Here is a 54,309-nt window from a genome sequence, read left to right as displayed (position 1 = left end):
TATCGGTACTACACGTGTTCCGTTTGCGCGCGGAAGGGAAAGACCGTCTGCAAGGGCCGTTCGATACCCATGGAGAAACTGGATCGGCTCGTCAGCGAAAAACTGGCAGAGAGGCTGCTGACGCCGGAGCGGGTTGCGAAGCTGCTTGAAGGACTGGTGCAACGCCAGTCCTCACGCGACGAGGACTATGCGAAGCGCCTCGCTGCGCTCCAGGCGAAGCTCAACTCGGCAGAAGCCAGGCTTCGCCGTCTGTACGATGCGATAGAAGCTGGCATTGCCGATCCGAGCGACGCGACACTCAAGGACCGTCTGGTTGCAGCGAAACAAGAGCGAGACATCGCTTAGGCGACGTTCGACCGAGCGAAAGCAGAACTGCGTCCCGGCTCAAAAATTACCCCGGACAAGATCGCAGCCTTCGCCGAAGCGATGCGAAGCAATGTGCTGGAGGGCGAGACGTCTTTCAGACGTGCCTATATCAGGTCAATCGTCGATCAGGTTGAAGTTGACGACGAGGAAATCCGCATCATCGGACGGAAGAGCGTACTGGAACGCCTCGTGATGGCGGAAGGAGCATCCCCGGCTGGAGTGCCCAGTTTTGTTCGTGAGTGGCGCGCCCGAAAGGATTCGAACCTCTGACCCCCAGATTCGTAGTCTGGTGCTCTATCCAGCTGAGCTACGGGCGCTTTTTGCTATCGGGGCTGGGCAAATGCCAGCACGGAGACCGGGTCGGCTGGCGCCGCTTCGGCCTAGCAAGGCCGCCACTCCTAATATGAGTGGTCGGCGAGCGCAAGTCTCTTGATCTCTTTGGCCGCAGATGGCCTTAGGCGAGAGCGCCCGCCCGGTTCCGGTCAGCGCACCGAGCGGTCCGGAAGCTCGATCAGGAATGTGGCGCCGACGGGCGTATCGAGCAACTCCAGCTTGCCGCCATGGACGTTCACCAGCTCGAGCGCGATGGCGAGGCCGAGGCCGGAGCCCTCCTTGCGGGTCGAAGCCTGGAACGGCCGGAACAGGTTCTTGCGCGCCTGTTCGGGCACGCCGGGCCCGTCGTCTGACATCTCGATGAAGACCTTGCGGCCGTCGCGCCACGCCTTGACGCGGATCTCGCCCTTGCCGTCCGCACGGCTTTCGATGGCCTGCACGGCGTTGCGCGTCAGGTTGCTCAAGACGCGGAACAAGTGCTCGTGGTCGACGTCGATCAGGAGCTGGTCGTCGACCTCGACGATCCAAGCGATGCGGTCCTCGCGCGGCAGGCCGAGTCCCTCGGCGACCTCCTCGATCAACGGTTTCAGACGCATCAGCTCGCGCCGCGGCTCGGCTTCCTCGGCGCGCCCGAAACGCAGCGACGTGTTGCAGAAGTTGATGGCGCGGTCGAGGGAGGCGATCAGCTTCGGGGCGAACTGCTGCACGGTCGGGTCCGGGATCGCGGTCAGGCGATCGGAAATGAGCTGGGCGTTGGCCAACATGTTGCGCAGGTCGTGGCTGATCTTGCTCACGGCGAGGCCCAGTTGCGCCAGCCGGTTCTTCTGGGCGAGCGCCTGGGCAAGCTGGCGCTGCATGTGCGCAAGTTCGCGCTCAGCGGTGCCTATCTCGTCGGAGCGGCCTGATGGCGTGATGATCCGGCTCGAGTCCTCCGGATTCTCGCCGAAGCGCAGCATGTTGCGCGAGATGCGCATCATCGGCCGCACGAGAAGTGCGCTGATGGCGAAATAGACCAGCGCCGCCGCGATCAAAGAAATCATGATCGAGAGATAGATGATGTTCATGCCGTAGCTGACCATCGCTCGCTTCAACGGCTCCTCGGGCAGCACAATCTCGATCACGTCGTCGTATCGAGGGCCGAGATATCCGGTGACGCGGATCACGCGGTCGTCGGGCGAGAAGAACAACGCAATGGCATCGCCGATCTGCGACAGACGCAGCCCCATATCCTGGCTCAACGTCAGGTTCGGCGGCTCGCGCAGATCGTAGTGCTCGTCGATCGAGATCTCGGTCACCGGTGGCAGCACGAGACGGCGGATGCCGCTGCGGCGGATGGCAATGGCGCGGACGAGCGCGGTGCGCGTCAGCTCGTTGCGAAGCGCCGGCGGCACGTTGCGGCCAGGGACCGCCTCGGCCGCAAGCGCCGCGACGTTGGCCGCGGTCAGGCGGTCATTGAGCCAGCCAATACGGTAGTTGGCGATCGAGGGCAGAAAGATCAGGATTTCCGCCAGCATGACGAAGATGGCCGTCAGCAGCAGCAGTTTTGCCGGCAACCCGATGCGCAGCCAGCCGTGACGGATCGCGGCGGCGCGCTCGCGCAGCCACGGTAGGACGGGTAACGGCTGTTTCTCCGTCGTTTCGACCACAGGCTCGTTCGTATCGAGAGGCATGCTCACCACAGCAGCGGCCCCGGCTCCATAGGCTGTTGATTCTGGCATTTCGCGCTTTCCGTGTCACGCACGGCCGGCGCGGCGCCTAGGTCATGACATGGTCAAGGGCTGTGCGCTCGATATGGGGCGATCAGCTTGGCTAACCAAGCTTCGCAAGAAAATCTATGAGGCGCCGAATGCTCGCCTTGGCGGGGAGGGCGGCGTAGTGGCGGGCCGCGGCGCGGCGGCTCGCTTCGCCGAGCGTCGGGTAGGGCGCGACGTAGCCAGCCAACGCCGAGATGTGAAGCTTTTGCGCGACGGCCAGCGCCCAGATCTGGATCAGCTCGCTGGCGTCCGAGCCGACGATCGTTGCGCCGAGGATGCGTCCCTTGTGGTCGGTGACGACCTTGACGTGACCCTGCGTCTGGTGCTCGGCGTGGGCTCGGTCGTTCTCGGTGAACGGCCAGCGCAGCACCTGAATCTTGTACTTCGCGGCGCGCGCCTCGTCCTCGCTGAGGCCGACACGGGCCAGCTCGGGATCGGTGAACGTCGCCCAAGGCACGCGCGCGGGGTCGAACTTGGTGGGCAGCCGGAACAGGGCGCGACGCAGCACGATCTCGGCCTGATGGCTCGAGACGTGGCTGAAGCGCGGGCCGCCGTTGACGTCGCCGACGGCATAGACGCGGCGGTTCGAGGTTCTAAGGCCGCGGTTGACGATGATGCCGTCCTCGCTCGTCCGGATTCCGGCGGCGGCGAGATTAAGGTCGGAGACGTTCGGTACGCGGCCGGCCGCGACGAGGAGATGCGAGCCGTCGACCGTCTCCCGGCCGTGCGGACTGACTATGTGGAGCCGCACGTAGTCAGTCCTGCCTTCGACGCGCTCGATGGTTGCGCCTTCGCGAAGCTCGAGGCCTTCGGCGCGCAACGCCTTCAGAGCCAACGCGGTGACCTCGGGATCGTAGCCGTCGAGCGCGCGCGCCTGCTCGATCACCGTGACGCGGCTGCCGAGCCGCAAATGCGCCTGGGCCAGCTCGAGGCCCGTGGTGCCGGCACCGATCACCACGAGATGCGGGATCTTGCGGTCGATGTCGAAGATGGTGTCGCTGGTGAGGTAGGGGCAGGCGTCGAGGCCCGGAATGTCCGGCAAAGCCGGGGAGGAGCCGGTGGCGATCACGAAGCGGCGGGCCGTGATGCGGTAGTCGCCGGCGAGCAGCGTCCGCTTGTCGAGAAAGCGGCCTGCGCTAAGGATGACGCCGATGTTGAGACCCGTGAGGCGCTCGATAGATTCGTTAGGCGTCACCGCCGAGACGACGCTCCGGACATGGCTCTGCACGGCGCGGGGGTCAATCTGTGGCTCGACGGAGGCGATGCCGAAGGCGCTGGCCGTGCGCAGGGCCTGGGCGCGGCGACCAGCGATCACCAGGGCTTTCGATGGCATGGTTCCGGACAAGATGCTGCCGCCCATGCGCTGCTTCTCGACCAGAACGACCCTGCGTCCGAAAGCGGCGGCGAGCGTCGCGGTCGCGATGCCGCCCGCGCCGGCTCCTATGACGCAGATGTCCGTCGACAGAGGTTCTCCGGCCAAGGCGACCGAGGGTTCCGATGATGCCCGCGGCCTGCTCTCCGATGCCGCTGCAGCGGACCTCGGTTGCGTCATGGCGATCGCTCCCACGTTTGTACCCGGCTGCCGGATTTACCGGCGGCGCCGCCCAGCATTCCCCGGTCTCAGGCCTCCTGGCAAGGTATACGGACCGGTCCGGCACCCTTGACACACAACGGATTTCGGCGCCGGTTGCGGGGGCAAGGCGCGATAGCCCGCCTCCGCGCTTGTCAATTGACTTCGGAAGGCGCGCAACCTATAAGCCTGCATCCCATCACGATCAGCCCTGGACGGCGGGTTTTTGCCGGCGCCGGGCTTGTTCGCATTCGATTTCGACTGGAGTAACCGCCGTGAAACGGACCTATCAACCGAGCAAGCTCGTGCGCAAGCGTCGGCATGGCTTCCGCGCCCGCATGCAGACGCCGGGCGGGGTGAAAGTCATCGCGCGCCGTCGCGCCAAGGGCCGCAAGCGCCTGTCGGCTTAGTTTTGTTGGCGGCGCGGCGGTTGCCCGCTCTGCGGGAGAGACCTCTTGCCTGTCGCAACGCTCAAGAAACGAGCGGATTTCCTGAGACTTAGAGGGGGCGCGCGCTTTGCGACGCCCTCTTTCGTTCTGGAAACGCGTCCTCGTTCCGGCTCGCGAAATGGTGATGGGGCTGCGGCGTCCTCGGCTCGCTTTGGATTTACTGTCACAAAGAAGCTTGGTGGTGCGGTCGTGCGCAACCGCATCCGGCGCCGGCTCAAGGCGGCCGTTCAGCTGGTGGCGCCCAAGCTCGCGCATGCCGACCACGACTATGTTCTGGTCGGGCGCGCGGCAGCCCTTGATCGCGATTTCTCCGAGCTCAAGAAAGACCTTGAACGGGCCCTGCAACGCGTGCATCACGCTGCGGCACAAGCGGCGCCCGGATTGTCACCCCACCGGATTGACCCGTCCGCGCGAAAACGCCCATAGGCACGGCCTTTCGCCGGTTGTAAGAGAGCCAGTCTGAAATTTTGCGGGCCGCTGCCTGATCAGCTTTTTTGGGGCGGCGCCGCGCCATCCGAGGTCTTCATGAGCCAGCGCCCCGACGATCATAAAAACCTTCTCATTGCCGTTGCGCTGTCGATGGCCGTGATGCTGGGCTGGCAGGTGTTCTACGCCGGGCCGCAGGTGAAGGAGCAGCAGGAGCGGGTGCAGCGGGACAAGGCGGCGCAGGAGCAGGCTCAGAAGGCCACTGAGGGAAGCCCTGCTACGCCGGCGGCACCGAGTACCGCTCTGCCTGGCTCGAAGCCGGCGCAGCCCGCCATCACGGCGCGTTCGACGGGAACGCGAGCCGAGGTGCTGGCCAGCTCGGCTTCGGCACGCGTGCCGATCGAGACGCCATCGCTCACGGGCTCGATTTCGCTCAAGGGCGGTCTCATCGACGACCTCGTGCTCGTCAACTATCGCGAGACCGTCGATCCGAAGAGCCCTAACGTCGTGCTGTTCTCGCCGCTCGGCGCACCCGGAGCCTACTTCGCCGAATACGGCTGGCAGGGTGCCCCCGGGGCGCAGGTGGCGCTACCGGACAGCGAAACCGTCTGGCAGGCCGAGAGCGGCGCCAAGCTGACGCCGGCTACGCCCGTGACGCTCACCTGGGACAACGGCCAGGGGCTCAAGTTCCAGCGCGCGGTCTCGATCGACGAGAACTACATGCTCAAGGTCGTGAACACGATCGAGAACACGACTACCGGTGATATCGTCCTCACGCCTTACGCACGTCTCTATCGCTTCGGCACGCCCCATACGTCCGGTTACGGCACCATTCTCCACGAAGGCCTGATTGGCGTACCGGGAGACGCGGGCCTGCAGGAGATCCCCTACGCCAGCGTGCTCGAGGACGGCGGGGCCAAGAGCTTCGACGGCAAGACGGGCGGCTGGCTCGGCATCACCGATAAATATTGGGCCGCCACGCTGATCCCCGATCAGAAGGCGACCTATGCCGCGAGCTTCCGCGGCCAGCAGGGCAACGCCACCTCGCAGGAAGTGTTCTGGACCGACTATCAGCTCGGCGTGCAGGCGATTGCGGCCGGTGCGACGCACACCGTCGACGGGCATCTCTACGCCGGCGCCAAGCAGGTCAGGCTCATCGAGAGCTACGAGGCCGAGCTTGGCATTGAGAAGTTCGAGCTTCTGATCGACTGGGGCTGGTTCTACTTCATCACCAAGCCGCTCTATTACGTCATCGACTGGCTCTACGGCATCCTCGGCAACTTCGGTCTCGCGATCCTCGCCGTGACCGTCATGGTCAAGGCCGTCTTCTTCCCGCTCGCCAACAAGAGCTACGAGAGCATGGCGAAGATGAAGAAACTGCAGCCGCAGATGGAGCAGCTTCGCGAGCGCTATAAGGACGACAAGGCCAAGCAGCAGCAGGAGCTGATGGCGCTCTATCAAAAGGAGAAGATCAACCCGCTGGCCGGCTGTTTGCCGATCCTCGTGCAGATCCCCGTTTTCTTTGCGCTCTATAAGGTGCTGTTCGTCTCGATCGACATGCGCCATGCGCCGTTCTTCGGCTGGATCCAGGATCTCTCGGCGGCCGATCCGACCTCGATCTTCAATCTGTTCGGTCTGCTTCCGTTCGCGGTTCCGGAGGCGCTCCACATCGGTGCGTGGCCGGTCATCATGGGCATCACGATGTGGGTCCAGATGCAGCTCAACCCGCCGCAGCCGGATCCCATCCAGCAGAAGATCTTCAGCTATATGCCGCTGATCTTCACGTTCCTGCTCGCGGCGTTCCCGGCCGGTCTCGTGATCTATTGGGCCTGGAACAACATCCTGTCGATCGCCCAGCAGTGGTACATCTCAGTCAAGCAGGGCGCCGAGGTGCATCTCATCGGCAATATCAGGCGCACGTTTGCGCCGCTTGGGCGGCTCGTGGGCCTGAACAAGGGCGAATCCAAATCCGAAACCAAGGGATGACGGACGCGGCGCTCTTCAGTCCTGAGGACCTGGCGGCTGGCGAGCGTCTCGTCGCCAGGCCATGGCGGTTCATAAAGGGCGTCGTGGCGCTCGACGGACTGCCTGACGACGGGTGGACTGAGGTTGCGTTTGCCGGGCGCTCGAACGTCGGCAAGTCGAGCCTCATCAACGCCATGGTGCGCAACGGCGGGCTCGCGCGGACCTCGAACACGCCGGGTCGCACGCAAGAGCTGAACTTCTTCGCGCCGGCCGAGGACGCGCTCTATCTCGTCGATATGCCGGGATACGGCTTTGCCAAGGCGCCCAAAGACAAGGTCGAGGCGTGGACATCGCTGATCCGCGCCTACCTTGCCGGGCGGCCGACGCTCAGGCGCGTGTTCCTGCTGATCGACAGCCGGCACGGCCTCAAGCCGCCGGACCGCGAGATCATGAAGATGCTCGATGCGACGGCGGTGCCCTACCAGATCGTGCTGACGAAGGCCGACAAGATCAACGTGCCTGCCCTGGAGGCTGTGCTGCGCGCGACCGAAGCGGCGCTCAAGGAGCACGCGGCGGCGTTCCCCACGGTGCTCGCGACATCTTCCGAAAAGGGCACCGGGATTGCCGAGCTGCGCGCAACGCTGGCCGCGCTTATCAACGCATAGGGCAGGGCCCCTCAATCACATAGCCGTCCGATCGGTAGAGCGGCGCTCCAGAGCGCGCATTTCTCGGCGAAGCTGCGGGCGGCGTGCGCGGGGCTCGTCGACGGCAACGTCGTCACGATGACGCCATCCGGACAATGTCGCGTGGCGTGCTTCCTGAAGCTCGCAGCCGCTTTGCCGCCGTTGAGGCCGATGTGCGTCAAGCGCGGGTGGGCCGCGAAGAAACTCGCGAAATCGTTCGGCACCTCGTCGCGAATGTTGGAATCCAGGCTGCCAGGACGGACGCAGGACTGCAGCACGTCCCACACGGCAATTCCGTGCGCCTGCAAAATGCGCGTGCGCTCTTCGTAGGCTTTGTCGAAGCCTGCGCCCACCAGCTCGCCCATGATGCGCCAGAACGCGTTGTGCGGGTGGGCGTAGTATTGTTTCGCCTCGAGCGACGCCACGCCCGGCATGCTGCCCAGGATCAGGATGCGTGCGCTGGGCTCAGCGATCGGCGGGAAGCTGCGAATGATCACTTCGCTCATTGCATTTCTCGACACTTTCTCCGGCACCGACAACGCTCGCCATAATAGTTGCAACTTATTAATCAGCGAGCAGGCTATTCCTTTGCCTCGCACGGCCCTGCACCTAGCGTCCCGCGGACCTTAGCCATCATGGAACGGAGGCCGAGATGGGTCTGCAAGTCAATCGCGTTACCGGTTGCGTCGCGCTTACAGCCGCGATTGCGCTGTCATTGCAACCTGCCGTGGCCTGCACGCGGGTGCTCTGGAACGACAACAAGCTCGCTGTCGTCACCGGCCGCACCATGGACTGGCCGGAAAGCACCGAGCCCAAGCTCATGGTGTTTCCGCGCGGCATCGAGCGCAGCGGCAGCAATGTCGGGCCGGAGGTCGTCGTTGCAGACAACCCTGCCAAGTGGACGTCGAAATACGGGAGCATGGTCGTATCCGTCTATGACCTCGGTGCGGTCGATGGGTTGAACGAGCGCGGGCTCGGCGCGCATCTTCTCTATCTGAACGCCGCGGACTACGGTCCGCGCGATACCAGCAAGCCCGGTATCGCCGTGACGCTGTGGGCGCAATATGTGCTCGACACTGCGGCAACCGTTGCGGAGGCGCTGCAGCTTCTCGAGCAGGTTCAGATCGTGACCGCGGAAGCGCGCGGACACAAAGGGACAGTTCACCTTGCGCTCGAGGATGCGACCGGGGATTCGGCGATCATCGAGCATATCGACGGCAAGCCGGTCGTCCATCACGGCCGCGAGTATCGGATCATGACCAACGATCCGACCTACGACGAGCAGCTCGCGCTTCTCAAGAAGGAAGATTTTTCGAAGCCTGCGAGCGACATGCCGTTACCGGGCAACGTCAATCCAAGGGATCGCTTCCAGCGCGCGGCCTACTACTCGGCGCTGCTACCCGAGCCCAAAGACGAGCGGGCTGCGATCGCCGGCATTCTGGCCATCATGCGCAACGTGTCGGTGCCGTTCGGCGCGCCTTACAAGGGCTTCGGCATTTACAACACCGAATATCGCACGGCGATGGATCTCACCAACACGCGCTACTTCTTCGAGCTGACGACGAGCCCGAATGTCGTGTGGGCGGACCTAAAGACCTTCGATCTATCGGCTGGGGCGCCCGTGAAGACGCTCAACCCGGACAACATCGATCTTTCCGGCGATGTCAGCGCGAAGTTTCAGGAAGCTAACCGGCTGTTCTAGGGCGGTGGACTTGAGCCCATGCGAGTACACCTGGTGAGTATCAGCCACCGAGGTACTGGGCGAACAGCACCTGCGCGATCATCCAGCCTGTCTCGCCGAACTTGGCGAGTAGGCCTCCGACCACGGCGGCGGCGATCCACCCGAACCAGCGCGCCGCCGTGCGCGCGTAGTTGATCGCGACCTTGACGTCGACGGTCTGATCGGGAAGCGCCGTCTCGGCCGTCATGCCATCGGCGCCGATTGTGCGGGCCGAGACGATCAATTGCAGCTGGCGCTTGCCGCGCGCGCGCGGCGTCACTGTCCAGCGCCAGCTCGCGTAGTCGTCGGATCCTAGCCCGAGCACGTTCTCGATCCACTGCGTCTCAGGCGAGCGGTTCTCGATCGAGAAGCCGCCGTCGGGCGCACGCAGGCGCACCGACATGGCCTTGGTGACGACGACCTCATGACGAAACGCGGCGCCGCCGCCCTGCAGGCCCTCGGCTAGCGCCTTGACGTCGGCGCGTGCAATGCGGGCCTCGGCGACGACCGGGATGCCGATGCGCATGCGGCGCGGAATGTTTTCGACCAGCTGGCCAGCCTCGATCAGCGGCCAGGAGCCGACGAACGGTCCGGACGCGCCGGCGCGTTTGCGATCCTGCTGCTGCGGTGCTGCGGGCGGTGGTGGTGCCGGCGGACGGCTCGCGCTACGCGGCGGGGCACTCCAGCGGCCGCTGGCCGCTATATCCGAAGGCGGCGGAGGTGGTGTTGGCTCTGGCTCGTGCCAATCGGATACCTCGGGCCACGGTGCCGGCACCGGTTCGGCGTCGACAGCCGGCGGCTCGGGGCGCTCGGCGGCGAACGGCGGGCGATCGGTTGAAGGCGCGGGCGCGGGTGAAGACCAGCCGGCTGCGGCAGGACGCTCGGGCTCGCGCGGCGTCGGCGTGGGTCGCGGCGGGCCGCCGAGGTCCGGATAGTTGGCGCGCGGCAGCGGCGACGGCGTGGACGGCGCGTGCGTGGCGTCGGTCTCGCCGTGGCGGTTCTGTAGGCGCTCACGGGCCGAAGCCAGAATCTCTTCCGTCGTTGGAAGGCGATCCGGCTCCGTGTGCGGAGCGGGGATATCGCGCGCCGCTTCCGTTACCGGTGGTGCAGGGCGCGTGAGATCGGGCTGCGGCGGTGGTCCGAGGTTCGGCGGTGGCTGCGGCTCGTGATCCGGCTCGTGCTCGGGTTCGGAATGATGGTGCGCCGGTTGCGGGGGCAGTGCTTGCTGGGGCGGCTCGGGCGGGGACGCCGCGCGCTGCAGGGCGCGGATCGCCTCCTCGAAGGTCAGGCCCTGCACGCGCAAGAGGTGCGCGGCGGTGCTTTTGCCGTCACCGACGATGGCCGCGAGCACGATAGCGCCGTTGATTTCGCGACGCCGACCCTGGCGCGCGGCGGCCGCAGCCGCCTCGAGGATGCGCCGCAGGTCGCCCGAGATGGCGATCGTCTGCCCGCTGCCGGCTTCGATGCGGTCGTCCGAATGGCCGAGGTAGTCCGAGACCTCGGCCGTCAGGCGCCCAAGGTCGATGCTGCTGGACTTCAGGACGATCGTCGCTTCCGGATCCTCCGCGAGCGCCAGCAGCAGATGCTCGAGTGTCACCTCGCGGTGGGATTGGGCGGTTGCGTAGTCGGCAGCGCGTGTCAGCGTCGCCGTGAGATACGGCGACATCGGGATTCTGCCGAGATCGTCGACGATCATGGTCGTCATCAGCATTCCTCTCGGGGCCGACAGGCCTGCCAAATCAAGCGGGCTCTGCGCCCGGGCTCCACCCCGCAGCCGAATCTCTCATACGGGATATGACGTTATGATGAGGAGTCGGGCAAGGTTGGACCGCAATCCCCAATAACTCAACGCGTAATCTTGGCGCGCGAATGTGTGGGAATTCCGTTGAGGCCAGCTATCCACCGGGTATATGTGCTCGCCGTGACAAGCTGGCCCCAAGGTGGGGCCAAAAAACGCACAATTGCCGTTCAGGGCAGCAGGGGTCGCAAAGAGATATGGCGAAGGTGACCGGAACCGTGGCGCCGCCGCAAGGCGCATTCGATCCGAAGGAGATTTCGGCTCACGTTCAGGCGCGCATCCTGGCGGAGGCGCTGCCCAATATGCTGCGTTACGACGAGCAGACGGTGGTCGTGAAGTTCGGCGGCCACGCCATGGGGGACCAGGCGCTCTCGGACGCTTTCGCCAAGGACATCGTCTATCTCAAGCAGTCGGGCGTGAACCCCATCGTCGTGCATGGCGGCGGGCCGCAGATCGCGAGCATGCTGACCAAGCTCGAGATCAAGTCGGAATTCGTCAACGGCTTGCGCGTCACCGACAAGCCGACCGTCGAGGTCGTCGAGATGGTGCTCGCCGGGCGCATCAACAAGGACATCGTCTCTGCGATCAACCGCCAGGGCGGCAAGGCGGTCGGTATCTGCGGCAAAGACGCCAACCTCATGATCGCGCGCAAGATCACGCAGATGGCCGATCCGACCAGCGCCGAGCTCAAGGATGTCGACATCGGCTATGTCGGTGATCCGCTGCACGTCAATCCGCACATCGTGGACGTGATCTCGAAGTCGGATCTCATTCCGGTCATCGCGCCGATCGGCATCTCGCCGCAGGGCGAGACGCTCAACATCAACGCCGATACGTTCGCGTCGGCGCTGGCGGCGCGCATGCAGGCCAAGCGCTTGCTTCTGCTCACGGATGTGGAGGGCGTGCTCGACAAGGACGGCAACCTGATCGGGGATCTCACGATCCTGGAAGCCCAGGAGCTAATTCGCAACGGCACCATCACCGGCGGCATGATCCCAAAGGTCGAGGGGTGTATCGAGGTCGTCGAGGCGGGCGTTGAGGCCGTGGTCATCATCAACGGCCGGGTGCCGCACAGCGTGCTGCTCGAGCTGCTCACCGACCACGGCGCGGGAACGCTTGTCGGGCGACGCAAGCCGAAGGCGAAAAAGACCGCATGAGCGCAGAGCGCAAGCGCGAGGTTTCGAGCTCCGGGGCGGCGGATCGCCAGCCACCGCGTCTTCTCGAGCCCCGTGCGGGAGCGCTGCGGCGCGGTTTCGATACGACGCAGGCCTGGATCTTCGATCTCGACAACACGCTCTATCCGGCCGAATGCAATCTCTTCGCGCAGGTCGACCACCGCATGGGGGCGTTCATCGCGCGCTATCTCGGCGTGCCGTATGCGCACGCGCGGCATTTGCAGAAGACCTACTATCGGCAGTTCGGAACCACGCTTGCGGGGCTGATGGCCGTGCACAAGCTCGATCCGGCCGAGTTCCTGGCCTACGTGCACGACATCGATCTGTCGGTCGTACAGGAAGCGCCGCAGCTTCGCGCGGCCATCGCGGCGCTGCCCGGCCGGCGGCTGATCTATACCAACGGCTCGCATCGGCACGCAGAGCGGGTCGCCGAGAAGCTCGGCGTGCTCGATCTCTTCGAGGACATCTGCGATATCGCCGCGTGCGACTATGTTCCGAAGCCTGAGGCCAATGCGTTCGATCGCATGATCCGGCGCCACGGGGTCGCGGCAGAGACGGCTGCCATGTTCGAGGACATGCCGATGAACCTCGCTGTGCCGCACGATCTCGGCATGACGACCGTGCTCGTGCATTCGAGCTATGTCGACCATCCCATCCAAGAGCAGATGAAGGCGTGGACGGAGCTGCCGGACCACATCCACCACATGACGCTGGATCTGGCCGTGTTCCTCTCGATCGCGATGGTCCCGAGCACGGGCCGATAAGGGCGTCAGCCCTGCTTTTCCCAGCGGCCGCTTTCCGACTGGCGCCAATAGGTGACGGCGCACCCGCTTGCCTTCGCCGACTTCCACTGTGCGCGCGCCTTGGCGGTCGCTTCCGGATCGTTGCCGTCGAACAGGCAGACGATGCGCACGAAGCCTGAGAACTCAGCCATTTCCGCGCCGTCGACGAGAAAGCGCACGCCAGCGCCGTTCGGCGTTTCGTCGCCGGTCGTGAGGTAGACCGGCTGGCGGGCGGGATCGCCGTCCCGCGCTGTGCCGTGCGGCAGGAAGCTCGCGTCATTGGAGGTCCAGAGCGCGAGGTCGAGCGCCTCGAGGCGCTCGCTGCTGCCCGACTGCACGACAGCGCGCCAGCCGCGCTCCAGTGTGCGCTCGAGCAGTGACGGCAGCACGCGCTCGAGCGGTGCGCGCTCGAGATGATAGAACAGGACCTCTGCCGGATCGCTCATTGCGGACGTTTATTCAAATCCCTTCCGTGCGTAGCGTGGTGGCGCAAAGCAACACCCGCGGCTCGGCGTGAAAAAGATCACGGAAGGGGCTTGATGTCGATGGCACCCTCGCCTATTTACCGAGGTCCGGTGCGGCGCCATCATGGGTGACGCCCGTGCGGGCGGTGAGCTAGGCAGCATCTTCGGGTTCGCTGCCGTGCTCCCGCCCGCTGCGATTCTAGGGAACCCCGATCAGCGCTTGCGATACTTGCGCGGCACCAGGCCGGCGTCGGTCAATGCGTTGACGCAGCGGCGGCTCAGATTGCCTCGGCGGCCGGCAAGCGTCATGCAGCTACGCAGCGCAGATGTCCCCTCTTTGTATGCGGGGCAGTGTGTCTTGTAATCGGCGCGGCAGGAGTTCTCGACTTTCTTGCTGTAGGCACCGGCTTCGACGGTCGTAACAGTGAGGGCGATCGCTAGGGGAAGCGCAAAGAGCGCGCGCGTGATCGAAACTTTATTCATCGCATTACGAAACAGATCGGACATCGTGCATCCCTGGTTGCTTGTTCGTTTTGTCTGCCGGCCAGATCCCCGGCCGGAACCTAGCCCGGCCGTTTGTCCTGCGCCAGCCGGATTCTTCCGCCTGCGGCGTGATTAACCACGGCGGCGTTTCGGCGCGAACGGATTGTCCCCGCCGCGCAGGTTCAACCGGATGGGAACTCCCGGCAGATCGAAGGCCGCGCGCAGGCTGTTGGTCAGGTATTTCTGGTAGGGCTTCGGCAGCGCATCGGGGCGCGAGCAGAAGGCAACGAACGTCGGCGGGCGTGTCGACGGCTGCGTCATATAGCGGATCTTGAGCCGGCGACCGGAGGGAGCCGGCGGCGCATGCCGGGCGAGCGCTTCCGCGAGCCAGCGGTTCAGCTCGGGCGTCGGGACACGGCGGTTCCACACCTCGGCCGCGCTCACGATGGCACGCAGGAGCTTGTCCAATCCCTTCTCGCTCGCAGCCGAGATCGGCACCACGGAGACGCCCGGCACCTGCGCCAAGCCCTCCGCGACCTTGCGGTGCAGCTCCTTCAGATAACTCTGCTTCTCCTCGACGCGATCCCACTTGTTGAGTGCGATGACGAGGGCGCGCCCTTCCTGGGTGACGAGATCGCCGATGGTGAGGTCCTGGTGCTCGAGGCCGCGCTCGGCGTCGAGCAGAAGCACGACGACCTCGGCGAAGCGGATGGCGCGTATGGTGTCGCTGGTCGAGAGCTTCTCCGCGAGCTCGGTGACCTTGGCCTTGCGGCGCAAGCCGGCGGTGTCGAACAGGCGGATGGGGCGGCCTTGCCAGGAGATGTCGCTCGCGACGGAATCGCGCGTGAGGCCGGGCTCGGGCCCGGTGATCATCCGATCCTCGCCGATCAGCGCGTTGACGAGGGTCGATTTGCCGGCGTTGGGGCGTCCGACGATCGCAACGCGCAGCGGACGCTCGCCTTCGTGCTCTTCCTCGCTCTCCTCACTGGAGTCGCCCTTGCGCGGGCGCTGCTTCGGCTTGAGGCCCAGTGCCGCGAGCGCGTCGCGCTCAAGATCGCTGAGGCCAAGGCCGTGCTCGGCCGAGATGGCGACGGGCTCGCCGAGGCCGAGCTTGAACGCCTCGTAGAAGCCTTCGTCGGAGGTGCGGCCCTCGCACTTGTTGGCAATCAGCACGACGGGGCGGCCTGACGCACGCACGGTACGCGCGAAGGTCTCGTCGGTCGCGGTGACGCCGTCGCGCGCATCGATGACAAACAGCACGAGGTCGGCAAGCTCGATCGCCGCCTCGGTCTGCTGGCGCATGCGGTCCGCGATCGAGCCTTTCGCCGCAACCTCGAGGCCGGCCGTATCGATGATCTTGATCGGATGGCCGCCGAGCTCCGCTTCCCCTTCCTTGCGGTCGCGCGTCAGCCCCGGCAGGTCGGAGACCAGCGCGGCACGTGAGCCCGTCAGGCGGTTAAACAGGGTCGACTTGCCCACGTTGGGCCGGCCGACGATGGCGATCTTCGGAATCATGCGATCTCTTCGCGCGCGTATTCGCGTCAAGGGGCGGCTTATGGCCTGAAATCGCGAGAAAAGCAAAAGGGAGAGATGGCGCGGTGGGCGCGGTTAACGATTGCGGCTGGCGACAAAGCGTGCGGCCTCGGTCAGCGGCTCGGCTCGCGGGCCGAAGGAGCGCAGTGCGTCGACGGCGGCCTGCTCGACCCGCTGCAACTCGGCGCGCGCCGCGTCGATGCCCATCAGAGAGACCAGCGTCGCCTTGCCGGCGGCGGCATCCTTGCTCACCGCCTTGCCGACGGTCGCAGCGTCGCCTTCGGCGTCGAGCAGATCGTCGGCAATCTGAAACGCGAGCCCGATTTCCTTGCCGTAGGTGCGCAAAGCCTGCCGCTCGTCCGGCTTGGCTTGGCCCAGGATGGCGCCGGCTTCGCAGGCGAAGCGGATCAAGGCTCCCGTTTTCAGGCTTTGCAGATGCAAGATCTCGTTGAGAGCTGGCGGTTTTCCAGCACCTAAGCGCTCCGCCTCGAGGTCGAGCGCCTGGCCACCGACCATCCCGGCCATGCCCGCGGCCTTGGCAAGGCCGGCTGTCAGATCAAGGCGCACTTCCGGGCTCGGGTGAGCTTCGGGCCGGCTCAGGATCTCGAAGGCGAACGTTAACAGGGCATCGCCGGCGAGGATCGCCGTCCATTCGTCGTAAGCCTTCCAAACCGTAGGCAAACCGCGGCGCGTGGCGTCGTTGTCCATGGCCGGCAGGTCGTCGTGAACGAGGGAGTAGCAATGGACGCATTCGAGGGCAGCGGCCGTATCAATGGCTTCCGCCTCGGAAAGGCCGAAAAGTGCGGCACTCTCGACGACAAGATAGGGCCGGAACCTTTTTCCGCCCCCGAGCGTCGCATGGCCGATAGCGTCGCGAAGCCGGCGCGGGGGGGAGCCGTCTTGATTTTGTGCGTCAGTTTCTGCCCCTAAGAGCTTCTCCAGACGGGCCTCCGTTAGCCCTCTGATCCGATCCAGCCTTTGCGCGAAGGTCATTGACGAAGTACCTAGGACATTCTGAAGGACGTGAGTGGCGCGGGATATAGCATCCGTGGTGGATAAGGACACCCGTGAGGCGGAGGGGTCGCCCAGCGAGGCGGCGTCATTTGCCGATGCACCCCGTTCCGAAGGGGGGCCAGCCACGCGGGATCCTTCTCCGCAGGGCACGGAAGAGCGCGCGGCTTCGCCCGAGGCGCACGCGGTATCAACACCACCCGATGCGCCCGAAGACCCACTGGCTGACGCACCCGAAAGCGCTGCACTCGACCAGCGTGTGAATGCTGTCGACGATCCGGAGCCGGTGCAAGTCTCGGTGCCAAGCCCGGAGACGGACATCTTTTCCGTCTCGCCTGCCGAGCAGGGTGCGCCCCCTGCCGCTCCTGTGGCTGAGCCAGAGCCGGAGGTTTTCCAGGGTACGGAAACTGCGCCACCGGACGTCAGCGATAGCGAGCCCTGGCGCGGCGCGATCGCGGAAGCGCTGGCGGAGCCGCCTCCTGTTTTGCCCGTGGAGCCCGCGCCGGCTGAAGAGAGCGTTTCGCCGTCGCTCGACTTGCCAGCAGCGGAGCCGGAGCTGGAGTCGTCCGGCGATCCTCCAGCGAGTTCGGAGCAAGCTCCTGATCCGCCACAGCCAGCGCCGCGGTTGTCGGTTGCGAGCCCTGCCGCCGCCGTCGATGCGTCCGAGGTCTCGTCAGACGTTTCCGGGCCCGATACCCGCGATGCCGCTTTCGAATTGGCGGCCAAGGATCTTTTTCATCCACCCGAGTCACGGGAAGATCCGCACCTCATAACGCTGGGGCGCCGGCTGGACCCGGCGTTGCGCGCTTCGCGCTCGGACGTGGCTGACATCGCGCCGCGATCCGAAGCTGCGACGGGACGTGCTACGCCTTGGGCGGGCTATCTGCGCACGGCGATCCGCTACGGTCTTTATGCGGTTGCGAGCTACTTCGCGCTCGTGCTGGTGCTCATGGTCCTGTTTCGCTTCGTCAATCCGCCAGGCTCGATGCTGATGCTGACGCAGCTTCTCGGCGGCACGGCGATTGATCGCAGGTGGGTGCCGCTCAGCGCCATCTCTCCGCATCTCGTGCGGGCTGTGATCGTGTCGGAGGACGGGCGCTTTTGCGAGCACAGCGGCATCGATACGGCGGCGATCAAGGAGGCCATCGACCGCGCCGCCAGAGGCACGCCGCGCGGTGCCAGCACGATCTCCATGCAGGTGACGAAGAATCTGTTCCTGTGGAATGCCAAGAGCTATCTGCGCAAGGTCATCGAGATCCCGCTGACGCTGCTGATGGAGCTTGTATGGCCGAAGTGGCGTGTGCTCGAGGTCTATCTCAACATCGCGGAATGGGCGCCCGGCGTGTTCGGTGCGGAGGCCGCGGCGCGCCATCACTTCAACAAGTCCGCAGCGCGGCTCAGCGAGCGCGAGTCCGCGCTGCTCGCGGCCGTGCTTCCCAACCCTGTCGTGCGCAACGCCGGCTCGCCCGGGCCGCAGACGTCGGCCAAAGCGCGGGTCGTGCAGGCGCGCGTGAGGGCCTATGGAGCTGTCGCATCGTGCGTGACCTCCGCTGCGGCGCCCGCGCCGCGTCCGGCATCGGCTGTGCCTACGGTGGTCAAGAGGCCCACGGCTCGCAAGGTCCCGGCGCAGAAGCGCCCTGCCGCCCCCGCTCGCAAGCTGCAGCAACAGCAGCCAAAGTCCGACGACTGGGCGCCGATGATCAACTTCGGGCCGCCCTAGGTTGCCGCCGGCATCGGGCAGCCTCGCGATCCGGCCGGGATTCTGCTGTGTTTCCTGCCGGTTGGCCCAGGCCAAAATCATCTGGCGTCGGCACGGGATTGCCGCTATAAGGCCGCGATCTTTGGTTTTGGAGCTGCGGCGCCCGATCGGAAGGTTGGCGTCGCTCATTGTTTTGGCCGCCGGCAACCGCGTCGGGCCGCTGGACCGGGCAAAAGCCTCCACCGATCGACCCAATTGAGAGCCTTGCGGGCGCCCCAGGCTGGCGCCGCGATCACCGGAGTTAACCTATGGCTGTTCCTAGGAAAAAGACCTCGCCCATGAAGAAGGGCCAGCGCCAGTCGCACGACAAGCTCAGCGCTCCCGCCTATGTCGAGGACAAGGACAGCGGCGAGCGTCGCCGTCCGCATCACATCGATCTCAAGACCGGCAAATATCGCGGCCGGCAGATCCTCGAGCCGAAGTCCGACGCCTGAGCGCGGAGCACGGCGGATCGCCTTCGATCTGCCACATGCGGCTCGACAGTCACGAGCGTGTTCAAAGCAACGACGGTGCCTAATGGGTGCCGTCGTTTTTGTTGTGATGGCTCGCAATCTTTCGGAGGATAGGTTACGAGCCAGACGTCCGGGGCCAGCAGGAGCAACCAATGTCGCTGAGAGCCATTCCGCTTACCATTATTGCTTTCGTTCTCTACAACGTCATCGTTTTGTTCTCCGGCTCGTCCGGTGCGGAGGGCACTGCCGTTGACGGCGGCGCGGCAGCGCGCGCGCTCCTCTCGGAGACGATCTTCAGCTTCCATATGATCAGCGGTGGCACCTGGGATTTCACCTGGGGTGACCTCATCATCCTGGTGACACTCGTCATTCTGTTCATCGAGATCGTGAAAGCCACCTACACGTCTTCGTCCGGACTGATCGACCACGGCTTATCCATGCTGGTGTTCATTGCGGTGCTGGTCGAGTTTATCGTCATTCCGCAGGCAGCGACTTCCGTCTTCTTCGTCATGCTTATGGTCATGCTGATCGACGTCGTGGCGGGCGCTATCATCTCCATCCGTGTCGCACGTCGCGATATCGGTTTCGGCAGCGCCAACTAGATGATCTCCTCGCCCGTCATTCTATCCCGCGCATCGCGCGCCAAAACGGTTGCGCGCTGCTTGTGGATGCGGGGGGCCTGATCGTCTGGTACGGTTGGCAGCGGTATCTCGCAAGAGATGTCGCCTGTGTGTGGTTCACCTAACTCCGTCACAAGACGCGCCGGGGGTAGTGCGGCTTATCGAGCAGGATGCATCGTGTCGGACCGCGAACCCGCAGCGTTTTCTCGCACATGGCTGCTCGAAGCCCTCGACGAGAACCGTTTCGTCCTCTTTTTGCAGCCCGTTGTCACTGCTTTGAGCCGCAAGGTTGCGTTCTACGAAGCGCTTCTGCGGCTTAAACTGCCCGATGGCATGCTCGTCTCGGCGGGCACGTTCATCGAGGATGCGGAAGCGCTCGGGCTCGTCGGCCAACTCGATCGCCGGGCGCTCGAGCTTGGCGCCGCGCTGCTCGCAGCCGATCCCATGCTCAAGCTCGCGGTCAATATCTCGAGCCTGACCGCTGGCGACGACGACTGGTCTGCGGCTTTGCAAAGGCTCGCGGCAGGGTGCTCGGATATCCATTCTCGCCTCATCGTGGAGGTGACGGAGACGGCCACCATACGCGACTTCGATGTCGCTCGCGCCTTCTTCGATAGGCTCCGCGCGCTCGGGTGCCGGATTGCGCTCGATGACTTCGGCGCCGGCAATACGTCGCTTCGCCATTTGCGGGTGCTCAACCTCGATATCCTCAAGATCGACGCGGCGCTGCTCGCGGGCCTGCCGGACGATCCACGCGCACGTGCCTTGGCCAAGTCGGTCATCGACATGGCCGAGGGGCTCGGGCTCGAGACGGTGGCGGAGTGGGGTGGAGACGAGGCGGGCGCGTCATTTCTCGAGGCGGCGGGCGTCACCTACCTGCAGGGGTTTCTTTTTGGCGCGCCCGTGTCGGTCGAAGAGCTCAAGTCGAACGGGCGGATTTAACCCGGCAGCTACTCGCGGTCCTTCGCGAGGCGGTCGATGCGCTGTTGCATTGCGGAAAGCTGCGCCTTGAGCTCGTCGAGTTCGGCCTTGGGAGCCTCGCCCGGTGTGCCGCCGCTGCGTGCCGCATCTTCGTTGGTCTTATCGTCCCTCTTGCCCTGGCTTGCTGCACCGCCGAAGGAGGTCCACATGGCCATCGCCTGCTCGAACATTGCCATGTTCTTGCGTGCTTGGTCCTGGTAGGCCTCGAACGCGGCTGCGGGATTGGCGAAGGCGCTCGCGAACATGGAGCGGAATTTCTCCTGCTCCTTGACCAAGGCCTCGAGACTGAACTGGAGATAGCTCGGCACCATGGTACCGATGTTGTCGTCGTAGAAGCGGATCAGCTGGCGCAGGAACGGGATCGGGAGCAGCGTCTGTCCGCCTTCGCGGCTTTCCTGCTCGACGATGATTTGCGTCAGAACCGCATGCGTGAGGTCGTCGCCGGACTTGGCGTCGTAGACGACGAAGTCCTTGTCATTGCGGACCATCTGCGCGAGGTCTTCGAGCGTCACGTACGTGCTCGTCTCGGTATTGTAGAGCCGACGGTTCGCGTACTTCTTGATGACGACCGCTTCTTTTTTCTCAGGCTGCGGGTCGGATTTGTTGAGCATCGGCTGGGCCATCAAAATAACCTCGTTGCGGTGCGTCATCGTAGCACAGGCTGGTCCGTCGCTTCCAGACATAAGTGCACTTCCGTCGCCAAAGTTCGCGGCGAAAGAGCCAATTGCGGGCGCCGATGCGCTGCTGCTATCGTGATTTGTGGTCGCCCGGTCGTTGATGCATGTCAAAGACGGTGCGTTAACCTCAAAGCCAAAAAACGCCCAAGATTGCCCCCCGAGGAGGAAGCTCGCATGAGTGCGGACAGCACAACAATCGTCATCGCCGGTGCCGCAAGAACACCTGTCGGATCTTTCAACGGTTCGCTCGCGAGCTTGCCTGCGCATGAACTCGGCAAGGTGGCTATTACAGCCGCGCTCGAGCGCGCGAACACACAGCCGGGCGATGTCTCCGAAGTCATTCTCGGCCAGGTTCTCACGGCCGCACAAGGACAGGGTCCTGCGCGGCAGGCCTCAATCGCGGCGGGCATCCCGGTCGATACGCCGGCGTGGAGCGTGAATCAGATTTGCGGCTCGGGCCTGCGCGCCGTCGCGCTCGGCGCGCAGCAGATCCAGACTGGCGATGCGACGATCGTCGTTGCGGGCGGCCAGGAGAGCATGAGCCGCTCCGTGCATGCGGCTCACATGCGTGACGGTACCAAGATGGGCGACGTGAAGTTCGTCGACACCATGGTGAAGGATGGCCTGTGGGATGCCTTCAACAACTATCACATGGGCACGACGGCCGAGAACGTTGCGCGGCAGTGGCAGGTGTCGCGCGCCGAGCAGGATGCTTTCGCTGCGGCTTCGCAGAACAAGGCGGAAGCGGCTCGAAAGTCCGGCAAGTTCAAAGATGAGATCGCGCCTGTCACTATCAAGGGCAAGAAGGGCGACGTTGTCGTCGACACCGACGAGTACATTAAGGAAGGCGTGACGGCTGAGGGTATTTCCAAGCTGCGCCCTGCTTTCGATCCGAAGGAAGGCACGGTCACGGCTGCCAATGCGTCGGGCATCAACGACGGCGCAGCCGCTGTGGTGCTGATGACGGCCGAGGAAGCGGCGAAGCGTGGCGTGAAGCCGCTCGCGCGCATCGTGTCGTGGGCGACCTCGGGTGTCGATCCGTCGATCATGGGCACGGGGCCGATCCCCGCCTCCAAGAAGGCGCTCGAGAAGGCCGGCTGGAAGATCGAAGACCTCGATCTCATCGAAGCCAACGAGGCGTTCGCTGCCCAGGCCATCTCCGTCAACAAGGGCCTCGGCTGGGATACGGACAAAGTGAACGTCAACGGCGGCGCTATCGCCATCGGCCATCCGATCGGCGCATCGGGCGCGCGCATCCTCGTCACGCTGCTGCACGAAATGCAGCGGCGCGACGCCAAGAAGGGCCTCGCCACGCTCTGCATCGGCGGCGGCATGGGCGTTGCCATGTGCCTGGCCCGCGACTGAACCAATGCACTTCGCTCCCTTCCCACTCACGTGGGGAGGGGGCCCCTACCCATTTGCACTGTTACACTTTGCTGGCTCGCCGTAGTGCGAACGGGGCGCTAATTCCATCACCGAAATCAATTAGAAACCGGCTCTAGGGAGATTCTATTCATGGCGCGCGTCGCTTTGGTTACTGGGGGTACGCGTGGCATCGGCCACGCCATCTCGATTGCACTCAAGAACAAGGGCTATCGCGTTGCTGCGAACTATGCCGGGAACGATGCCGCGGCTCAGCAGTTCCAGGCCGAGACCGGCATTCCGGTCTACAAGTGGAACGTCGGCGATTACGATGCCTGCACAAAGGGTGTCGCCGAGGTTACCAAGGCCCTCGGCCCCATCGATGTTCTGGTCAACAACGCCGGCATAACGCGCGACGCGATGCTGCATAAGATGACGCCCGAGCAGTGGCGCGAGGTGATCAGCGTCGACCTCGACTCCGTCTTCTACATGAGCCGGCTCGTCATCGACACCATGCGTTCGCGCAGCTTCGGCCGCATCATCAACATCTCGTCGATCAACGGCCGCAAAGGCCAGATGGGCCAGACCAACTACTCGGCGGCCAAGGCCGGCATGCACGGTTTCACCAAGGCGCTCGCCTTCGAGACGGCCGCGAAGGGGATCACCGTCAACACCATCGCACCCGGCTACATCAACACCGAAATGGTCGCTGCCGTGCCGAAGGAAGTGCTCGACACGAAGATCATTCCGCAGATTCCGGTTGGCCGTCTTGGCGAGGCCGAGGAGATCGCGCGCGCAGTAGCGTTCGTTGCTGCTGATGACGCGGGCTTCATCACTGGCGCGTGCCTCGACGTCAATGGCGGTCACTACATCGCGCTGTAATAAGCGCACGCCGCCTTTCAATTTAAAGGCCGCGGAGGGAAGCCTCCGCGGCCTTTTTCATTTGCGACACGCGATGGAGACGAAAAAGCCGGCGACCTGATAGGCGCCGGCTTCTCAATTCGTGTTGCGTGCGATGGATCAGCCGCGCAGACGCGAGCGTACGATGCGTGGGAACTCGTCTTCCTCCGCTTCGCTGCCAAACGGCGAAGCCGGTTGCACGCCTTGCGACGACCAGCGATCTCCGCTCGGTTGCTGCGGAGCGGGTGCGCCGTAGCCCTGCGGTTGCGCGGCCGGACGGTTCGGAACCGGTGCCTGCTGCTGCGCGACGCCCTGTGCCAGGCGCTGCGACGCCGGCGCGCCGCCGAACCAGGCATCGATCAAGTCGATCTCGTCGGCCGACAGATTGAGGCCCTGTGAGCGGCAGCGTGCGACGACGAAGTTGCGGAAGCGGCTCGCGAAGAGATTCGCGGACGCGCCCTGCTCGAACCACGGGTCGGCCTCGCTCACGACCTCCAGCACGAACCGCACGTCGTCGCGACGTACCTCGAGGCCCATCTCTCGCGCCCGCTCGACGATGTTGATCAGAGTCTGTTGACCGGAAAGATTGTTGGCGGAGATCTCCACGGCCATCACCTCGAACAGCACGCGGTACTCCGGCGGCGAAAGTGGCGGGGCCTGGCAGGCCTCGTGAATGCGCGCGATCGACTGCTGGATCTGGGATGCTTGATCGGCCGTGCGGGTGACCGGCTGCCGGGGCGCAGGGGCTTCGGCGCGGGGCGGCGCTGCAGCAGGGATGGCGAGCGGCGCGCGATCCGGCGGCGGCGCAAAGAACCCGGACTGGCCGTAGGCCGGCGACGCAGGCGGCGCCTCGGGACGGCTCTGCTGGGGTGCGCTCTGCTCCGTGCGGGGATAAGCCGGGACGGCGCGCTCCTCGCGGGTCGGTGCAAAGCGCGGATCATCGAAGCGCGGTGCGGGGCGCTGCTCCGTACGAGGCTCGCGGTCGAGCTGCGGGCGCTCAGCGCGCTGCGGCTCCAGCGCCGGTTCGGGTGAACGCTGGTCGCGTGCGTAGTCGGCGCGGGCTTCGGTGCGTGCCGGCTGGGACGGTGCATCGAAGCGCGGATCGTAGCGCTCTTCCTGCACCTCGATACGGCGCGCGGGCGGTGCCGGCTGCTGCTCCGTGCGCACTTCGGGCCGTGCCTCGATCTCGCGGGCGATCTGGCGCGTCGGCTCGTAGGCGAAGTAGGGCGGCTGATCGGTCAGCTTGATGTCCTTTGGCAGCGCGCGGGCGAGAAGGTCGCGGAAGCTGCCGGCGCCGCCCCAGGCCGAGCCCACGGTCTTGTCGTGGCCAAGGGTGCGCACAGCGCGATCGGCGAGCGCCTCCAGCGGCACGGGCTGGCCGGCCGAGCGGACGGTGCCGGCCACCTCGTTGACGATCGACTTGCGCATCGTCTCGAGCTCGGCGGAGGACGGCTCACGCAGCGTGCCGCCGGACTTGACCTCGTTGTCGATGCGTCCTTCGAGCAAGAGCGCGATGAGATCGGCCTCGCGCACTTCGCCGTCGCTGATGGCGGTGTAGGGCTGAGCGGTGTGGTCGTTGGCGAATACGACCGTGCGGCGGGCGTGAGCGCGGAGGCGATGCAGAACGGGGGTGAAGTCGGCGTCGCCAGAAAGCAGGATGAACTCGTCGAAGCGCGTCTCGTGGTTGAGCACGTCGCGCACGTCCATCACCATGCGGATGTCGGCGGAATTCTTGAGCTGCGCGGTCAGCGGCGGGCAGTCGACGACCTCGAAGCCCGCGCGCAGGAAGTGGTGGCGCACGAACGGAAACGAGTTCATGTCCGTCGAGTTATCGGATGCGTTGCGGCGCGGAACAGGATTGCCGTAGCAGCGGCTCATGACGATGCGGCGCTGAGCGTTGAGCGGGGTGCCGTTGGTCGGCGTGATCAGGCGTCCGCTCTCGATCTCGCGCAGCCACAGCGCGGCATCCTTGGCGAAGCGCTTGGCCGCTTCCTCGTTCTTCCGTTTCAGCGACAGGTAAATGTTGTCGTAGTCGACGAATACCGTACTGAGAACAGTCCCGGTGGACTCCACCTTCATTGTCTGCAACCCCCGCTGCGCGCACACTTTTTCTCAACCGATTCGCACTCTTCACGAGTCGTGTTTGAGCGGCAAGCGTAGGGCGGACCCGGTCCCCAAGAATTGCTCGAAGACGTGCGAAAACAAAGCGTTTCGCACCTTTCGCTCTTGCAATGAGTGGTGGAAAACTCGGCGCCGCCCCGGTTGGGCCGTGTTCAGCTTTGAGGCTCGGGCACGCGCGGCTCGAATCCGGGGGCGGCGAGCTCGAAACCGTCGAACTCGAATCCTGGGGCCACCGTGCAGCCGACGAGCGTCCAGGCGCCGAGGGACCAAGCCTGCTGCCAGTGTCCCTTGGGCGCGATGCCTTGTGGCCGGTCGCCGTCGATCACGGCGGGGCCCAGTCGCAGCGTCGTCTTAGTGCCTTCGGGCGGCGCGACGGCGAGTATGAGCGGTGCGCCAGCGTACCAGTGCCAGACCTCGACCGCATCGACGCGGTGCCAGCGCGAGACCTCGCCCTCGCGAAGCAGAAAATAGATGGCGGTCGAATGGGCGCGGCCGTTCGCCGGGTCGGCGTCACGGAAGGTTTCGCGGTAGTGCCCGCCTTCGGGGTGCGGCTTGAGCCCCAACTCGGCGATGATGAGATCGGCGTCCATCGGCGGCCCTCTTTCGGATCAGGGGTATGCTAGTCGACCCGTGCTCTCGAGTCTTTCCGCATTTTGTTGAAGCGCGAAAGGGCCTGGTTTCCTCTTTTGCCGTGCTTCCTGGGTAAGACCGGTGTCTTACCTCTTACAAAGGTTCGCGGTGTTGCGGCGGATTCGAAGGCAGATCAAAAGCGGTTCTTGCGCTCGCGGAGGTTGGCGAAGACCTTCCATGCCGGCGCGTCCGGCAGCCCCACGTGCGTGCGAATGGCCTTCTGGTCGGCGCGCAGAAACACGTTCGTTTCGAGCTCGAGATCGACGCGTGTCGGCAGAGTCGGTTGGCCTGCGGCGCGGGCGGCCTCGGCACTTGCCAGGTGCTCGGCCAGGCGCGCGTTGCCGGGCTCGATGGTGATGCCGAACTTGCCGTTCGCGACCGTGTACTCGTGTCCGCAATAAAGCGCCGTATCGGCCGGCAGGCGTACGATTTTTCCGAGAGACGTCCACATCATCTCCGCCGTGCCCTCGAGCACGCGACCGCAGCCCATGGCGAACAATGTGTCGCCGACGAAGGCGACCTTGGCGTCCGGCAGCCAGTAGGAGATGTGGCCCAACGTATGTCCCGGGGTGTCGAACACCTGTATCTTGAGTGTTCCGAGGCTTAGAACGTCAGGCTCCGTCACGCCGCGATCGAGGCCCGGGATGCGCACTGATTCGGTTTTGGGACCGATCACCTCGCAGCCCGTTTCCTCTTTCAGCACCGGAATGCCGCCCGTGTGGTCGGCGTGGTGATGAGTGACGAGAATATGCGTCAGGCGCCAGCCGCGCGCGTTCAGCGCGTCCCTGACGGCCGCCGCGTCGGGTGCATCAACCGCAATCGTAACGCCCCCTTCCGCATCGTGGATGAGGACGCCATAATTGTCTTTAAGGCACGGGAATTGATGAATCTCAGCTTGGGCCATGTTCCTATGCGACCCGCCTGCGCTGATGCCGACTGGATCCAGCCGCAAGCTAGTCTCGCGCCCTTGCCATTTCAATGCCGGCTGGGCGAAATAGGTCCCATAACTCGAACCCCTTGAGGCGAATGCATCCGGACGTCGCATCTCTGAGGGATTTTTACTCCACGCCTCTGGGTCAGATCGCGCGGCGTCTTCTCGCGCGCCGCATCCGCGCGCAATGGGGGTCCGCGGCCGGCGAGACGATCGCCAGCTTGGGGTTCGGCACTCCCTTTCTCGGTGCCTATCGAGGGGAGGCGCGTCATCTGGGGGCGTTCATGCCATCCCGACAAGGGGCGCTGATCTGGCCCGCCGGCGGGCCGATCCTGTCGACGCTGGTCGAGGAAGATCAGCTGCCGCTGCCGGACAACTCCGTCGATCGCCTGCTCGTGGTGCATTGCCTCGAGGTGGCCGAGAGCGTGACGCCGCTGATCCGCGAGTTGTGGCGCGTGCTCAAGCCCGAGGGGCGGCTATTGATCGTGGTGCCGAACCGGCGCGGGCTTTGGGCGCACGTGGACACGACGCCGTTCGGTTACGGCAGCCCCTATAGTCGCTCGCAGCTCGACAACCTGCTCACGTCCTGTCTTTTCTCGCCGGTCACGTTCGGGACGGCGCTGCATCTGCCGCCGTTCGATCGCGGCATCGTGGTCCGCTCCGCGACGGCGTGGGAGCGGGTGGGCACGCGTATGTCGCCGGGGCTTGGTGGTGTGCTCCTTGTGGAAGCGCGCAAGGAAACCGTGGCGCCAATCAAGGGTCTGCCCGCGCGCGCCAAAGCGCTGCGCGTGCTGGTTCCGATCCGGTAGGGCTCAGCGGCGCTTCAGCTTGAACACGGCCTTCTCGCCGAGCAGATTCTGCAGCGACAGCGAGTTCTTGATCGGAAGGCGCTTGCCCTGGCTGTTGAAGGCGACCGCATCCTCGACCTCGGCATCGACGAGCGAGACCAGGTCCACGAAGTCCTTGATCGTGCAGAGGTGCGCGTCGGCCGTCGCGTACCATGGCTCCGGCAGGTTCGGCGTTACGGGCATGCGGCCGGTGAGCAAAAGCGCGGCGCGCACGCGCCAATGGCCGAAGTTCGGGAACGAGACGATCGCATGACGCCCGATACGCAACAGGTTCTCCAGCACGGTCTTGGGATCGCGCGTGGCCTGGATGGTCAGCGACAGCACCGCGTAGTCGAAGGCTTGGTCGGGATAGTCTGCAAGGTCGCTGTCGGCGTCGCCCTGGATGACGGACAGGCCGCTTTTCACGCACAGGTTGACCTTCTCGCGTGACAACTCCACGCCGCGGCCGTCGACGCCCTTGGTTTCGGCGAGCAGCTTCAGAAGCGCGCCGTCGCCACAGCCGACATCGAGCACGCGGGAGCCCGGCACCACCATCTCCGCGATCAAGAGATGGTCGGCCCGCTGCTCGCCCGAGAACGGTACGGCCTTCTGCATCAGGCGAGCCCCCTCTTCGCCGCGGCGGCGCCGATAAAGCCGCGCACCGTTGCATGGAATTCTGGCTCGTCGAGCAGGAACGCGTCGTGACCCTTGTCGCTCTCGATCTCGACGAAGGAGACGTTGGCGGCGACGGCGTTGAGCGCGTTGACGATGGCCTTGCTGTCGCGCGTCGGATATAGCCAGTCGCTCGTAAACGAGACGACGCAGAACTGCGTCTTGGTGCCGAGAAACGCGTTCGCGAGCTTGCCTCCGTGCGCGGATTCGAGGTCGAAGTAGTCCATGGCGCGCGTGATGTAGAGATAGCTGTTGGCGTCGAAGCGATCGACGAACGTCGAGCCCTGGTAGCGCAGATAGCTTTCAATCTTGAAGTCGGCGTCGAACGAGAATGATCGCGCTTGCCGATCCTGCAAGTTGCGGCCGAACTTGCCCTGCAGCGCCTTCTCGGACAGATAGGTGATGTGCGCGGCCATGCGCGCCACCGAGAGGCCGTTCTTGGGAACGACACCGTGCTCGTAGTAGCTGCCGCCACGCCAGCCGGGATCGGCCATCACCGCCTGTCGGCCGACCTCGTGGAAGGCGATGTTCTGGGCCGTGTGCCAGGGCGCGGTCGCGATCGGAATGGCGGTTGCGACGCGCTTCTTCTGCCGTGATGCCCATTCCAGCACCTGCATGCCCCCCATGGAGCCGCCGACCACCGAAAACAGCTCATCGATGCCGAGGTGATCGATGAGGCGCACCTGTGCGTCCACCATGTCGCCGATGGTGATGACGGGAAAATCGAGGCCGTAGGGCTTGCCGGTCTTCGGGTTCAGGGAGGCGGGGCCTGTCGAGCCCATGCAACCGCCAAGGATGTTTGGGCAAATGACGAAGAAGCGATCAGTGTCGATTGGCTTGCCGGGGCCGACCAGGGTTTCCCACCAGCCGGGCTTGCCGGTGACGGGGTGCGCGCTCGCGGCGTGCTGGTCGCCGGTCAGGGCATGGCAAACGAGGATCGCGTTCGATTTGTCGGCGTTGAGCGTGCCATAGGTGTTGTAGGCGATGGTCAGCGGCGCGATTACCTGGCCGGATTCGAGGCGTAGAGCCGCGTCGTCGGGAAATACAACAACGGGGCTCGAGGGGCTCAGGGCCTCGGAGCGCCGCGGCTCGTCTTTCTCGCCGATCGTCTCATCCTGTCCTTCGGACACCGCGTCGGGTGCGCCCATGCATCGTGCTCCCGGCCCGCTCGTGCGGGCTTTCGACACCGGCCTTGAGACCGGCCCACCAAATATGTTCGGGTGCGCGACGGCCCATTTAGCGAGTTATTTTACGTGGCTGCAAGCCGGCCGGCCAAATCACCACGGTCGAAACGAGTTCTCAATATCGGAACTTTCCGGCCAGGGTCAAGGCCGCGCCCTCAGGGCGCAGCCGCGAGAAGGGCAGAAAGGGCCGCCCGGTTAACGGCGCCTCAATGCGTTGGGGCGAAGCTCAAGGGAACTTCACCTGCCGTAAACAGGTTCATTCCGTGCACGGCAGGACGGCGTTCCGAAAGACACACTTGGGCGGCGATCTTACCGCCCCGCATCGACATTCCCCCTTAAATTGGGTTAGGTTAGGCGCATGAAAAATCTCGGTCTCGTCAAACTCGTCATGGCCGCGGCTTTGTTCGCGTTGCCGATGGTTCCAGCGCCGGCCTTTGCTCAGTCCGGAGCTAAGGAAAAGCCGCTGCGCGGTGTCGTGCGCCCGATGCCGAAGCGCGGCGGGTACTCCTACAAATATCTGCAGGGCACGGACACGCGGAAGTTCAACGATCCGACGTACGGCAGCCAGACGACCGCCGGGCCGTTCGACAGCGGCTTCTTCTTCTCGTCGCCAGCTCGGCCGAATGGCGGTGACAGCCCCTACATGCAGTAGGCGGATGGGCTGGCTTGGCCCGGCCCTCCTACGACACTTCTCCGTTGATCGAGAAAAAGACGCTGGTGGAGCCTTCCCACTTGGTGCCGGTCGGCGATGTGATGATCGCCGAGAATACCATATAGCCTTCGACGTAGTTGAACTCGTCCCAGAGCTTGGGTAGGGGCAGGAACTTGAACGCTACCCGCCGGCACGAGTCCTCGAAGCGCACGTACTCGAGAACCTGACGATACGTGGCGTCGACCGTGCAATCGTAGTTGCCGGCTTCGGCGCCGCGCGCGTATTCGACGTTGACCTCGCCCTCCAATGGGCTCGGTCCGTTTCGAACGAATTTGAACGACTTCGGAGCCGCATCATCGAGCCCGACGACTCCGAGTTCGTTGTCTGCTTTTTTGCTCGAGAGCAGGCCCGACGCGCCGCCGCTGAACAGGTATCCGATCAGGAAGCCTAGGGCCAATCCAGCCAGCAAGAACAGGGCATCGCGTAGAATTGGGCGCCCGCCTCGTGGTGCATCGGCGCGGAAGTGCTCCTCCTCCCGCGGCTGGCTCGGTTGGGGCCTTTGCGGCGGCAAGGAGGGCTTCTGAGCCCGCGCGAGGATGTTCGGCACGTCCCTGGTGGGCTGCCTGCCGAACCATGCGCTCTGCTCAGACAGAATGCGAGACGCGGCCTCGTCGAACGCGGCCAGCGCATGCAGGCGCCCTTGCTCGTCGTAGGCGGGATTGGCGACGACCTGCTGCCAAAGCGCGTTGCGCTCGCCGTGGACCAGCTGTTCGAGCTGCGCCGGATCGCCGGGCTGCGAGGCCAGAACCCTGTCCCTCAAATAATCGTAATACGTCGCCATCCCCTCTCGCGCCGTTAGCGGTCCGACCCTGTGCGATGCTTCAACGTACAGCCTGCTGCGTTGCACATGTGTTAGTGCAAGCAGGCGCAGGGGATTACGACAATTTTCCGGGCCGACAGAATGCTTTGGGCCAGATATGCCGCCCTGCGACGATGAGGCGTGGAATACTTCCCTTAGGGGTGAAGCGGCTGGGGGCCTTGGGTGGCGCGCTATCCGTGAGGATAAGGTGCTTATTCGCATATACAATTTTAGATAGTCGGCGTTCCTGCCCCCCGATCTGGCGGCCGAGTTGGCTGGCTAGGCTCTATCTGCGCTTAAACCTTTGCGCTTTTGCCGGCCCGTCGGTATCACGGGGCCTCGCCGCGCCACCGCGGCTCGTTCCACCACCGTCCCCGGAAGCCCCGCCATGGCCGCCTCTGCCCCGAAGCCCCGTCCCGGTGTTCTCGACATCGAGGCCTACGTGCCGGGCGAAGCCAGCGTTCCGGGTGGGGTCAAGCCGATCAAGCTCTCCTCGAACGAGACGCCGCTGGGGCCGAGCCCCAAGGCCGTCGCGGCGTTCTCGGCTGCGGGGGCCGCGCTCGAGCGCTATCCGGACGGCAATGCCACGGAGCTGCGCCACGCCATTGCGCGCCGTTTCGGGCTCAACGCGGACCGCATCGTCTGCGGCGCGGGTTCCGACGAGCTGATCAGCCTTATCGCGCATGCCTATCTCGGCCCCGGCGACGAGGGTCTCTACACCGAGCACGGCTTCCTGCTTTACCGCATCGTGATCCTGGCGGCGGGCGCGACGCCGGTCGTCGCCCCGGAGACCGATCTCAGGGCCGACGTGGACGCGATCCTGGCGCGCGTCACGGAGCGCACGCGCGTCGTGTTTCTCGCCAATCCGAACAATCCGACCGGCACCTATCTCTCGATCGACGAGGTGCGCCGTTTGCGGGCTTTGCTGCCGTCGAACGTGCTGCTCGTGCTCGATGCAGCCTATGCCGAGTACGTGCGCAAGAATGACTATGAAGCAGGTGTCGAGCTCGTCGCCACCACCGAGAACACGGTGATGACGCGCACGTTCTCGAAGATTTTCGGGCTCGCGGGCCTGCGCATTGGCTGGGCCTACTGCCCGGCCGCCGTCGCGGACGCGCTGAACCGCATTCGCGGCCCGTTCAACCTGTCGGTGCCTTCGATCGCCGCCGGTGCCGCCGCGATGGACGACTGGGGGCACATCGAGGCGGCCGTCCGCCACAACGACGAATGGCTACCATGGCTCACGGCCGAGATCGAAAAGCTCGGTCTCAAGGTGACACCGAGCGTCGCCAATTTCGTCCTCGTGCATTTCCCGACCGAGCCGGGGCGCGATGCGGCGGCGGGTGACGCGTTCCTCAAGTCGCGCGGCATCATCCTGCGGCGTGTGGCGGGCTATGGTTTGCCCGGCGCCCTGCGCCTCACGATCGGCACCGAAGCCGAGAACCGAAAGGTCGTCGATGCGCTTGCCGCTTTTGTCGGAGCGCGCGGATGACGAAGGTAAAACGCACATCAAAGGTCATGTTCGATCGCATCGCGCTGATCGGCATCGGGCTCATCGGCTCTTCGATCAGCCATGCCTGCCGCCGCGCAGGGATCGCAGGCGAGATCGTCGGCTCGGCGCGCACGCCGGCTACCGTCGAGACGGCGGTGAAGCTCGATCTCATTTCTGAAGGCTATGTGACGGCCGCGGAAGCGGTCGAAGACGCGGATCTCGTCATCCTGTGCACGCCGGTGGGGCTCTGTGGGCCGATCGCGAAAGAGATCTCGCGCAACCTGAAGCCCGGCGCGATTCTGACGGATGTCGGCTCGGTCAAGGCCGCCATCGTGCGCGACGTCGCTCCGCACGTGCCGGAGGGCGTGCATTTCGTGCCCGGGCATCCGATCGCCGGCACCGAGCAATCGGGCCCCGAGGCGGGCTTTGCGGAGCTGTTCGACGGGCGTTGGTGCATCCTGACGCCGGAGCCGCATACGGACGGCAAGGTTGTCGAGAAGCTCACCGCGTTCTGGGAGGCGCTCGGCTCCAAGGTCGAGATCATGACGCCCGAGCACCACGACCTCGTGCTTGCCATCACCAGCCACGTTCCGCACCTCATCGCCTACAATATCGTCAACACGGCCGCGCATCTCGAACGGGTGGCCGACCGCGAGGTGATCAAGTTCTCGGCCGGAGGCTTCCGCGACTTCACGCGCATCGCCGCCTCCGATCCGACGATGTGGCGCGACGTGTTCCTCAACAACAAGGAGGCGGTACTCGACATGCTCGGCCGCTTCACCGAGGATCTGACGGCGCTGCAGCGGGCGATCCGCTTCGGCGACGGTGACATGTTGTTCCGCACCTTCAGCGAGGCGCGGACGATCCGGCGCGGCATCATCCAGGCGGGGCAGGACACGGCGGCGCCGGATTTCGGGCGCCCGCATACAAGCGAGCCTGGGCTTGCAGCGGACAAGAAGAAGTCCTAGCCGGGGAGCAGCTTGATGCCGGTCGAGCCGGCCGAAACCTGGGTGTTCGGCTACGGGTCGCTGATGTGGAACCCGGGCTTTCCGTTCGTGGAAGCACAGCGCGTGCGGCTCGTGGGCTATCATCGCGCCTTCTGCATCTACTCCATTCACTACCGGGGCACGTTGCGGCAGCCGGGGCTCGTTCTCGGGCTCGATCGCGGTGGCGTGTGTGAGGGCATGGCATTCCGGCTGGCGCCCGAAGCACAAGATGCGGTTGTGCGGTATCTGAGGCGCCGCGAGCTGATCTACGGCGTCTATCGCGAAGCCCTGGTGCCGGTTGAGCTTCACGGCTCGCCGCGCACGGTGTGGGCCATAACCTACATCGCCGAGCGCTCGCATCCGGCCTATGCGGGCTCGCTGCCGCTCAAGCGCGAAGCGGACCTCATCCGCCGCTCGGCTGGCTTTGGCGGCACCAATCTCGAGTATCTCGCAAGCACCATCCGCCACCTCAAAGAGCTCGGCATTTACGAGCCGCGGCTCGCGCGGCTTGCCACGCTCACGGGGCCGTTGGCGGCGCGTGCGACGGGGGATGGCAACGAGGCCGCGTCTAGCGCCGTGGCGCTGAGGCGGGCATGGGCGGCTCGGCCGATCGCCTCGCCGCGCACGGTGCGCGATAACCGCTTCGGATTCCGCGCCAAGCTCGATTGACGCGTTGTCGCCGCACCGCCTTGTCAAAGGCCGGCGCTTCGCGCACATTGCCGGCGTGGGATGGGAATGGAGTCTCCCGACAACCGCCGCAAGGCTGATGGCTCCTACCAGGCGCTTTTTTGCGCGGGTAGGAGCTTGCGTAGAGCTTCCCTGTGCGGAAGCTGAGCGAAGTCGAATGCGGAGGTTTGCATGTTGGCATCCATCGTCGTTTTCATCGGCGCAGGAGTGGGCGGCCTGCTGCGCCACTTCCTGAATACGTGGATCACCGCCCTGATGGGGACAGGGTTTCCTTACGGCATCCTGGCGATCAACGTCATCGGCTCGACGGCGATGGGGCTTGCGGTGGGGTGGTTCGCATTCCGTGGAGAGGCGCTTCCGGAGCTGAGGCTGTTCCTCGCCACCGGCATCCTCGGCGGTTTCACCACCTTCTCGGCCTTCTCGCTCGATACCGCGCTTCTGATGGAGCGTGGCGAGGCGCTTGCTGCCGTGACCTACGCAGTGGGGAGCGTCATCCTCTCCGTGCTCGGGCTGTTCCTTGGCCTTTGGGCCATGCGCGCCGCGTTCGGCTGACTGAAACGAAAATCGCGCCGGCTTGGGGGAAGCCGACGCGATGGTCGTGACGGGAGGGGGGAAGGGTCAATACTCAGTGGCGCGTGGCGGCCATAGGGGTGCTCATTTCGGCGTCGATGCCGCCGGCGCGCAGATCGAGCTCGACGACGCGGCGCTCTTGAGCCGACGGGGCGAGCAGATGGATGTGGACCTCGTTGGCACCGAGGCGTGCCGCGCGATGGCGGATCTCGGCGAGGTTCAGCGAGGGTGCCTGGTTCTTCAGGTGGCCGATGGCGAGCACCGAGCGCTGGCCTGTGATGTCGCGGCGCACCAGCAGGAAGTTGGCGGCCGGAACCTCCGGGCAGTCGAGAAGATCGTAGACGGTGTGAACGTAACGCTGGCCGGAGGCGCCGCTCCAGAAGTGGAAGCCGGCGTTCCGATCGAGGGTGTCGTAGGCCTTGGAGACCTGAGGGGCGGACTCCAGACGGCGGCGGGCTCTGGCCTCAGCGAGTTGAATGACACGCGCTCCCATCTTGCAGTTCCTTGCCGAGTTACGCGGCTCTAATCACTACCGAACGCTCTTGAGAATGCTCTGAATTTCCAGCCTAAATGTGGCTCGAACTCAGTCATTTTTGGGCATTTGCGCCTGCCGTTAGTGTTACCAGGAGGGCGGGCCGCAGCGCTGTTTCGTGCGGAACCAAGCTTGCGAGTCATGGGGTTAGCGGGGGCGCTCCTCGCCCTCGATGTCCGCTGCCGTTGCCACGGATCCGTCACGTTTTTTCCCGCTGCGGGGTGATCCTTCTCGAGCTTCAGTCGCACCGCGAGAAGCCGCAGGCGCGGCATGTCCAGCAGCCCTCCTCCTTCACGAAGGCCTGCGCCGCGCAGCGCGGGCAGCTGCGGCCAAGGGGACGGCTCCCGCTTCTCAAAGCTGCGTTCTCTTCGCCGCCGTGCGCCACGGCGACCGGTGGAGCAAGCGGCAGCTCCGACACGCCGTCGGGATCGGAGAGGAAGCCGATGCGCTTCATATGCGCTTCGATCACCTCGCCGATGGCGGCGAGCAGGCTCGGCACGTAGCGCCCGCCCATCCAACGGCCACCCTGCGGGTCGAACACGGCCTTCAGCTCCTCGGCGACGAAGGCGACGTCGCCGCCGCGGCGGAACACGGCGCTGATCATGCGCGTCAGCGCGACCGTCCAGGCGTAGTGCTCGAGGTTGCGCGTGTTGATGAAGATCTCAAAGGGACGGCGGCGGCCGTTAGTTTCAATATCGTTGAGGGTGACGTAGAGCGCGTGGTCGCTCTCGGGCCACTTGAGCTTGTAGGTGTAGCCCGCGAGCACGGGATCGCGGTCGAGAGGCTTTGCCATGTAGATGACGCCGCCATGGCCCGATGGCGCCGCGCCAGCGGTGCCGGGTGGGGCGGCGGGGGCCGGCGCGACGTGTAAAGGCTCGATGGTTACAGTGCTCTCGTCGGGCGTCGCGGCGGGCGCCTCGATGGCAGAGAGCACGGCGCCGGTTACCGTGTTCGGGCGATAGGCGGTGCAGCCTTTGAGGCCAAGGTCGAAGGCTTCGAGATAGATCGATTGAAACGCCTCGAAGGAGATGTCGGCCTGGCAATTGATGGTTTTCGAGATCGAGCTGTCCACGTGCCGCTGCAGCGCGGCCTGCATCACGAGATGCTCGCGCGGCGTCAGGTCCGCTGCCTTGACGAAGGCCGGCGTCAGGGGTGCGTCGTTCCCGGCCACGCGCCGGTAACGCGCATGCGCCAGGTCCTCGACCTCTTCGACATGAGGATTTCCATCCCGGTCCAGAACGCGGCGGGCGTAGCGGAAGTCGAACACCGGCTCGACGCCCGACGAGACGTTGCCGGCGAACAGCGAAATGGTGCCGGTGGGAGCGATCGAGGTCAGGCAGCCGTTGCGGATGCCGTGGCGGCGGATGGCGTCCTGCACCTCGGCGGGCAAGCGTTGCAGGTTTGGCGCGGCGAGGAACTGCTCGGCGTCATAGAGTGGGAACGCGCCTTTCTCGGCGGCCAGCTCGGCGCTGGCAAGATAGGCCGCGCGCTCGATGGCGCCCATCCAGCTCTCGGCAAGACGCTCCGCCTCGGGCGAGCCGTAGCGCACGCCGAGCGCGATCAGCGCGTCGGCGAGCCCGGTCACGCCGAGCCCGATGCGCCGCTTGGCCTTCGCCTCCTGTCGCTGGGCGGCCAGCGGATAGCCGGAGATATCGACGACGTTGTCGAGGAAGCGCACGGCAATGCGCGTGCGCTCCTCGAGGCGGGTGAGATCGAGTGCTGCGTCTTTCGCAAACTGCTCTCTCACCATCTCGGCGAGATTGATGGAGCCGAGCAGGCAAGCCCCGTAAGGCGGCAACGGCTGCTCTCCACAGGGATTGGTGGCGCGGATCTCCTCGCAGTAGGAGAGGTTGTTCTGGCGGTTGATGCGGTCGATGAAGATGACGCCGGGCTCGGCGTAATCGTAAGCGGCGCGCATGATGCGGTCCCACAGCGCGCGCGCCTCGATCGTCTTCACGACCTTGCCGTCGAACACGAGATCCCACGGTTTGCCGGCGCGCACGGCGGCGATGAAGGCGTTTGTCACCAGCACCGAGAGGTTGAAGTTGCGCAGCTTCAGGGGATCGGACTTGGCGTCGATGAAGGCTTCGATGTCCGGGTGATCGCACCTCAGCGTGCCCATCATGGCGCCGCGGCGCGCGCCGGCCGACATGATAGTGCGGCACATGGCGTCCCAGACGTCCATGAAGCTCACGGGGCCTGAGGCGTCGGCGCCGATGCTGCGCACCAGCGCGCCCTTGGGTCTCAAGGTCGAGAAATCGTGGCCGATGCCGCCACCCTGCTGCATGGTGAGGGCGGCTTCCTTCACGTTCTCGAAGATGGAGCCGAGGTCGTCCTCGATGCGGCCCATGACGAAGCAATTGAAGAGCGTGACGGCGCGGCCCGTGCCGGCGCCGGCCAGGATGCGGCCTGCGGGCACGAAGCCGAAGTCCGACATCGCCTCGTAGAAGCGCCGGGCCCAGCGGTCGCGCACGCGCTTGCCGCCCTTCTCGACGGAGGCCGCAGCCTCAGCGACGCGGCGGAAGGTGTCGGCCAGCGTCTCGTCGCGGGCGGCGTCGCTTGTGAGCCGGTACTTGCGCCGCCAGATCTCTTCCGAGATTGGCGACAGGAATGCAGGCGCGTCGGTCATGCAGGCCCTCAAGCCTTGAAACGGCCCCTAAATATAGGAGCGCGCCGCGCCGACGTCAAACAAATGTTCTCTTTAAGTTCTCGTTTGTTCTTCTCAAGGCTCTCCCGCCCCTGGTCGTGTCTCAGTTTGAAAATCCTTGCTTGGCGCCTTCGACACGGCTTACCCAGGCTGAATGGCGGGGTATTGGCGAGACGTACATTCGAGGACGATTGCCGCAGCGCGTAAGGCGGCGAACATCGAGACGCGGGACAAGATGATCATGGTCATCGTTGTCCAGATGATCATTGGCGCCGTCATTTTCTATCTCACGCAGCAATCGGATATGACGACCAGAGTCGTCAGCGCGCTTGCACCGTTCCTCCTGTTGCCGGTGTGGTACACCTCAAGCTGCCGTCCGTCCCTCCTGAAATGGCCCAAGATGCAGAGCGCCGCCATAGCCAGCGCGTTGCCGAGATAGAAGTACAGCGTGACGCGGCGTTAGCAGAGCTTCACGCCCTAAGGAAACCTCCTCCTCCGGAGCGAGATCCGGACGGACTCTATCAATTCGAACGAAAAGTCGGGCAAGTGCGGGTTCCCCGACAGGATCTCGCTAGAGGGCTCGTCTCGTTCGAGCAGATCGTCGGAGCCATCGACCTTAACGTTGAACAGCAGTTTGAGTATCGCGACTTTATTCTGCGCATAGAGTCGCGTTCATCGGAGGGCAGGGTGTCGTTCGGTGGGCAGCGGGAACGCAGCATTGAAGGCGTGCATTGTCGGATCATCGGTCGGAGGTGAGAACGCGCTTTTTGTACGTCTTCGGGGCCGTCCCGGCTTCGGCGCGACGGCATCCATCAGCACAACAAGGTCATCGAACGACAGGAGCTTGTCCGTGAGTCCTGCGGCCATGGCGGGGGTGACGCGCAGCGTCTTGTGGATGCCACCGGTCGTAAAACTAGAAGTAGAACGGCAGGGCGCGTTCAAAGCCGATTTTCAACGCTCGTTATTTCAAACCTGAGAGGCTCTGGCGGCCCTCTTTGACAAGGCGTTGAGCGGCTTCCTCGAGGCGGGCTTCCAGCAACGCGCGGAACTCCTTGCGCGGCAGGCCGGGCGGAATGGGGTCGAGGAATTCGACCACGATGGTGCCCGGGTGCCGGATCATCGAGCGGCGCGGCCAGAAGAGGCCCGAGTTCAGTGCCAACGGTACGCACGGCAGCTCGAGCGCTTCGTAGAGGGCGACGTAGCCGGGCTTGTAGTCGGGCGGGGCGCCGGGCGCCTGGCGCGTGCCTTCCGGAAAGATGACGATCTCGCGGCCCTGGTCTGCCTTGCGCTTTGCGTCAGTGATCATGGCCTTGAGCGCCTTCGCGGCCTTGTCGCGCTTCACCAGGATGTGCTCGAACTTGACGCAGAACCAGCCGTAGAACGGGATCCACTTCAACTCATCCTTGAGCACGATGGCGGGGTCGCGGAACAGCGGCACGAGGCCGAAGGTGTCCCACGCCGATTGGTGCTTGGAGACGACGAGGCAGGCCCCTTTCGGCAGCTTGTCGTGGCCGCGCACCTCGAGCTTTGTGCCGGCGATCACGCGCAACAGCCAGACGCAGATGATGCCGTGCAGCTTCAGCCCGGCCATGGCCCAGCTTCTGGGCCCGAGCAGCAGCCACGAGCCGAACACCAGCATCAGGGCGGTGGTTACGTAGAAGGCGAATGCGAACAGGTAGGAGCGGAGGAGGAGCATCGGCTCTAGGACTTGGGTGGTGTGCCGGAGGCGGCCGTAACGGACGTTGATTGCCACGGTGATATGACGCGAGATACCGCCAAACGGGCCGCGGCGGGCAGGAACTTTATGTACTCGGAGGCGAGCAGCCGTGTCGCCGTGGAATCGAGCCACCAGGCCCTACGGCGTAGTACATCGGGCGCAACCGGATGGGGTACGAGCTCGGTGTTCGGCATGGCGCGCGCCAGCTCGGCCAAGCTACGCGGCATGTGATAGCTCGCCGTGACGACGATCAGGCGGTCGTAGCCCAAAGCTTCCGCCCAGCGAGCCGTTTCGTCGGCGTTGCCGATGGTGTTCAGGGCGGCATAGCCAAGGTCAACGCAGCAGTTGAAGGTCTCCTCGTCGAGGCCGGAAATCCTGAGCAACGAGGCACGACCGATCTTCTGGTTCACCCCCGAGATCAAAAGGCGCTCGCCCCGCCTGTCCTGCAGCAGGCGGGCAGCCTCGGTAATCCGGGTCTGGCCCCCGGTCAGCACGACGATGGCGTCGGCGCGGGCGTCCTGCAGCTCAGGCTCGCGCGTCACGGCGTTCGCGAAGACCACGAACCCGAACGCGACGAGAGCGAGCGCGCCGCCCGTGGTCGCCATGATTGCGCGTCTAAAGCCCATTGCTCATCCGGCCTGGAACCGGCTCCGTGGGCCGCACGGCCGTCTCGTGCCGGGGCCTGCCCGGTTCGGAGACTAGCTGATTGGCCTCACTTATGACAGGTCGTGCATGGGATGTCTTCCACCGGGCAAAAGCGGGGCGTAAGGCGGGATTATCCCCCGTCTCCTACGCCTTGCTGTTCAGGATGCGGAAGACGCCGAAGCGGGACGTCAGCATGCAGAGCGCCGCGATGACCACCACCACGATGCCCAACAGCACGTAGCCCGCGGTATCGAGCGTTCCCGAGCCGACCAGCCGATTGAGCTCGGTCAGCGTTATCGATCCGCCCCCCAGGATCTGGACGATGAACGGCATCAGCAGGAAGACGGCCAGCGCCAGCCCCGCGCCGACGAGCCCCGCGCGCACCCCGAGGCGAAGGAAGTGCTTCTCGAATTCGCGCGCGATGAAGCGGTCCGTCGCGCCGACGAAGTGCAGCACCTCGACGATCTCGCGGTTCGAGGCCATCGAGCTCTTGGTCGCGGAGACGATGATCGCCGTCGTCGCCATGGCGACGAGGGCGAGGATCGCCAAGCCGCCGAGCGCGAAGCTGTTGGTGATGGTCGCGATCTGCCGTTGCCAGCGACGGTGGTCGTCCAAGGTGACGCCCTGGAAGCGGCTCGCGAGGCCGGCGCGGATGGCGTCGACATCGGGCGCGGCCGAGCGATCGAGTTCGAGCGCGATCAATCGCGGCAGCGGCAGTGCGTTGAGGTCCTCGATCTGACCCAGCCACGGCTCGAGCAGGCCCGCGGATTCCGCGGCGCTCATCTCCGTGACCTTGGCGATGCCGCTCTGTTGGCCGAGGTAGGTTGCGACGTCGCGGACGACCCGGTCGGTGTCCACGCCGTCCTTGGCCTGGACCTGGACCGTGACCTCGCTGGCGATGTCCTTCAACCAAGCGTTGGCGGACTGGCGGATCATGTAGACCGCGCCCACCGTCAGGCAGGCGAGAAAGCACATGATAGTGATGACGAGCGTCAGCGATTTGCCGGTGACGGAGCCTGCCGGCACGATCGGCGCGGTGTGGGATTCGCCCTTGCGGGGCTCGCGGCTCGGCGGGGACGTATAAACGTCGGCTTGGGCGTGGCGCTCGTAGTCGCTTCTGAGCGCCGCCTCGCCGCCCGATATGGGGTCGGGCTCGTAGGTCGCGTACTCGACGCGCGATTGCGTCGAGACGTGGCCGCTCTGGGTCACGACATCCTCGTAGGGGTCGTAGTCCGGCACGCGATGCGGGTCGAGCCCACGCATCGGTGGCCGGCCGGGTCTGTCATACGATCCGGACATGGCCGTCGTGAAGCTCCAGTCGGGGCGCTTTAAATTGGCGCATAAGCTGATGGTCGTGGGTGGCGATAAGAACGGATGTGCCGAGCCGGTTCAGCTCGATGAAAAGACGGAGCAGGCGGCGCGCCATCTGCGGGTCGACGTTACCGGTCGGTTCGTCTGCGAGCAGCAACTCGGGCTTGCCGATGACGGCGCGTGCGATGGCGGCGCGCTGTTTCTCACCGCCCGACAGCACCGAGGGATAGCCGTGCATGCGGTCGCCGAGGCCGACCCACTGCAACAGGTCGGTGACGTCCTCTTTATAGTCGTCGACGCGTTTGCCGATGACGCGCAGCGGCAGCGCCACGTTCTCCCAGGTCGTCAGGTGCTCCAGCAGGCGGAAATCCTGGAACACGATGCCGATACGGCGGCGCAAGGGAGCGCGCTTGCCGGTGGTGATGCGGCTCACGTCCTGGCTGAAGAGCTGGATCTGACCACGAGTCGGGTGCAGCGACATGAACAGCAGCCGCAGCAGGGATGATTTTCCAGCGCCGGACGGTCCAGTCAGGAAGTGGAACGAGCCGGGTCGCAGATGGAAACTCACGTCGGAGAGGACTTCCGGCCCCCGGTCGTATTTGAGACCGACATTGGTCAATCGTATCACGGGCGGTCCGCTCCGGGATGAAGCTTTGGTTTCTGGCTCGAGCGCCTATATGCGGGAACGCGAGGGGAGTATCAATCTGTTACGAATATGGCGGGGGGGGGTACAATCACGTCTCAGACGCGTTCACGACGTCGCGCCACCTCCCTTGCATCACAGTGCGGATCGCCTGATAGCTTGGGCCGGCACCTTGGGTTCGTCGCGAGGGCGTCGGCCCTGGGCAAGGATGAGGTGCTAAGCATATGATTTCGAGCGGGTTTCGGTTCAGCCGGCCGCGTAACGGCTCTGGGCCGGGAGACAAGGACGCGAGATGACAGATAGCAATGGTAGCGCAGAACCCGAGGTCGAGGTCATCCATTCGGCGGAGGATATCACTGCGCGTATCGAGGCTTTGGCGCAAGAGGTTACCGCGCGCAAGCTCGAGCGTCCGCTGGTGGTTGCCATTCTCAAAGGCAGCTTCGTGTTCGCAGCCGATCTCATCCGCGCGCTCTATCGCGCGGGTCTTAAGCCCGAAGTCGATTTCCTCACGCTGTCGAGCTACCGCAAGAGCCGCACGTCGTCGGGCAAGGTCGAGATCCTGCGCGACCTCGACCTCGGCGTCGAAGGCCGCAACGTCATCCTGATCGACGACGTGCTCGATTCCGGGCGCACGCTCGTGTTCGCGAAGGACCTCATCGCGGCACGTGGCGCGAACGCGATTCTGACGTGCGTGCTGATCGACAAGAAAGTGCCGCGGGCTGTCGACGTGACTGCCGATTTCAGCGCATTCGAGTGCGATGACGAGTTCGTCGTCGGCTACGGCATGGACGCGGCGCACCGTTACCGCGAGCTGCCGTTCGTTGGCCGCGTAACGAAGGAGTAGTTGCGATCTATAGGCGGCCATGGGGCCGCGGGGGAGGAGGCGATGGCCCGGATCCTGTTGGCGGAAGACGATCAGGCGACGCGTGATCTCGTCAAGCGTGCGCTGACTGCGGATGGGCATGCCGTCGATCTCACGCAGGACGGCGCGGAAGCGCTCGAGACGCTGACGACCTCCGGGGCGAGCTTCGATCTTCTGGTGTCGGACGTGCACATGCCGGGGGCCGACGGCATCGAGCTGGCGCAGCACGCGATCGCGCGCCTGCCGGATCTCAAGCTGTTGCTCATGTCGGGCTTTGCCGAGGAGCTCGATCGGGCAAGGGCGCTGCAATCGCCGAACCTTGCCGTCATCCTGAAGCCGTTCACTCTGGAACAGATCCGGGTCGCCGTGCGCGCGCTTCTTGCGTAGAGAGGCGTGGCGCGGAGGTTGCGCTTTCCGAATGCGGACGGCAGATCTGCTATGCGCGTCGCGCAGTCGGACGATTGCCGAGGCGATCCAGCGCATCGGAGTTTTCACGCGCCCAGGCGTAGAGCAGCTCTACAGGTTCTACGAAGCGAGCGCCCAGAGGCGTCAGGCGATATTCAACGGCCGGCGGAACCGTGCCCTGGGCATGGCGCGTGATCAGGCCGCTCCCCTCCATCTCGCGGAGCGTCTGCGTCAGCATCTTCTTGGATATGCCGGGGAGGCTGCGGTGAAGCACGCCCGTCCGGGCCGCACCATCATGGCGTGCGTGGAGCGTGTGCAAGATCATGCTTGTCCACTTCGTTGCGAACAGTGCCAGCACGCGCCTCGGGGCACAATCCTCACGCCCTTCCTCATCAGCCGATCCCGGTTGCATAGCTGGGTACCTTTCGGTGTCTACGTCCCTATTTGGTGCCGTCTAGAAGGACGATGCGCGAGCTCCTAGCTTCGGTGCTCAACTTTATAGGGATCCTAGAGAATGGCTAAAACGGCACTCGTTGTTGGAGTGAGTGGGATTATCGGTAGCGCGACGGCCGCGCTGCTGGTCAAGCAAGGATGGGTCGTGCACGGACTTGCCCGCCGTCCAACTGTTGAGGCTGGTGTACATCCTGTCGCGGTGGATCTTCAAGACGCTGCCGCAACTGCCGAGGCGCTCAAGGATGTGAGGCCCGACGCGGTGTTCATCACGACGTGGCTGCGGCAGGACAGCGAAGCGGAAAACATTCGCGTCAACTCTTCCATGGTCCGCAATCTGCTCGATGGTTTGCCTCGCCCGACGGGCCCACGACACGTGGCGCTGGTTACGGGGCTCAAGCATTACCTCGGACCGTTCGAGGCATTTGCCACAGGTTACGTGCCGCAAACGCCGTTTCGCGAGGAGCAGGGGCGCGTCAGTGTCGATAACTTCTATTATGCGCAGGAAGACGAGGTGTTCGCCGCTGCCGAGCGGGACGGATTCACCTGGAGCATTCATCGCCCTCATACGGTGATCGGCAAGGCGGTGGGCAATGCCATGAACATGGGCACCACGCTTGCGGTCTACGCGACCGTGTGCCGGGAGACAGGGCGTCCCTTCCGTTTTCCGGGGTCGCCCGCGCAGTGGGCGGGGCTCACCGACATGACGGATGCGGGTCTGCTCGCGCGACACCTCTTGTGGGCAACGGAAACAGATGCCGCACACAATCAGGCTTTCAACGTCGTCAACGGCGATATCTTTCGGTGGCAATTGATGTGGAGCCGGATTGCGGACTGGTTCGGCCTCGAGGCCGCGCCGTTTGACGGCACGATGTTGCCGCTCGAGCAGCAGATGGCCGACGATGCGAAAGTCTGGCGCGCCATTGCCGAGCGAGAGGGCCTTGCTGAGCCCGATCTCGATCGTCTCGCCTCGGCTTGGCATACTGACCTCGATCTCGGCCGGCCGATAGAGGTCGTGACCGACATGTCCAAGAGCCGCCGGTTGGGCTTCACCGCTTATCAACCGACGGATGATGCCTTTATCGCTTTGTTCGAACAGCTGCGCGCCGACAGGCTGATCCCCTGAACCGTCCGAGCGGTGCTCCTGTGCCCGTTCACGCTAGAACAGATTCAGCGGCGCGCGTGCGTCCTCTATTTAGAGCGCGTTCTTGCGCTGCTGGATCATCATGTAGGTGTCGCTCGTGTGCTCGGCGAGCTGGAACCACAGGTAGCCTTCGGCGCGCACCGCCGTCATGGCATCGTAGACCTTCTTGAAGCTGGCATTGGTTGTTGAAAGCTCGGTGTAGACGTCGTTTGACGCCTTGTAGCAGGCGTCCAGCACGTTCTCGGAGAACGGCCGCAGGATGGCACCGGCTTGCACGAGCCGGCGGATCGCGGCCGGGTTCTGCATGTCGTAGCGGGCCGTCATCGTGGTATCGGCGGTGCGGGCGGCGGCCTGGACGATGGCCTGGTAGGACTTGGGAAGCGCGTTCCAATTCTCGAGATTGATGAAGAAATGGAGCAGGGCCTGACCTTCCCACCAGCCAGGATAATAATAGTAGCGCGCGACGCGGTAGAAGCCGAGCTTCTCATCATCGTACGGGCCGACCCATTCTGCTGCGTCGATGGTGCCTTTCTCCAGCGCGGGATAGATATCACCGCCGGGGATCTGCTGCGGAACGGCGCCTAGCCGGGACAGGATGGCACCGCCGAAGCCGCCGATGCGCATCTTCAAGCCGCGCCAATCTTCCGGCGTGTTGATCTCTTTGCGAAACCAACCACCCATCTGGGCACCGGTGTTGCCTCCCGGAAGGGCGTAGATGTTATAGGGCCGGTAGAACTCGTTCATGAGTTCCATGCCGCCGCCCTCGTACATCCAGGCGTACTGCATGCGGCAGTTCAATCCGAACGGAATGCACGTGGCGATGGCGAACGTCGGGTCCTTGCCCCAGTAGTAATAGGATGCGGTGTGTGCGATCTCGACCGTGCCGTCTGTGACGGCATCGGCGGCCTGCAACCCGCCCACGATCTCGCCGGCGGAGAAGACCTGAACAGTGAAACGGCCGTCCGTCATCTCGCTGACGTAGCGGGCGAACGTGTCGGCGGCGCCGTAGATCGTGTTGAGGGATTTCGGAAAGCTCGAGGTCAGTCGCCACGTGAGCTTCGGCATGCTTTCGACAATCGCCGGCGCCTGGGGCGCATCGCACGCCGCGACCGTTGCGGCAGCGCTGCCAGCGCCCGCAACCTTCAGGAACTTGCGGCGATCCAGCGACTTCGTCATACGGCCATTTTCCTCCCCGGCTTTTGGGCGCGGACTATAGACGGGCTCCTCCGTGGATGACAGCCATTCGGAAAGCATCCCATGGGGACGCTCTTGCGCTGGCGCCTTCGTCCGGTAGGCTCCGGGCTCCGCTTCGAAAAGGTTCCAAGGAAGAGTGATGCGCCGAGCCGGCAACAGGGTGCGCCGTTCATGAGCCATGGCATTGCGGGTGTTCTGCTTGCCGGAGGGCTCGGGCGGCGCCTGGGTGGCGACAAGGCGCTGGTCGCGCTCGCAGGGCGGCCGTTGGTCTGGCATACCGCGCGCCGGCTAAAGCCTCAGGTCGAGATGTTGATCCTGAATGCGAACGGCGATCCGGACCGGTTCGCTTGGCTTGGGCTGCCGGTGGTGGCCGACGAGAGCGGCGACTTTGCCGGGCCGCTTGCCGGTGTGCTCGCCGGGCTCAACTGGTTCAAGCGTGAACGGCCGGATGTGCGTGCGATGGTCAGCGTGTCGGCCGATGCGCCGTTCATCCCTCATGATCTCGTGGATCGGCTCGACGCGGCCCTCGCTGCTCATCCCGATGCGCGTGTGGCTGTCGCACAATCGCGTAGCAGGCGGCATCACGTGATCGGCCTGTGGCGTCCGGATGCTGCGGGCGATATCGCGTTTCAGCTCGCGCGCGGCGAGCGCAAGGCAGAGACCATGGTGGATCGCTTGGGCGCGGTGTCCGTGCCGTTCGAAGATTTCGATCTCGGCGGCGAGGCGGGGGATCCGTTTTTCAACGTCAACACGCCGGAGGACCTTGCGTTTGCAGAGAGCGCTGTCGCACGGGCCAAGCCGCGTGTTGTCGGGGTCGCGGGTTGGAAAAACTCGGGCAAGACGACGCTGGTCGTAAAACTCGTCGGAGAGCTCGTGCGGCGCGGCTATCGCGTGTCGACCGTCAAGCACAGCCATCACGAGATTGCGTCCGAGACAGAGGGCACCGACAGCGCGCGGCATCGGGAGGCCGGGGCGCAGCAGGTCGCGCTTGTGACGCCGTCGCGCTGGGCGCTGGTGAGCGGGGCAGATCGCATCGTCTGGCGTGACGAGCGAGAGGCGCCGCTGGAGGATGTCGTTGCGGCACTCGCGCCCGCCGACGTGGTTATCGTCGAGGGCATGAAGAGCGCTCAAATTCCCAAGATCGAAGTGCGTCGGCTCGGGCAGGGCGACGGCGGCCCGCTCGCGGAGCGCGATCCCGAAGTGTTCGCGGTCGCCTCGGATCAGGATCTTCGCGGTGCGCGCGTGCCGGTGTTCTCGATCGACGACGTCGGTGGGCTCACAGATTCTTTGCTAGCAAAAGTCGGATTGCCGTTGCGCAAGGAGGCGTCATGAGCCGCGCAGGCCATGCTGCTATCGCGCTCGTACTTGCCGTGACGTTGACCGGGCCGGTTCGAGCTGACGATCCGGTGCTTGCTCCCGGACGCGATCCTGGCGGAACGCCCGTCGCGGTTCTGGCCGACGGCTTCGACTATACACGTTCCGAGGTGGCGCATGTTCTTGCGCGAGATGGGGAGGGCGTGGCGATTGCATGGGATGCAGTGGAGGGCGATACGCGTCCGTTCGCCGCTAAGTCTGGCGGGACGGAGCTTGCTCTCGCTGCGGCCGCGCGGGGCGGTGTGCGTGTCGTCGCCGTTCGTGTCGATGGCAGCGATGCGGCTTCTCTCGCCAAGGGCATCGGCTTTGCCGCAGCGACGCCGGCCAAGATCGTTCTCGTTGCGCTTTCTGGTGACGCAAAGACCGGGCTCCACGTGCTCGAGGCTGCCGCGAAGCGCTTCGATGCGCTGCTGATCGTTGGCTCGGTGCCGAAGCTCGCGCTGGACAAAAACGCGAAGGAGCTCGCACCGAACCTCGTGCTGCTCGATGCGGGCGAGACTGGAACTGCTGCGGGGGAAGCGATCGCGCGTGCGCTCGGCTGCAAGCAGGATGCGCTTGTCAGCGACAGCGGTGCGGCGCTGAAGCGCGCCTTCTTAGCGCGTATCAACGACGAGGCGGCGGCGGGCTGCGAACCAAAGAGCGGTGCAGCCAAGGACGAGAAGCGCTAGCGTGTTCGCAAGCCAAGCCGAGCGGTGTGTGGTGGAGGCTTGCTGGAAGGTGTCCGATGCCTGCGCGAAGGCTGCGTGCGCCTCTACCTGATGCTGGCGTTGGGGATCATCAAGGCGCACGAGGCGCGCGCGTTGGGGTTGCTTGGCCACGGGCCTCGCCTCGGTCGGATGCACCGGGCGCACGGAATCACCGCCGGCATTAACGACAAGAAGCGCGGCCGCCAAGGCAGCCGCGCTTCGACCCACCGTTCCCCCAAACTGAAACATCATCCGGCCCTCGTCCGTCTCGCGGAGAAGGCGGAGTGTCTATTGGAAGAACACCAACGCCTTCTCGAGTGTCTGCCAGACACCCCAAGCAAGGGGCACGCCAACCAGGGACCAGAACAGGATTGCCGGCGTATCCAGGCCGCCTTTGCCGATTCCATAGGATCCGCTGACGTCCGGGCCGGCCGCCGATTTCAATTTGGCCTGCTCGGCGGCGATCTCGGCCTCCTTCATGTGCCATTTCGGGTCGACCGGGCGGACAAGAAGGTTCGCAATGAAACCGATCACCAGCAAACCGGCCAAGATGTAGAAGATCTGGCCATAGAGCTGATCGGGCGGGATGCCCTCTGCGGCGCGCGTGTCGTGCAGGTAATTGACGATGACCGGCCCCAGGATGCCGGCCGTCGACCACGCGGTGAGGAGGCGGCCGTGAATGGCGCCGACGAACTGCGTGCCGAAGATGTCGGCGAGATAAGCCGGGATGGTCGCGAAGCCGCCTCCGTACATGGAGGCGATGATGCAGAAGCAGGCGACGAACAATCCCAAGAGCTTCCAATCGGCGGACGAGGCGGCGAGCAGGTAGAGACCCGCGCCGAGCACGAAGAAGATGAAATAGGTCGTCTTGCGTCCAAGGTAGTCGGACGATGTCGCCCAGGCGAAGCGGCCGAAGATGTTGAACAGCGAGATGATGCCGACGAAGCCGGCACCCACCGCTGCTGCCGATGCAGCGAGCGCAGCGTTTTGTTTTAGCTCCGCGTATCCGATTTCCGGCGCACCGGCGAGCGCGCCGCCGAATGTCTCCTGCAGCATGGGCGAGGCCGCGCCGATGATGCCGATGCCGGCGGAAACGTTCATGCACAGCACGAGCCACAGCAGCCAGAACGCGGATGTCTTGTGCGCGTCATCGAGGTGCACGTGGTTATTGGTGATCATGGCCTTGCCGTTGCTGGCCGGCGGCGTCCAGCCTTCGGGCTTCCATCCGGGCGGCGGCAGGCGATAGCGGAAGGAGCCGATCAGCATGAACACGGCGTAGATCGCGGCCAGGGCGACGAAGGTCTGCCAGACACCCGGGTCGGTTGCCGTCTTGAAGATGTTGTCCATCAGGAACGTCGCTAGCGGCGAGCCGATCATGGCGCCGCCGCCGAAGCCCATGATGGCCATGCCGGTCGCCATGCCGCGCCGGTCGGGGAACCACTTGATCAGTGTCGACACGGGCGAGATGTAGCCGAGGCCGAGCCCGATGCCACCGATGATGCCGGAGCCGAGCCACATCAACCAAAGCTGGTGAGAGTAAACGCCGAACGCGGAGATCAAAAGGCCGCCGCACCAGCATACCGTGGCGACGAGGCCGGCCTTGCGCGGGCCCGCGCGCTCGAGCCATCCGCCCCAGATGGCGGCGGACACGCCGAGCAGCACGAAGAAGAACGTGTACATCCAGCCGAGGTCGAACTGGCTCCAGTTGCAGTCCGTAGCGAACAGCGCCCGCAGCGTTCCGGCGGCTTTCTCGCCGAAAGTCACGGCGCCGGCCGAGCACTCTGGGATGGGGTTACCGTCGGCGCCGAGCAGCACGCTCTGCAGCGGCTTCCAGAACACCGAGAAGCCGTAGGCCATGCCAATGCAAAGATGTATGCAAAGAGCCGCCGGCGGCACCATCCAGCGGTTAAATCCAGGTTTTGCTACGATCGCTTCGCGATCTAGCCAGCGGGGCGCAGACAGCTCCCCGCTTCGTGCATTCGTGCTGGCCATCTTCCCTCCCCGGGCAGTGCAACGCGCCCATTTTACGGGCTTTTGGCCTAACCACTATATGGCATAAGCATACTACACAAGTGCGGATGGGCTTGATGTGGGCCTCGTCCGCGTTACTTTACGGGGGCGGATCGGCTAGGGCACCACTGTGGTGACGGGCTGATCCGATGGCTGACTGCCGGCGTAGAAAACTGCGCGGCGACCGGGAACGCACCATGAGCCTCATGACACCTAAATCATTTGGCGAGGGCCACGAAGGCTCCGCTCCCGGTCTTGTCGATCCGTTCGGACGGCACGTGACCTACCTGCGCGTTTCGGTGACCGATCGGTGCGACTTCCGCTGCGTCTACTGCATGAGCGAGCACATGTCCTTCCTACCCAAGAAGGACCTGCTGACGCTCGAGGAGCTGGACCGGCTTTGCTCCGCGTTCGTGGCCAAGGGTGTCAGGAAACTGCGCATCACGGGCGGCGAGCCGCTGGTGCGGAAGAATATCCTGTCTCTGTTTCGTGCCCTCTCGCGCCATCTCGAAACTGGCCACCTCGAGGAACTGACGCTGACCACCAATGGCAGCCAGCTCGAAAAGTATGCCGGCGAGCTCAAGGCGGCGGGCGTGCGGCGTATCAACGTGTCGATCGACACGCTCGATGCGCAGAAGTTCAAGACGATCACGCGCTGGGGCGATCTCGCGGTCGTGCTCAAGGGTGTCGAGGCTGCGAAGCGCGCCGGCATCGGTATCAAGATCAACGCCGTGGCGCTCAAGGGCGTCAACGAGGAGGAGATCGACGACCTCATCCGCTATGCTCACGGCGAAGGCCACGATCTGACACTGATCGAGACCATGCCGCTTGGTGACATCGAGGGCGATCGGACGGATCAGTATCTGCCGCTCTCCATCGTGCGAGCGCGGCTACTGGATCGCTGGACGCTCGAGGATATTCCGTTCCGCACCGGCGGCCCGGCGCGCTACGTGCGCGTCAAGGAGACCGGCGGCAAGCTCGGCTTCATCACGCCGATGACGCACAACTTCTGCGAAAGCTGCAACCGCGTGCGCGTCACCTGCACGGGCACGCTCTACATGTGTCTTGGGCAGGAGGATGCGGCGGATCTCAGGGCTCCGCTGCGCGCGAGCGCCGACAATGGCCACCTGTTCGAGGCCATCGATGCTGCCATTGCCCGCAAGCCCAAAGGGCACGACTTCGTCATCGACCGGCGCCGGAAGAAGCCGGCGGTAGCGCGCCATATGAGCGTGACCGGCGGTTAGGGTCTTTCCGGTTTGGATTGATCCAGGCGAGCGAGTCTGAGGCCCTATGCCGGGGCTACTGGTGCACCCACCAGATCAGCGGCGGCACGGTCAGGAACAGCGCGTACAGCCCATAGACATCCAGAATGTAGCGCAGTTTCAGCGCGATCCGCTGGGGCCTGTTGCCAGCTTTGGTCCCAAGCTTGGCGAACAGAAAGTCGAGGCGCGCGTGGTTGGCCGGGCACATGCGAAGCGCTTCGTTATAGCGGCGCCGGAACTCCTGCACCTCGGTGGGATCGGAAGGGCGGGCAATGCGCAGCTCCTGGGCGAGCTCGGACACGGCGAGGGCACAGTTGTGCAGGTGATGCGCCTTCATCTTGTAGTCGTTCATCGACTCGAGCAGCCCGAGGATCAGCGTAAACACCGATGACACGAGCTGGATGAATGTGATCAGCCGGTTCGTCGGCTCGTCGATCTGTCCGAAATAGATCGCCTGCCAAACGGCGAGGCCGAAGAAATACAGCGCCACCATCGATTGCGTGAACAGCGACACCGTCTGCTTCTGCTCGAGGCGCGTCGCGGCGTTGAAGCGCGCGGCCTTTACGAGGCGCATGGTGTGGGCGAGCTGGTCCGCCGCGCGCGTGTCCGGGGGCGCGACGGCGAGGCGCAGCCGTTCGGCAGGCAATACCTCGCGCAGCGGGTGCGCGTTTGCCAGTCCGCCGCGCTCAGGTCTTGCTCGTTCGCTCGCCGGCATCATGGGGAGGCGCGTCCTCAAGTCTCGAAGATGCTTCGCTTAGCTGATTCGATGTGGTCGAGCCGCGGCGCGGAGGTAACAGCGTCTCGGTAAGCGGCGGGGAATGCGCTTTCGGCGAGCCGCTATTTGTCTCCGAATGATGCTATGGTGACGGACGATCGGTTCAGGGGAAGGGGGGCCGCATGTCGAGAAGTCTCCTGCGTTACGCCCGGCTTACGCGTCGTCAGCTGATCGTCTTTGCTTTGGCTTCGGCCGTGATCAACGGCGTCATCACCGCGTCCGTCGGTGCGTGGCTGGCGCAGACCTATTCCACCTATCAGGCCCGGCGCGCGGCGATCGAGACGATCGCGCATCTCGTCTACGAGCGGCGCACGCGCGCCGGCATGGTGGCCTCCGCCATCAAACGCGACACCGAGATCGACGAGGTGCGCCATCGCAAGCGGGCCTACGACGAAGCCTACGTCGACTGGAACAAGAACGTGATGCTGAACCTGTTCGCCATTCGCGAGGCGGCGGGCGATCTCGACGTCTCGTCGCTTGAGCCGGTGTTCGAAAACTACCTTATCGCGGCGCTCGCGGACCAGGACCGCTGCGTGACGAAAGCCTACGATGCGCGGCTTGCCAACCAAGACGCGAAGGCAGTGCTCGAAGCGTGCCGGATGCCGGAGCTGCACCAATACGTGCTCGATTGCGGCGCAACCTTCACGAACGAACTCTACAAGCTGACGCAGCCGACGTTCGTCCCGTTCACGGGCCAGTTCGAGAAAACCAAGACGCTCGCCGAAGCGCGCATCAACGACTATTGCGTGGAGAAGGCCGTGCAGAAACCTGCGGAGCCGACGCAGTCGCCACAGACGCCGACAGGCTCCACATCGCCACCGATTGCGGCTGTGCCTCAGGCTCCGGGTGCAGCCGTTGCTCCGACGCCGGCCAAAGCCTCGCCGTGAACTCGCGCACTATTGGCGGGCTTGCTGCATGCTCGTTACGATCGCAGTCGGAGACACGGCGAGAAAGTGCCCGGCGATGCCGATGATGGTTCCGGTCACCACCAGCGTCGTGACCCAGCCGACGGTGTTCAAGAGACGCTTGCGCCTGCGGCCGCGGCGGGCGGCTCGCAGCCACGGCGGAGGCGAGACCACGCTCTCGTGCTGCAAGGGCGTGATCGCGACGGGCGACGCGGCTTCGGGCTTTGTGAAAAGCGCCAGGCTCGGCGAGCGGTAGTCCGTAAGGAGCGGTGCGGTGCTCGCCGTGCGCTGGTCCAGCGGCGATGTCTCGAATGCGTCGTTTTCGGTTTCGCGCGGGTCGGGGGCCGCGTCGTCAAGGCCCGCATCGCGGAGGGCGGCGCCGAGCGAGCGCGGCGCGTTGCGCGCTCCCATCCGGCTTTTTCCTACCGGAGGATTACTCCACTCTGTCCAGCCGTCGGTCACAGCCACAGCGGGCCTCACTCACGTACGCGTTCCGCCCGGTCGAGATTATGCTAAAAACCACCTCATCGGGTCAATCTTAGTGCGTTGCGAAATGTGCGGCGGGAGCTTTACGCATATGCAGCAGCGCCCGCAGATCACTATCGGGGGTTTTTAAGCATGCTTCCCTTAATTCTGGGCTTACTTCTGTTTTTCGCGGTGCATCTCGTGCCGACGTCGCCGAGCCTGCGCGCGGGTCTCGTCGAGCGGTTTGGCGAGGGTGCCTACAAGGTCGGGTTTGCGGTGCTGTCGCTGGTCGGCTTCGTGCTGATCGTCTACGGCTATCACAAGCTGCAGGTCATGCCGGGCAAGAACCCCATTCTGTGGGACCCGCCGACGTGGACGCGCCACATCGCGTATCTGCTGATGGTGCCG

Annotated in this window: 55 protein-coding genes, 1 tRNA gene and 2 riboswitches (2 of these 58 running past the window's edge); of the genes, 29 read left to right on the top strand and 27 right to left on the bottom strand. The window is 64.7% G+C overall.

Annotated features, from left to right (window positions below):
• On the top strand, window positions 1–345 hold the end of the coding sequence (locus CS1GBM3_RS20305; protein WP_348533610.1) for a recombinase family protein. 408 nt of this gene lie to the left of the window's left edge; the window shows 345 of its 753 coding nt (coding positions 409–753); the start codon falls outside the window, past its left edge; it ends in the stop codon at window positions 343–345.
• Window positions 346–606: 261 nt separating this feature from the next.
• On the opposite strand, the gene CS1GBM3_RS12900 is transcribed toward CS1GBM3_RS20305, so the two are convergent.
• The 3 genes from CS1GBM3_RS12900 to CS1GBM3_RS12890 form a co-directional block, all read right to left on the bottom strand.
• A tRNA-Arg gene (locus CS1GBM3_RS12900) sits at window positions 607–683 on the bottom strand.
• Between the two features lie 165 nt (window positions 684–848).
• On the bottom strand, window positions 849–2,417 hold the full coding sequence (locus tag CS1GBM3_RS12895; protein WP_244534648.1) for a sensor histidine kinase: 1,569 nt from the start codon (window positions 2,415–2,417) through the stop codon (window positions 849–851).
• 91 nt (window positions 2,418–2,508) lie between these two features.
• On the bottom strand, window positions 2,509–4,005 hold the full coding sequence (locus CS1GBM3_RS12890) for a dihydrolipoyl dehydrogenase family protein (RefSeq protein ID WP_072395772.1): 1,497 nt from the start codon (window positions 4,003–4,005) through the stop codon (window positions 2,509–2,511).
• Window positions 4,006–4,298: 293 nt separating this feature from the next.
• Between CS1GBM3_RS12890 and rpmH the strand changes: the two genes are divergently transcribed.
• From rpmH to yihA, 4 genes are all read left to right on the top strand, one after another.
• Window positions 4,299–4,433 (top strand): 50S ribosomal protein L34, encoded by a 135-nt coding sequence (gene rpmH / locus CS1GBM3_RS12885; RefSeq protein ID WP_072395770.1) that lies wholly within the window; start codon window positions 4,299–4,301, stop codon window positions 4,431–4,433.
• A 45-nt stretch (window positions 4,434–4,478) separates the two neighbouring features.
• Complete coding sequence (gene rnpA, locus CS1GBM3_RS12880; protein WP_072395769.1) at window positions 4,479–4,898, top strand: ribonuclease P protein component; 420 nt, start codon at window positions 4,479–4,481, stop codon at window positions 4,896–4,898.
• 99 nt (window positions 4,899–4,997) lie between these two features.
• On the top strand, window positions 4,998–6,884 hold the full coding sequence (gene yidC, locus CS1GBM3_RS12875; protein ID WP_072395768.1) for a membrane protein insertase YidC: 1,887 nt from the start codon (window positions 4,998–5,000) through the stop codon (window positions 6,882–6,884).
• Window positions 6,881–7,528, top strand: a complete 648-nt coding sequence (gene yihA, locus CS1GBM3_RS12870; protein ID WP_072395767.1) for a ribosome biogenesis GTP-binding protein YihA/YsxC — start codon at window positions 6,881–6,883, stop codon at window positions 7,526–7,528. Before yidC ends, yihA begins: the two co-directional genes overlap by 4 nt.
• A gap of 11 nt (window positions 7,529–7,539) precedes the next feature.
• On the opposite strand, the gene CS1GBM3_RS12865 is transcribed toward yihA, so the two are convergent.
• A complete protein-coding gene (locus CS1GBM3_RS12865; protein WP_072395766.1) occupies window positions 7,540–8,052 on the bottom strand; it encodes a DNA-deoxyinosine glycosylase in 513 nt (170 codons plus the stop codon).
• Window positions 8,053–8,198: 146 nt separating this feature from the next.
• On the opposite strand from CS1GBM3_RS12865, the gene CS1GBM3_RS12860 reads away from it, so the two are divergent.
• On the top strand, window positions 8,199–9,248 hold the full coding sequence (locus CS1GBM3_RS12860; protein WP_072395765.1) for a linear amide C-N hydrolase: 1,050 nt from the start codon (window positions 8,199–8,201) through the stop codon (window positions 9,246–9,248).
• A gap of 40 nt (window positions 9,249–9,288) precedes the next feature.
• Here CS1GBM3_RS12860 and CS1GBM3_RS12855 read toward each other — a convergent pair whose 3' ends face one another.
• Entirely contained in the window at window positions 9,289–10,971 is a 1,683-nt protein-coding gene (locus CS1GBM3_RS12855) for a Clp protease N-terminal domain-containing protein (protein WP_171946493.1), read from the bottom strand.
• A 290-nt stretch (window positions 10,972–11,261) separates the two neighbouring features.
• Here CS1GBM3_RS12855 and argB point away from each other — a divergent pair, with 290 nt between their 5' ends.
• On the top strand, window positions 11,262–12,221 hold the full coding sequence (gene argB, locus CS1GBM3_RS12850; protein ID WP_072395764.1) for an acetylglutamate kinase: 960 nt from the start codon (window positions 11,262–11,264) through the stop codon (window positions 12,219–12,221).
• Complete coding sequence (locus CS1GBM3_RS12845; RefSeq protein WP_083567539.1) at window positions 12,218–13,003, top strand: pyrimidine 5'-nucleotidase; 786 nt, start codon at window positions 12,218–12,220, stop codon at window positions 13,001–13,003. Before argB ends, CS1GBM3_RS12845 begins: the two co-directional genes overlap by 4 nt.
• Window positions 13,004–13,008: 5 nt before the next feature.
• On the opposite strand, the gene CS1GBM3_RS12840 is transcribed toward CS1GBM3_RS12845, so the two are convergent.
• The 4 genes from CS1GBM3_RS12840 to CS1GBM3_RS12825 all read right to left on the bottom strand — a co-directional run bounded on the left by CS1GBM3_RS12840 (window position 13,009) and on the right by CS1GBM3_RS12825 (window position 16,494).
• Window positions 13,009–13,467, bottom strand: a complete 459-nt coding sequence (locus CS1GBM3_RS12840; protein ID WP_072395763.1) for a DNA polymerase III subunit chi — start codon at window positions 13,465–13,467, stop codon at window positions 13,009–13,011.
• Between the two features lie 231 nt (window positions 13,468–13,698).
• Window positions 13,699–13,992: a hypothetical protein gene (locus tag CS1GBM3_RS12835; protein ID WP_244534647.1), complete on the bottom strand. Its 294-nt coding sequence runs from the start codon at window positions 13,990–13,992 to the stop codon at window positions 13,699–13,701.
• A gap of 108 nt (window positions 13,993–14,100) precedes the next feature.
• Window positions 14,101–15,483 (bottom strand): ribosome biogenesis GTPase Der, encoded by a 1,383-nt coding sequence (der, locus tag CS1GBM3_RS12830; RefSeq protein ID WP_072395762.1) that lies wholly within the window; start codon window positions 15,481–15,483, stop codon window positions 14,101–14,103.
• 93 nt (window positions 15,484–15,576) lie between these two features.
• The gene (locus CS1GBM3_RS12825) at window positions 15,577–16,494 is read right to left on the bottom strand and encodes a polyprenyl synthetase family protein (RefSeq protein WP_072395761.1); all 918 of its coding nucleotides are present in this window, start codon (window positions 16,492–16,494) and stop codon (window positions 15,577–15,579) included.
• Between the two features lie 58 nt (window positions 16,495–16,552).
• On the opposite strand from CS1GBM3_RS12825, the gene mtgA reads away from it, so the two are divergent.
• The 4 genes from mtgA (at window position 16,553) to CS1GBM3_RS12805 (ending at window position 20,285) form a co-directional block, all read left to right on the top strand.
• Window positions 16,553–18,232, top strand: a complete 1,680-nt coding sequence (gene mtgA / locus CS1GBM3_RS19580; protein WP_244534646.1) for a monofunctional biosynthetic peptidoglycan transglycosylase — start codon at window positions 16,553–16,555, stop codon at window positions 18,230–18,232.
• Between the two features lie 287 nt (window positions 18,233–18,519).
• Window positions 18,520–18,705: a 50S ribosomal protein L32 gene (gene rpmF / locus CS1GBM3_RS12815; protein ID WP_072395759.1), complete on the top strand. Its 186-nt coding sequence runs from the start codon at window positions 18,520–18,522 to the stop codon at window positions 18,703–18,705.
• A gap of 170 nt (window positions 18,706–18,875) precedes the next feature.
• Window positions 18,876–19,325, top strand: coding sequence for a hypothetical protein (locus CS1GBM3_RS12810; RefSeq protein ID WP_072395757.1), 450 nt, complete (start codon window positions 18,876–18,878; stop codon window positions 19,323–19,325).
• Between the two features lie 195 nt (window positions 19,326–19,520).
• Entirely contained in the window at window positions 19,521–20,285 is a 765-nt protein-coding gene (locus CS1GBM3_RS12805; RefSeq protein WP_072395755.1) for an EAL domain-containing protein, read from the top strand.
• Between the two features lie 8 nt (window positions 20,286–20,293).
• Here the strand turns inward: CS1GBM3_RS12805 and phaR are convergent, their stop codons facing one another.
• Window positions 20,294–20,947, bottom strand: a complete 654-nt coding sequence (gene phaR / locus CS1GBM3_RS12800; RefSeq protein WP_072397472.1) for a polyhydroxyalkanoate synthesis repressor PhaR — start codon at window positions 20,945–20,947, stop codon at window positions 20,294–20,296.
• Window positions 20,948–21,175: 228 nt separating this feature from the next.
• Here phaR and CS1GBM3_RS12795 point away from each other — a divergent pair, with 228 nt between their 5' ends.
• Together CS1GBM3_RS12795 and phbB are read left to right on the top strand one after the other, a co-directional pair.
• Window positions 21,176–22,366, top strand: a complete 1,191-nt coding sequence (locus CS1GBM3_RS12795) for an acetyl-CoA C-acetyltransferase (RefSeq protein ID WP_072395753.1) — start codon at window positions 21,176–21,178, stop codon at window positions 22,364–22,366.
• Between the two features lie 150 nt (window positions 22,367–22,516).
• Window positions 22,517–23,245, top strand: a complete 729-nt coding sequence (gene phbB / locus CS1GBM3_RS12790) for an acetoacetyl-CoA reductase (RefSeq protein WP_072395751.1) — start codon at window positions 22,517–22,519, stop codon at window positions 23,243–23,245.
• A 138-nt stretch (window positions 23,246–23,383) separates the two neighbouring features.
• Here phbB and CS1GBM3_RS12785 read toward each other — a convergent pair whose 3' ends face one another.
• The 3 genes from CS1GBM3_RS12785 to gloB all read right to left on the bottom strand — a co-directional run bounded on the left by CS1GBM3_RS12785 (window position 23,384) and on the right by gloB (window position 26,918).
• Window positions 23,384–25,342, bottom strand: coding sequence for an NYN domain-containing protein (locus CS1GBM3_RS12785; protein WP_072395749.1), 1,959 nt, complete (start codon window positions 25,340–25,342; stop codon window positions 23,384–23,386).
• Between the two features lie 194 nt (window positions 25,343–25,536).
• Window positions 25,537–25,974 (bottom strand): cupin domain-containing protein, encoded by a 438-nt coding sequence (locus tag CS1GBM3_RS12780; RefSeq protein ID WP_072395747.1) that lies wholly within the window; start codon window positions 25,972–25,974, stop codon window positions 25,537–25,539.
• Window positions 25,975–26,147: 173 nt separating this feature from the next.
• Window positions 26,148–26,918 carry a hydroxyacylglutathione hydrolase gene (gene gloB, locus CS1GBM3_RS12775; protein ID WP_072395746.1) on the bottom strand — a complete coding sequence of 257 codons (771 nt, stop codon included), beginning with the start codon at window positions 26,916–26,918 and terminating at the stop codon, window positions 26,148–26,150.
• A 311-nt stretch (window positions 26,919–27,229) separates the two neighbouring features.
• Here gloB and CS1GBM3_RS12770 point away from each other — a divergent pair, with 311 nt between their 5' ends.
• Window positions 27,230–27,754 carry a methyltransferase domain-containing protein gene (locus CS1GBM3_RS12770; RefSeq protein ID WP_244534645.1) on the top strand — a complete coding sequence of 175 codons (525 nt, stop codon included), beginning with the start codon at window positions 27,230–27,232 and terminating at the stop codon, window positions 27,752–27,754.
• Window positions 27,755–27,757: 3 nt separating this feature from the next.
• On the opposite strand, the gene metW is transcribed toward CS1GBM3_RS12770, so the two are convergent.
• Both metW and CS1GBM3_RS12760 read right to left on the bottom strand, forming a co-directional pair.
• Window positions 27,758–28,387: a methionine biosynthesis protein MetW gene (gene metW / locus CS1GBM3_RS12765; RefSeq protein ID WP_171946492.1), complete on the bottom strand. Its 630-nt coding sequence runs from the start codon at window positions 28,385–28,387 to the stop codon at window positions 27,758–27,760.
• Window positions 28,387–29,592, bottom strand: coding sequence for a homoserine O-acetyltransferase MetX (locus CS1GBM3_RS12760; protein ID WP_083567535.1), 1,206 nt, complete (start codon window positions 29,590–29,592; stop codon window positions 28,387–28,389). Before CS1GBM3_RS12760 ends, metW begins: the two co-directional genes overlap by 1 nt.
• A gap of 67 nt (window positions 29,593–29,659) precedes the next feature.
• Window positions 29,660–29,738, bottom strand: a riboswitch (SAM riboswitch).
• Between the two features lie 248 nt (window positions 29,739–29,986).
• On the opposite strand from CS1GBM3_RS12760, the gene CS1GBM3_RS12755 reads away from it, so the two are divergent.
• Window positions 29,987–30,280, top strand: coding sequence for a hypothetical protein (locus CS1GBM3_RS12755; protein WP_244534644.1), 294 nt, complete (start codon window positions 29,987–29,989; stop codon window positions 30,278–30,280).
• A gap of 28 nt (window positions 30,281–30,308) precedes the next feature.
• Here the strand turns inward: CS1GBM3_RS12755 and CS1GBM3_RS12750 are convergent, their stop codons facing one another.
• Window positions 30,309–31,121, bottom strand: a complete 813-nt coding sequence (locus CS1GBM3_RS12750; RefSeq protein ID WP_072395743.1) for a hypothetical protein — start codon at window positions 31,119–31,121, stop codon at window positions 30,309–30,311.
• A gap of 406 nt (window positions 31,122–31,527) precedes the next feature.
• Here CS1GBM3_RS12750 and hisC point away from each other — a divergent pair, with 406 nt between their 5' ends.
• From hisC to crcB, 4 genes are all read left to right on the top strand, one after another.
• A complete protein-coding gene (gene hisC / locus CS1GBM3_RS12745; protein WP_072395742.1) occupies window positions 31,528–32,631 on the top strand; it encodes a histidinol-phosphate transaminase in 1,104 nt (367 codons plus the stop codon).
• The gene (locus CS1GBM3_RS12740) at window positions 32,628–33,599 is read left to right on the top strand and encodes a prephenate/arogenate dehydrogenase family protein (RefSeq protein WP_072395741.1); all 972 of its coding nucleotides are present in this window, start codon (window positions 32,628–32,630) and stop codon (window positions 33,597–33,599) included. The genes hisC and CS1GBM3_RS12740 overlap by 4 nt, the downstream gene beginning before the upstream one ends.
• Window positions 33,600–33,614: 15 nt before the next feature.
• Complete coding sequence (locus tag CS1GBM3_RS12735) at window positions 33,615–34,286, top strand: gamma-glutamylcyclotransferase (RefSeq protein WP_072395740.1); 672 nt, start codon at window positions 33,615–33,617, stop codon at window positions 34,284–34,286.
• 53 nt (window positions 34,287–34,339) lie between these two features.
• Window positions 34,340–34,400, top strand: a riboswitch (Fluoride riboswitch).
• Window positions 34,401–34,475: 75 nt separating this feature from the next.
• The gene (crcB, locus tag CS1GBM3_RS12730) at window positions 34,476–34,856 is read left to right on the top strand and encodes a fluoride efflux transporter CrcB (RefSeq protein WP_072395739.1); all 381 of its coding nucleotides are present in this window, start codon (window positions 34,476–34,478) and stop codon (window positions 34,854–34,856) included.
• A 73-nt stretch (window positions 34,857–34,929) separates the two neighbouring features.
• On the opposite strand, the gene CS1GBM3_RS12725 is transcribed toward crcB, so the two are convergent.
• Window positions 34,930–35,367, bottom strand: a complete 438-nt coding sequence (locus tag CS1GBM3_RS12725; protein ID WP_072395738.1) for a hypothetical protein — start codon at window positions 35,365–35,367, stop codon at window positions 34,930–34,932.
• Window positions 35,368–35,644: 277 nt separating this feature from the next.
• Complete coding sequence (locus CS1GBM3_RS12720; protein WP_072395737.1) at window positions 35,645–38,035, bottom strand: adenosylcobalamin-dependent ribonucleoside-diphosphate reductase; 2,391 nt, start codon at window positions 38,033–38,035, stop codon at window positions 35,645–35,647.
• 259 nt (window positions 38,036–38,294) lie between these two features.
• Here CS1GBM3_RS12720 and CS1GBM3_RS12715 point away from each other — a divergent pair, with 259 nt between their 5' ends.
• Complete coding sequence (locus tag CS1GBM3_RS12715; RefSeq protein ID WP_139247912.1) at window positions 38,295–38,492, top strand: hypothetical protein; 198 nt, start codon at window positions 38,295–38,297, stop codon at window positions 38,490–38,492.
• A gap of 522 nt (window positions 38,493–39,014) precedes the next feature.
• Here the strand turns inward: CS1GBM3_RS12715 and CS1GBM3_RS12705 are convergent.
• From CS1GBM3_RS12705 to ftsE, 4 genes are all read right to left on the bottom strand, one after another.
• Entirely contained in the window at window positions 39,015–39,749 is a 735-nt protein-coding gene (locus tag CS1GBM3_RS12705) for a lysophospholipid acyltransferase family protein (protein ID WP_072395731.1), read from the bottom strand.
• 5 nt (window positions 39,750–39,754) lie between these two features.
• Window positions 39,755–40,375, bottom strand: coding sequence for a YdcF family protein (locus CS1GBM3_RS12700; RefSeq protein WP_244534643.1), 621 nt, complete (start codon window positions 40,373–40,375; stop codon window positions 39,755–39,757).
• A gap of 184 nt (window positions 40,376–40,559) precedes the next feature.
• Window positions 40,560–41,714 carry a cell division protein FtsX gene (locus CS1GBM3_RS12695; RefSeq protein ID WP_072395729.1) on the bottom strand — a complete coding sequence of 385 codons (1,155 nt, stop codon included), beginning with the start codon at window positions 41,712–41,714 and terminating at the stop codon, window positions 40,560–40,562.
• Entirely contained in the window at window positions 41,698–42,354 is a 657-nt protein-coding gene (gene ftsE, locus CS1GBM3_RS12690; protein WP_072395728.1) for a cell division ATP-binding protein FtsE, read from the bottom strand. Before ftsE ends, CS1GBM3_RS12695 begins: the two co-directional genes overlap by 17 nt.
• A gap of 307 nt (window positions 42,355–42,661) precedes the next feature.
• Between ftsE and hpt the strand changes: the two genes are divergently transcribed.
• Window positions 42,662–43,213: a hypoxanthine phosphoribosyltransferase gene (hpt, locus tag CS1GBM3_RS12685; protein WP_083567532.1), complete on the top strand. Its 552-nt coding sequence runs from the start codon at window positions 42,662–42,664 to the stop codon at window positions 43,211–43,213.
• Between the two features lie 42 nt (window positions 43,214–43,255).
• On the top strand, window positions 43,256–43,618 hold the full coding sequence (locus CS1GBM3_RS12680) for a response regulator (protein ID WP_072395727.1): 363 nt from the start codon (window positions 43,256–43,258) through the stop codon (window positions 43,616–43,618).
• A 49-nt stretch (window positions 43,619–43,667) separates the two neighbouring features.
• Here CS1GBM3_RS12680 and CS1GBM3_RS12675 read toward each other — a convergent pair whose 3' ends face one another.
• Window positions 43,668–44,048: a winged helix-turn-helix transcriptional regulator gene (locus CS1GBM3_RS12675; protein ID WP_072395726.1), complete on the bottom strand. Its 381-nt coding sequence runs from the start codon at window positions 44,046–44,048 to the stop codon at window positions 43,668–43,670.
• 102 nt (window positions 44,049–44,150) lie between these two features.
• Here CS1GBM3_RS12675 and CS1GBM3_RS12670 point away from each other — a divergent pair, with 102 nt between their 5' ends.
• Window positions 44,151–45,212, top strand: a complete 1,062-nt coding sequence (locus CS1GBM3_RS12670) for an SDR family oxidoreductase (RefSeq protein WP_072395725.1) — start codon at window positions 44,151–44,153, stop codon at window positions 45,210–45,212.
• 69 nt (window positions 45,213–45,281) lie between these two features.
• Here CS1GBM3_RS12670 and CS1GBM3_RS12665 read toward each other — a convergent pair whose 3' ends face one another.
• Window positions 45,282–46,394: a TRAP transporter substrate-binding protein gene (locus tag CS1GBM3_RS12665; RefSeq protein ID WP_072397467.1), complete on the bottom strand. Its 1,113-nt coding sequence runs from the start codon at window positions 46,392–46,394 to the stop codon at window positions 45,282–45,284.
• Between the two features lie 201 nt (window positions 46,395–46,595).
• On the opposite strand from CS1GBM3_RS12665, the gene mobA reads away from it, so the two are divergent.
• Together mobA and CS1GBM3_RS12650 are read left to right on the top strand one after the other, a co-directional pair.
• Entirely contained in the window at window positions 46,596–47,756 is a 1,161-nt protein-coding gene (gene mobA, locus CS1GBM3_RS20135; RefSeq protein WP_083567851.1) for a molybdenum cofactor guanylyltransferase MobA, read from the top strand.
• Window positions 47,753–48,466, top strand: a complete 714-nt coding sequence (locus tag CS1GBM3_RS12650; protein ID WP_072395724.1) for a hypothetical protein — start codon at window positions 47,753–47,755, stop codon at window positions 48,464–48,466. Before mobA ends, CS1GBM3_RS12650 begins: the two co-directional genes overlap by 4 nt.
• 306 nt (window positions 48,467–48,772) lie before the next feature.
• Here the strand turns inward: CS1GBM3_RS12650 and CS1GBM3_RS12645 are convergent, their stop codons facing one another.
• Window positions 48,773–50,476 carry an OFA family MFS transporter gene (locus tag CS1GBM3_RS12645; protein ID WP_072395723.1) on the bottom strand — a complete coding sequence of 568 codons (1,704 nt, stop codon included), beginning with the start codon at window positions 50,474–50,476 and terminating at the stop codon, window positions 48,773–48,775.
• Between the two features lie 224 nt (window positions 50,477–50,700).
• Between CS1GBM3_RS12645 and moaA the strand changes: the two genes are divergently transcribed.
• On the top strand, window positions 50,701–51,738 hold the full coding sequence (gene moaA / locus CS1GBM3_RS12640; protein ID WP_171946541.1) for a GTP 3',8-cyclase MoaA: 1,038 nt from the start codon (window positions 50,701–50,703) through the stop codon (window positions 51,736–51,738).
• A gap of 55 nt (window positions 51,739–51,793) precedes the next feature.
• Here moaA and CS1GBM3_RS12635 read toward each other — a convergent pair whose 3' ends face one another.
• Window positions 51,794–52,474, bottom strand: a complete 681-nt coding sequence (locus tag CS1GBM3_RS12635) for an SLATT domain-containing protein (protein ID WP_072395721.1) — start codon at window positions 52,472–52,474, stop codon at window positions 51,794–51,796.
• A 179-nt stretch (window positions 52,475–52,653) separates the two neighbouring features.
• On the opposite strand from CS1GBM3_RS12635, the gene CS1GBM3_RS12630 reads away from it, so the two are divergent.
• Entirely contained in the window at window positions 52,654–53,418 is a 765-nt protein-coding gene (locus CS1GBM3_RS12630) for a hypothetical protein (RefSeq protein ID WP_072395719.1), read from the top strand.
• A gap of 9 nt (window positions 53,419–53,427) precedes the next feature.
• Here the strand turns inward: CS1GBM3_RS12630 and CS1GBM3_RS12625 are convergent, their stop codons facing one another.
• Entirely contained in the window at window positions 53,428–53,847 is a 420-nt protein-coding gene (locus tag CS1GBM3_RS12625; RefSeq protein WP_072395717.1) for a hypothetical protein, read from the bottom strand.
• Window positions 53,848–54,054: 207 nt separating this feature from the next.
• Between CS1GBM3_RS12625 and CS1GBM3_RS12620 the strand changes: the two genes are divergently transcribed.
• A protein-coding gene (locus CS1GBM3_RS12620; RefSeq protein WP_072395715.1) for an NnrU family protein crosses the window boundary here: on the top strand, window positions 54,055–54,309 show its 5' end (the start). Its footprint extends 333 nt past the window's final position; the window shows 255 of its 588 coding nt (coding positions 1–255); it begins with the start codon at window positions 54,055–54,057; its stop codon lies off the right edge, out of view.

This window comes from Hyphomicrobium sp. CS1GBMeth3, from assembly GCF_900117455.1.
Taxonomy (GTDB): Bacteria; Pseudomonadota; Alphaproteobacteria; order Rhizobiales; family Hyphomicrobiaceae; genus Hyphomicrobium_C.
This window is presented reverse-complemented; position numbering and strand designations above follow the sequence as displayed.

Bases quoted from the DNA above. Each gene is read 5' to 3' on its own strand.
- CS1GBM3_RS12895 (WP_244534648.1), bottom strand. From the start codon at position 2,417: ATGCCAGAATCAACAGCCTATGGAGCCGGGGCCGCTGCTGTGGTGAGC.
- CS1GBM3_RS12890 (WP_072395772.1), bottom strand. From the start codon at position 4,005: ATGACGCAACCGAGGTCCGCTGCAGCGGCATCGGAGAGCAGGCCGCGG.
- yidC (WP_072395768.1), top strand. From the start codon at position 4,998: ATGAGCCAGCGCCCCGACGATCATAAAAACCTTCTCATTGCCGTTGCG.
- yihA (WP_072395767.1), top strand. From the start codon at position 6,881: ATGACGGACGCGGCGCTCTTCAGTCCTGAGGACCTGGCGGCTGGCGAG.
- CS1GBM3_RS12865 (WP_072395766.1), bottom strand. From the start codon at position 8,052: ATGAGCGAAGTGATCATTCGCAGCTTCCCGCCGATCGCTGAGCCCAGC.
- CS1GBM3_RS12860 (WP_072395765.1), top strand. From the start codon at position 8,199: ATGGGTCTGCAAGTCAATCGCGTTACCGGTTGCGTCGCGCTTACAGCC.
- CS1GBM3_RS12855 (WP_171946493.1), bottom strand. From the start codon at position 10,971: ATGACGACCATGATCGTCGACGATCTCGGCAGAATCCCGATGTCGCCG.
- argB (WP_072395764.1), top strand. From the start codon at position 11,262: ATGGCGAAGGTGACCGGAACCGTGGCGCCGCCGCAAGGCGCATTCGAT.
- CS1GBM3_RS12845 (WP_083567539.1), top strand. From the start codon at position 12,218: ATGAGCGCAGAGCGCAAGCGCGAGGTTTCGAGCTCCGGGGCGGCGGAT.
- CS1GBM3_RS12840 (WP_072395763.1), bottom strand. From the start codon at position 13,467: ATGAGCGATCCGGCAGAGGTCCTGTTCTATCATCTCGAGCGCGCACCG.
- CS1GBM3_RS12835 (WP_244534647.1), bottom strand. From the start codon at position 13,992: ATGTCCGATCTGTTTCGTAATGCGATGAATAAAGTTTCGATCACGCGC.
- der (WP_072395762.1), bottom strand. From the start codon at position 15,483: ATGATTCCGAAGATCGCCATCGTCGGCCGGCCCAACGTGGGCAAGTCG.
- CS1GBM3_RS12825 (WP_072395761.1), bottom strand. From the start codon at position 16,494: ATGACCTTCGCGCAAAGGCTGGATCGGATCAGAGGGCTAACGGAGGCC.
- rpmF (WP_072395759.1), top strand. From the start codon at position 18,520: ATGGCTGTTCCTAGGAAAAAGACCTCGCCCATGAAGAAGGGCCAGCGC.
- CS1GBM3_RS12810 (WP_072395757.1), top strand. From the start codon at position 18,876: ATGTCGCTGAGAGCCATTCCGCTTACCATTATTGCTTTCGTTCTCTAC.
- phaR (WP_072397472.1), bottom strand. From the start codon at position 20,947: ATGGCCCAGCCGATGCTCAACAAATCCGACCCGCAGCCTGAGAAAAAA.
- CS1GBM3_RS12795 (WP_072395753.1), top strand. From the start codon at position 21,176: ATGAGTGCGGACAGCACAACAATCGTCATCGCCGGTGCCGCAAGAACA.
- phbB (WP_072395751.1), top strand. From the start codon at position 22,517: ATGGCGCGCGTCGCTTTGGTTACTGGGGGTACGCGTGGCATCGGCCAC.
- CS1GBM3_RS12785 (WP_072395749.1), bottom strand. From the start codon at position 25,342: ATGAAGGTGGAGTCCACCGGGACTGTTCTCAGTACGGTATTCGTCGAC.
- CS1GBM3_RS12780 (WP_072395747.1), bottom strand. From the start codon at position 25,974: ATGGACGCCGATCTCATCATCGCCGAGTTGGGGCTCAAGCCGCACCCC.
- gloB (WP_072395746.1), bottom strand. From the start codon at position 26,918: ATGGCCCAAGCTGAGATTCATCAATTCCCGTGCCTTAAAGACAATTAT.
- CS1GBM3_RS12770 (WP_244534645.1), top strand. From the start codon at position 27,230: ATGCCATCCCGACAAGGGGCGCTGATCTGGCCCGCCGGCGGGCCGATC.
- metW (WP_171946492.1), bottom strand. From the start codon at position 28,387: ATGCAGAAGGCCGTACCGTTCTCGGGCGAGCAGCGGGCCGACCATCTC.
- CS1GBM3_RS12760 (WP_083567535.1), bottom strand. From the start codon at position 29,592: ATGGGCGCACCCGACGCGGTGTCCGAAGGACAGGATGAGACGATCGGC.
- CS1GBM3_RS12755 (WP_244534644.1), top strand. From the start codon at position 29,987: ATGAAAAATCTCGGTCTCGTCAAACTCGTCATGGCCGCGGCTTTGTTC.
- CS1GBM3_RS12750 (WP_072395743.1), bottom strand. From the start codon at position 31,121: ATGGCGACGTATTACGATTATTTGAGGGACAGGGTTCTGGCCTCGCAG.
- hisC (WP_072395742.1), top strand. From the start codon at position 31,528: ATGGCCGCCTCTGCCCCGAAGCCCCGTCCCGGTGTTCTCGACATCGAG.
- CS1GBM3_RS12740 (WP_072395741.1), top strand. From the start codon at position 32,628: ATGACGAAGGTAAAACGCACATCAAAGGTCATGTTCGATCGCATCGCG.
- CS1GBM3_RS12735 (WP_072395740.1), top strand. From the start codon at position 33,615: ATGCCGGTCGAGCCGGCCGAAACCTGGGTGTTCGGCTACGGGTCGCTG.
- crcB (WP_072395739.1), top strand. From the start codon at position 34,476: ATGTTGGCATCCATCGTCGTTTTCATCGGCGCAGGAGTGGGCGGCCTG.
- CS1GBM3_RS12725 (WP_072395738.1), bottom strand. From the start codon at position 35,367: ATGGGAGCGCGTGTCATTCAACTCGCTGAGGCCAGAGCCCGCCGCCGT.
- CS1GBM3_RS12720 (WP_072395737.1), bottom strand. From the start codon at position 38,035: ATGACCGACGCGCCTGCATTCCTGTCGCCAATCTCGGAAGAGATCTGG.
- CS1GBM3_RS12715 (WP_139247912.1), top strand. From the start codon at position 38,295: ATGGTCATCGTTGTCCAGATGATCATTGGCGCCGTCATTTTCTATCTC.
- CS1GBM3_RS12705 (WP_072395731.1), bottom strand. From the start codon at position 39,749: ATGCTCCTCCTCCGCTCCTACCTGTTCGCATTCGCCTTCTACGTAACC.
- CS1GBM3_RS12700 (WP_244534643.1), bottom strand. From the start codon at position 40,375: ATGGCGACCACGGGCGGCGCGCTCGCTCTCGTCGCGTTCGGGTTCGTG.
- CS1GBM3_RS12695 (WP_072395729.1), bottom strand. From the start codon at position 41,714: ATGTCCGGATCGTATGACAGACCCGGCCGGCCACCGATGCGTGGGCTC.
- hpt (WP_083567532.1), top strand. From the start codon at position 42,662: ATGACAGATAGCAATGGTAGCGCAGAACCCGAGGTCGAGGTCATCCAT.
- CS1GBM3_RS12680 (WP_072395727.1), top strand. From the start codon at position 43,256: ATGGCCCGGATCCTGTTGGCGGAAGACGATCAGGCGACGCGTGATCTC.
- CS1GBM3_RS12675 (WP_072395726.1), bottom strand. From the start codon at position 44,048: ATGCAACCGGGATCGGCTGATGAGGAAGGGCGTGAGGATTGTGCCCCG.
- CS1GBM3_RS12670 (WP_072395725.1), top strand. From the start codon at position 44,151: ATGGCTAAAACGGCACTCGTTGTTGGAGTGAGTGGGATTATCGGTAGC.
- mobA (WP_083567851.1), top strand. From the start codon at position 46,596: ATGAGCCATGGCATTGCGGGTGTTCTGCTTGCCGGAGGGCTCGGGCGG.
- CS1GBM3_RS12650 (WP_072395724.1), top strand. From the start codon at position 47,753: ATGAGCCGCGCAGGCCATGCTGCTATCGCGCTCGTACTTGCCGTGACG.
- CS1GBM3_RS12645 (WP_072395723.1), bottom strand. From the start codon at position 50,476: ATGGCCAGCACGAATGCACGAAGCGGGGAGCTGTCTGCGCCCCGCTGG.
- moaA (WP_171946541.1), top strand. From the start codon at position 50,701: ATGACACCTAAATCATTTGGCGAGGGCCACGAAGGCTCCGCTCCCGGT.
- CS1GBM3_RS12635 (WP_072395721.1), bottom strand. From the start codon at position 52,474: ATGATGCCGGCGAGCGAACGAGCAAGACCTGAGCGCGGCGGACTGGCA.
- CS1GBM3_RS12630 (WP_072395719.1), top strand. From the start codon at position 52,654: ATGTCGAGAAGTCTCCTGCGTTACGCCCGGCTTACGCGTCGTCAGCTG.
- CS1GBM3_RS12625 (WP_072395717.1), bottom strand. From the start codon at position 53,847: ATGGGAGCGCGCAACGCGCCGCGCTCGCTCGGCGCCGCCCTCCGCGAT.